We start from the raw sequence: 42719 nt of genomic DNA, 5'->3' as shown, positions 1-42719 counted from the left end.
GAACTCAGAAGTGAAACGCCGTAGCGCCGATGGTAGTGTGGGGTCTCCCCATGTGAGAGTAGGGAACTGCCAGGCATTAATTAAGAAGAACCCCGTACCGTAAGGTGCGGGGTTTTTTGCTTTGTGCGCCGGAAATACCAGGTGGCGGCTTCGCCTGACCGTGCCTACAATTGTTAAAACGATTTTAACAATGGTGCCGCTTTGACACGTCCCTTTAATTACCAACAAGATTTTGCCAACATTAATTTCCGTGACCATGCAGAACTGTATCAGGTGGGGCGGGGAGAGCAGGGTGTGCTCATGGTGGAACCTTACAAAAGCGAGATCCTTCCGCACTGGCGATACAAAGATGCTGAAGTTGCAGCGCGATCGGCAAAAGAAATTTACGCCCTGTTTGAAGAATATCGTCAGCAAAACGACTTTGTGGGTATGGATATGGCGCGAAAATTCATTCAGATGGGCTATACGCGCGCCAGGCGATATGCCAATCATAAAGGCGGTAAAAAGTACGATGAGAAGCGCCAGGTCAAACCGCTGGATTGCGATCCCGTAAAAGCCGAAGCCGCCGCGGTCTTCAAAAAGTGGTGGGATAAAATTCGTGCAGATGAAGATTATTTGCAGCGAAAAAAGGCGCATCAGCAAAAGTGGGGATAATTACTACGTCCGCTAATAATTCGATACCTGATCGAGTTCACAAAACGTAATGAAACATATTGGAAACATTTTATTTACCTAACGATTCGTTTTAAATCCGGTTTTACTGTTTGTGGGCAATGGCCCGCAATGTGAGACAGAGGATTTTAAAATGACAGAAACCGTAGCCAGTGCAGATACGGATAACACCAATTTGGCAGGTAAGGATACCCGTCGTCGGGTTTGGGCAATCGTTGGGGCCTCCTCGGGGAACCTCGTAGAGTGGTTTGACTTTTACGTCTATTCATTCTGTTCACTCTACTTTGCGCATATCTTTTTCCCGTCCGGGAATACCACCACTCAGCTTCTGCAAACCGCAGGCGTTTTTGCCGCCGGGTTCCTGATGCGCCCTATCGGTGGATGGCTGTTCGGCAGGATCGCAGACAGAAAAGGGCGCAAGACCTCCATGCTCATCTCCGTATGCATGATGTGCGTCGGCTCGCTGGTGATTGCCTGCCTGCCCGGATATGACACTATCGGAACATGGGCACCCGCGTTGCTGCTGCTGGCACGTCTGTTCCAGGGGCTGTCGGTCGGTGGGGAATACGGCACCAGTGCGACATACATGAGCGAAGTGGCGGTTGAAGGCCGAAAAGGTTTCTATGCATCATTCCAGTATGTGACCCTCATTGGCGGACAGCTGCTGGCGTTACTGGTTGTGGTGATCCTGCAACAAATCCTTAGCGATGAAGATTTGCACGCCTGGGGCTGGCGCATCCCGTTTGCTATGGGCGCTGCCCTGGCGGTTGTCGCCCTGTGGCTACGCCGTCAGCTTGATGAAACCTCTCAACAGGAGGTCAGGGCGCTGAAAGAGGCGGGCTCGATGAAGGGGCTCTGGCGAAACCGCAAAGCATTTTTGATGGTGTTAGGTTTTACCGCCGCGGGCTCGCTAAGTTTCTATACCTTTACCACCTACATGCAAAAATATCTGGTTAACACCACGGGCATGCATGCAAACGTTGCGAGCGTCGTCATGACGGTGGCGTTACTCGTCTTTATGCTTATCCAGCCGATTGTCGGCGCGCTGTCGGACAAAATAGGTCGCCGCACCTCCATGCTGATCTTTGGCGGCATGCTCACCCTGGGTACCGTTCCGCTTTTGACTGCGCTACAGCAGACAACGTCGCCGTATGCCGCTTTCGCGCTGATCATGGTGGCACTCATTATTATCAGTTTTTACACGGCAATCAGCGGCATTTTGAAAGCGGAAATGTTTCCCGCACAGGTGAGGGCGCTGGGTGTTGGCCTCTCTTATGCGGTCGCGAATGCCCTGTTTGGCGGTTCGGCAGAGTATGTCGCGCTATCGCTTAAGTCGTGGGGCAGTGAAACGACCTTCTTCTGGTATGTCACCGTAATGGGAGCGCTGGCGTTTATTGTCTCGCTGATGCTGCATCGCAAAGGAAAAGGTATCCGCCTTTAATAATGAGCCATCTGCCAGACGGCGTAGCCGGTTGTTGCGCCGGCTACGTCCCAGGCGAAATCTTTCCAGCTCCAGCCGCTCCCTGAGGGGCGGCTATCCCATAGTTCTTTTGATGCCCCAAGGCCCACTGAGAACATCAACCCTATCGCCGCGCTACGGTCCCGGCTGTATCCCTGATGCTGCGCGTACTCATTACCGGCTGCAGACAGCATAGCGGAAGCGAGGAAGTGTTGTGCTTTGTCCTGACCGGACCAGCTATCATTGGCCATATGACTGCAGCCAGTCAGAAAGAAAGCGCTCAGTAACAGAGGAATACGCATCAACGGGCTCCATAAAAAAGCCCTGCGGGTAACAGGGCCTGGACATTACAGAATTCGGCTGATAAGTCGGTCAATACGGATACGACGCAAGCGGCGAATCAGCTTGCGAACTTTCACCGGATAATCGGCAATGCTCTGCAGCTCGCGGTAATGATTAACCACCGTGGTGTGCGTGCGAATCAACTCCAGTTCACGCTCACGCTGTGCGGCTAACTCATGCTGCGGGTCATGGATCAGGATCGCGTTTTCCAGATCCAGTCTCCACGCGCGCGGGTTCAGGTTGTTACCGGTCAGCAGCATCCACTCATCGTCGACCCACATACCTTTCAGATGGTAACTGTTGTCTTCATCTTTCCACAGACGCACAACCAGCTGGTCAGTGTTTACGTAATACTGTAAACGGCTCAGGAAGCGGCGCAGGTTAATTTCATAAAGATAAGGCAGCGCACCGATGATTTTGAACGGCTGATCTTCAGGAATGAAGAAGTCGTTCGCCGTTTTATCCCCAACGATAATTTCCACTTTTTTACCATCGCGCAGCAGCTGAATGATATTACGCACCAGTACGGCAGGAAGGTTAAAGTACGGCGTGCAGATGGTGAGCTTTTGCTCCGCGCACGGCATCAGATGGAAGATCGTTTTATTCAGCAGGCTTGATTTGCCAAGCCCAACCAGCGGGGTAACGGATAACTCTTCGTTGTTTGCGTCGCCCTGAAAATGGTAAACAGCATCGCGCAGCTCCTGGCGGAAGGCGCGAACATCGTTTTTGATTTCCGGGCTCTTAGGGCGCTCGGGATCGTCAAGGCGATTAACGCCACGGCCATTTACCAGGTTTTTATCAACCCAGTTAAACATGATATCGGCCATCTGAGGATTACGGATCAGATGGTAGCGGTCATAGCGATATTTATCGAGCTGATGAAGGTAGACATCATTGAGGCTTGCGCCGCTGTAAAGCACGCTGTCATCGATGATGAATCCTTTAAAATGAAGGACGCCGAGCGCTTCGCGGGTATTCACCGGGACGCCATAAACAGGTACATCGACACCAGGATTTTCCTGCGCCGTGCGGCAATACCAGTCTGCATTGGTGTTTGAAGCGGCCGCGCCAATACGGCCACGCTGGGCGCGATGCCAGTCAACCAGCACGCGAACATCCAGCTCCGGACGCTGACGCTTGGCTTCATAGAGCGCGTTCAGGATCGCGCGCCCGCCTTCATCTTGTTCAAGATACAGGGCCACAATGCAAATGCGTCGCGTGGCACTGGCAATCTTTTCCAGAAGCGTCTCCCGAAAATGAGCGGGAGCGTAAAAGAACTCTACATCATCAACTGACTGAGAAATCTTCGGTAGTTGAGCAAGGTGTTGTTGATGTTTATTACGCTTAAATTTTGACAACATCACAGTGCGTTTCTTCTCTGTTCATTGAAGGGTTGTCTGTACCATGCAAACAACATAAGCGGACAATGATACCACCAGTCCCGTCCAAAGTGGGTAACATTTCCAGTAGCTTACTCGGGTTTGTCTGCCGGTGTCAGGCCGAGGGATAAGGCGACAATACCTTCGTCCAGCTGAATATCAACGTCAAATCCGAGTTTTCGCGCCAGGGTCACCATACCGCGATTGTTCGGCATAGTAATGCCATTCAGGCGTAACAATCCGTGATCTCGCGTATAACTGATGAGTTTTTCCAGCAGTCGTCTGCCCAGACCCAGGCCTTTAAGATCGGAGCGCACCAGCACAGCAAATTCCGCGTCAATGTTATCCGGATCGGAAATTGCGCGCGTCACGCCGAGGATCTCATCGCCCAGATCGGAACGTCGAACGGCGACAAACGCCATCTCTCGATCGTAGTCGATCTGGGTCATATTGGCTAAATCATCGTGGGTAAATTCGTTGATTTCGCTAAAGTAGCGATAATAGAGATCTTCTTTCGTAACCTGAGAAATAAAGGCACGCAGCTGCGGTTCATCTTCCGGCAGAATAGGGCGGAACAGGGCGCGTTCCCCATTCTTCATCTCGACCCACTCCTCCAGCTGCAGAGGATACGGACGGATCGCCAGGCGGCTCTCTCTGTCCCCTTCAAATGGCGCGATATCCAGCGTTACGTCCAGCGCCGTAAACTCAGTGCCGGAGGCGAGCAGCGGATGGATATCCAGCCGCTGGATCTCCGCACAATCTACAACCAGGTTAGACACCTGCACCAGGAACTGACTCAACCCTGCAATATCGAGCGGACGCAGGGCGCTGCGGCCCCGGATCTTTTTGCTTTTAATCGCCTGAATGATCAGATAGCGCGCCAGATTCATGTTCAGCGGCGGTAGCGCCACCGCGGCCTGCTCCTCTGGACGCCACTCAACGCCGCCTTCCCCCAACATAATGAGCGGGCCGAAGACAGGATCGTATTCAACCACCACCCGCAATTCCTGGGCGCCCGCGCGGTGAGCCATGCTTTGCACCAGCAGTCCGTGGATCCGAGCCTGCGGCCAGGCCATTTTGACACGATCGAAAATGGCATCGGCTGCCTGCTGCACCTCCGTTGCCGTACGCAGGTACAACATGACCCCCTGAACGTCCGACTTATGCGGGATATCGGGGGAACGAAGCTTAAGGGCGACCGGGTAGCCAATCTGTTCGGCTATATGTACGGCCTCAGCGCTGTCGCTGGCGATCCAGGTTGGCAGAGTTTGCATCCCGTAGCTGCCCAGTATGGGCTGCACTTCATGCGTATCAAGCGAGGTCGCGCCTTCTTCAATGGCCTGCTGTAACAGCCGATGAACGTCGACGGTGTTCGCCGTCAGGTTTCCGGGCAAAGCCGGTGTCTCACGCAGCTGTTTCTGGTTGCGGCGATATTCCACCATATGCATAAATGCCGTGATGGTGCCTTCCGGCGTGCGGTAGGTTGGCAGTCCGGCTTCACTGAACAAGCGTCGCGCCTCCTGAGAGGAAAACTCACCGCACCAGTTGGTCAGCAGGGTGACATATTTGCCGCGCGGATGATTTCGTACCGCCTCAATCAGCGCCCGCGCGCTTTCACTGCCCGGCGCGGCCGCGCTGGGGGAGTGGATAATCATTAGCGCATCGAAATCCTGGCTGTCCAGCAATATGGAGATTGCCTTGATATAGCGATCGCTGCTGGCGTCATCGCGCAAATCAAGCGGATTGCCGGGCGTCACGCTTGCCGGAAGCACCTCTCTGAGGCGTTGCAGCGTCTCTTCATCCAGCGTGGCCAGCTTGCCGTTACGCAGCCAAAGCTCATCCAGCGCCAGCGCGGCAGGGGCCGCGCCATTGCTGACAATCATTAACTTCTCGCCGCGCAGCGGACGCATGTGGCTCAACGTCTCGACGGCGGAAAAAAGCTCGTGTGTATCCTGCACCCGCAGCAACCCCGCGCGCTGAATGGCTGCATCCCAGGCCGGATCCATACCGGAATGAGACTGCAGCAGACGCTGCGCCGCAGGGCTGCGACCGCTTTTGATAACGAGGATCGGTTTATTGCGCGATGCGCTACGCGAAGCGGAAACAAAACGACGGGCGTCGCTCAGGTGCTCAAGATAAAGAAGGATTGCGCTGGTTTTGCTGTCTCGCGCCAGGAAATCCAGCAGTTCGTCAACGTCAATATCCAGGCTGTCGCCCAGAGCAATGAAGTAGGAGAATCCCATTTCACGCTGCTGCGCCCAGTCAAGGATGGTGTTTGAGACCGCAGCCGACTGCGAGATAAACGCCAGCTTGCCTTTACGGATCGGCACCGGGGAGAAGCTGGCGTTCAGCCCCTGCCAGGGCGCGAGCAGACCCAGGCTGTTCGGCCCGAGAATGCGCATCTGATAGCGGCTGGCGCAGGCCAGCAGTTCGGGCTGCTGTTCAGGCGGAGACGAGAGAATAATGCAGGTTTTACACCCTTTCTTGCCGAGTGACTCCAGCAGTTCCGGATTGCGTTTGGCGTTTGTACACAGAACGGCGAGATCCGGTACGAAAGGTAGGCTCTCCACGTCCGGCCAGGCAAGCACGCCCTGAACGGCCTTATAAGACGGCGTGACGGGCATAACGGGACCGTTAAATCCTCCGGCCAGCAGGTTGCGCATCATCAGATAGCCTGCACGATCCGGTTTCATTGATGCGCCGATGACGGCAATGGATTTAGGACGGAGTAGCGCTTCTAACCCTCTCTGGCTCATGCAGGCCTCCTGTGAATGCAAGCGACCTGATGATTTTAAACGCTTTCTGTCTCCGTTGCTGTGATGCTGCCCTTATGAACGGTTTTTCCCGCCAGATAGCGCTCCCGGAAGTATGAGAAATGGTTGCCCAGGGCGCCAGCTGCAGCGGTATCTCCTGCTAAATCCAGTAGCGCAATAGCTACTTCGGCAGTGCAGTATTGCCCATCAGCATGCGCTTCGCGCAGGCGGTAGGCCGAGACGCGGGAAAGATCGACAGAAATAACCGGCAGAGCGTCAAGGTAAGGGCTTTTGCGAAACATTTTCCGCGCTTCGGTCCAGGTACCGTCCAGCATAATAAACAGCGGTGGTTTCCCTGATGGCGGCGCGGTAAGGACCTGACGCTGTTCTCCCGCATAAGATGCCGGGAAAACCACCATCGGCTGGTAGTCTGGGCTTGCCACCAGGTCGAGCAGAGCCTGAGGTGGCTCAGTGCGCGACCACTGAAACGCGGCGGTATCCGGCAGAATATCGGCAATAAGACGCCCCGTATTACTGGGCTTCATCGGCTCGGTATCGAACATGACCAGACAAAAGCGGCTCTCCGCAGTACTTGGGGCCAGCGTCTCGCACAGACAAACCTTCAGCGGCAGCAGGCAGCGCTGACAGCGACGTATGCGATTGCCACGTGCAAGAAAGGGGCGAGTCGCGCGCGCAAGGCGTTCGGCGCGTAATTTAAGGACAGCGTTATCAGTCATGGGCGAAATGGAGGAAAAACCCTATTTTCGCAGAGGCGGGAACGGGGCACAAGGTGTGCCCCGGGAATGTTACAGCGATTCGTTTAACCAGCTATCAAAAGGTGCTTTTGGAACCGCACCGTTGAGCATATCGATCACTTCACCATTTTTGAAAATCATGATGGTCGGGATACTGCGAATACGAAAACGTGCGCTTAACTCGCGTTCGGCCTCGGTATTAACCTTAACGAACCGCATTTTTCCGCTGCGCTCTTCGGCCACATCTTCGAAGATTGGCGCGAAGCTGCGGCACGGACCGCACCATGGTGCCCAGAAATCGACCACCACCGGGAGATCGTCCTTGAGGAGTTTGTCCAGCGTAGCACCCGTCGCGTTAATGACATCGCCATCAAACAATTCATGGCCACAACGTCCGCATTTCGCACCGTCATCCATCCGATCGTCCGGAATGCGGTTTAAAGCCTGACAGTTGGCACATACGGTATTCATAACTAACCTCTGATAGAGCCGTGGGACAGCGGCAGAACGCCGATAATGTTTCTGATATGTTACATATTATCAGTGAGCCTGTATGAAACGACAATGCGTTTTATTCAATGGGAACAATAGTCACAGGCTTTTGTACGAAATTATGGCTATGCGCTGGCACATCGGGTAATCTGCGCGCTTCGCGCAGCGCTGGTGGAGAAAAGCATGAACGACGAAATGAAAAACAAAAGCGGCAAGGTCAAAGTGATGTATGTCCGCAGTGATGATGACTCTGATAAACGCACCCAAAATCCGCGTACCGGAAAAGGTGGCGGGCGTCCAGCGTCCTCTCGTGCAGACGGTGGCCGTCGCCCCGCCCGCGATGACAGAAATAACCGCGGTGATGACCGCAAACGTGATGACCGCAAGCGTGACGATCGCAAGCGCGATGACCGTCCGCGTGATGACTTCTCACGTGATAACGCCTCTCCGTGGCGCACCGTTTCTCGCGCCCCTGGCGATGAGACGCCGGAAAAAGCCGATCACGGTGGTATCAGCGGTAAAAGCTTTATCGATCCGGAAGTGCTGCGTCGTCAGCGTGCGGAAGAGACCCGCGTGTATGGCGAGAACGCCTGCCAGGCGCTGTTCCAGAGCCGTCCTGAGTGTATCGTCCGCGCCTGGTTCATCCAGAGCGTAACCCCGCGCTTTAAAGAAGCGCTGCGCTGGATGGCGGCGAACCGTAAAGCCTACCACGTGGTTGATGATGCCGAGCTGACCAAAGCGTCCGGTACCGAACACCACGGCGGCGTCTGCTTCCTGATCAAAAAACGTAACGGTACGACCGTTCAGCAGTGGGTCAGCCAGGCGGATGCCGATGACTGCGTGCTGGCGCTGGAAGACGTGGGCAACCCGCACAACCTGGGCGCAATGATGCGCAGCTGCGCGCATTTTGGCGTGAAGGGCGTGCTGTTGCAGGATGCCGCGCTGCTGGAATCCGGCGCCGCGATCCGTACTGCGGAAGGCGGAGCCGAGCACGTACAGCCGATCACCGGCGACAGCGTTCTGGATGCCCTCGAGCAGTTCCGTAAAGCGGGCTATTCCATCGTGACCACATCCAGCCATGCCGGTACGCCGCTGTTTAAAGCGACACTGCCGCGCAAGATGGTGCTGGTGTTGGGTCAGGAACGCGATGGTCTGTCTGATGCGGCGCTCTCCAGCTCGGATCTGAGTGTCTCCATCGACGGGACGGGCAATGTGGAAAGTCTGAACGTATCCGTTGCGACCGGCGTGCTGCTGGCCGAGTGGTGGCGTCAGAATAAGGCATAAGCCTCTTATGTGCCGGGCCTGACCCGGCACATTCAAACCCTACTCGCTCTCTGCCGGTAACACAGGCATCCAGTCAATTGGCGTTTCGCCACGTTTTTCCAGCCATTCATTTGCCAGAACAAAATGATTACTGCCAAAGAAACCGCGATGGGCAGAAAGCGGTGACGGGTGCGGTGCCTTCAACACGTGATGACGCTGACGATCGATAATTGCCCCTTTCTTCTGCGCATGAGAACCCCAGAGTAAAAATACGACCCCTTCACGATGCTCGTTGATAAGGCTGATGACTTTATCGGTAAAGGTCTCCCACCCAAGGCTGGCGTGCGAGTGCGCCTGGCCCGCCCGAACGGTGAGTACCGTGTTCAATAACAGCACGCCCTGGCGCGCCCAGCTTTCCAGATAACCGTGGTTGGGGCGGGTAAACCCGGGCACGGTTCCCTCAAGCTCTTTATACATGTTGAGCAGAGAAGGGGGGATCGCCACGCCTGGGCGTACGGAAAATGCCAGCCCGTGCGCCTGCCCAGGGCCGTGATAGGGATCCTGGCCCAGAATGACGACTTTCACATCGCTCAACTCGGTATAGCGAAACGCGTTGAATACATCTTTTTGCGGCGGATAAATCGTTTGCCCGGACTGACGCTCAGCGGCAACGGTACTGAGCGTATTGATAAAATAAGGCTGCTGCTTTTCTTCTGCCAGCACGTCATGCCAGGTAAAAGGTGTCGTCATGTCGCTCTCCTGCGAATCTCAATCTTTCACTAGCTTACCTGTTTAACGCTTGTGAGCAAAATTACGCGCTGAAATGCGTGCTAAGTCGTTAAATTTATTTTGAAATGATGCAGGTTAAGTTGAGTTGATGGGGGTATGAAATTGATCTAAAGCAATAAATTCAAACCACACACTTTATGTGGTTGGTGTTTTTGTTGATTTAAATCAATAAATCGCCGTGGTGTGAATGATATATATACACACAAGAAACAATGGTTTTACCAATTGGCCGCGTAAGGCCAGCATCAGTTAATGTAGCCTAAGGGAGGCAACACATGATTACAGGTATCCAGATTACCAAAGCGGCAAATGACGATCTGCTCAACTCTTTCTGGCTGCTGGACAGCGAGAAAAATGAAGCGCGCTGTGTGGTCGCGAAAGCGGGTTTTGCTGAAGATGAAATCGTACCGGTGAATAAACTGGGCGAAATCGAATACCGTGAAATCCCAATGGAAGTGCAGCCGGAAGTGCGCGTTGAAGGGGGTCAGCACCTGAACGTTAACGTGCTGCGCCGCGAAACGCTGATGGATGCCGTTGAGCATCCGGAAAAATACCCACAGTTGACTATCCGCGTGTCTGGGTATGCGGTTCGCTTTAACTCACTGACTCCAGAACAGCAGCGCGACGTTATCGCCCGTACCTTTACTGAAAGCCTGTAAGGCTTCAGCCACGGGGGTGGAACAAAAAAGCCGGGGATTACCCCGGCTTTTTCTTACTCTTCAGTCTTCGTTTCCTGCGCGACAGCGCTTGGCTTACGACGCTTACCAATGTTTTTGGTATCGCGGTGGCGCTGCTTCACGCGCGGCTTCTCTTTTTCTTTCTCTTTTCTCTCAGCACGTTTCGCGAGCGCTTTCTTGGACGGTTTACCCGTCATTTTTTCACTCGGCGCACGTGTGGTTGGGCGCAAGCCATCAATAACGCGCGCTTTCAGCGGCTCGTCAACATAGCGGCCAATTTTCTGCAGCAGCAGGTAGTCATGCGCTTCAACCAGTGAAATTGCAATCCCTTTGCGGCCCGCGCGACCGGTACGGCCAATGCGGTGCAGGTAGGTATCTCCGCTGCGCGGCATATCGAAGTTAATGACATGGCTCACGTCAGGGATGTCGATCCCGCGGGCGGCAACGTCTGTTGCGACCAGCACGTTAACGCGGCCATCGGTCAGGCGCTTAATGCCTTCGGTACGCTTGATCTGCGCCATCTCACCTTCAAGATAGCAGTTGTTGATCCCGGCGTTGCGCAGCATTTCAGCCAGCTCGTGCACGCGCTCGCGCTTACGCACAAACACGATAGTGCGGGTGGCGTCTTCCTGCGTTAGTAGGTGCTTGAGCAGCTCAACCTTATGCTCAAGGTTGTCCGCACGGTAATACCACTGGTGGATCTTTTTACGCTCTCGCGTGGATGGCGTCGCAGAGACTTCCACCGGATCTTCCAGCAGACGCTCTGCGAAGTCTTTAATCGCATCCCCTTCAAGGGTGGCAGAGAACAGCATCGTCTGGTTACGCCAGCGCGTTTCACCTGCAATATGCTCGATATCCTGCGCAAAGCCCATGTCCAGCATGCGGTCCGCTTCGTCGAGGATCAGCGTTTCTACCGCGCGGCAGTCAAAGTTCTCTTCTTTAATATACTGCAGCAGGCGGCCCGTCGTCGCGACGACGATGTCCTGGTTTTCGCTGAACACTTCGGCGTGGTTCATATACGCAACGCCGCCGGTGATGGTGGCGATATCCAGATGCGTATTCGCCGCGAGTTCACGCGCATGATCGGCAACCTGCATGGCCAGCTCGCGCGTAGGCGTCAGGATCAAAATACGCGGCGGGCCAGATTTTTTACGTGGAAAGTCGAGCAGGTGCTGCAACACAGGCAGCAAATAGGCTGCTGTCTTCCCCGTGCCGGTTGGCGCAGAACCGAGCACATCGCGGCCCTCAAGCGCAGGCGGAATGGCCGCTGCCTGAATGGCGGTCGGGCGTGTAAAGCCTTTGCTCTCAAGAGCATTGAGCAGGCTTTCATCGAGTTCAAGTTCGGAAAAAGTCGTTACAGTCATGTTCTACCTCTGTGTGGGGCGCTGATTATAGACGTTACGGCTGTAATCTTCATCTGTTTGTATGGATATCGCTTTGCGGCCACTTCGCTTTCCCCTATGCTACTCCAGTTTCACTTAGAAGGTTGCCCTGACATGTCTCAACTCAAAGCGCAGCTGCGCCGCGATGGTTTTACGTTTAAACAATTTTTTGTCGCTCACGATCGCTGTGCCATGAAAGTCGGTACAGACGGCATTTTACTGGGAGCATGGGCACCTGTCGCAGGTGTTAAGCGTATTCTTGATATCGGTACCGGCAGCGGGCTGGTGGCCTTGATGCTGGCGCAGCGTACTGAAGAGCATGTCACTATTGATGCCGTTGAGCTGGATGCGCAGGCCGCAGGGCAGGCGGGTGAAAACGTGGCCGAGTCACCCTGGGCTGACCGGATAACCGTTAAGTGCGCGGACGTGCTGGCCTGGGCGCCAGAGCAGACGGCGCGTTACGATCTTATCGTCAGCAACCCCCCTTACTACGAGCCCGGCGTGGAGTGCGGTACACCGGAGCGTGAACAGGCGCGCTATACCGGTTCACTCGATCACAAAGCGCTGCTCGTCAACGCGGCTGAACTTATCTCAGAAGAGGGCTTTTTCTGCGTGGTGCTGCCAGAAAGTACGGGCAACACGTTTATCGCTACCGCGCAGGAGATAGGCTGGACGTTACGTTTGCGAACTGACATCTCTGATACGGAAGGCCGATTGCCGCACCGCGTGCTGCTGGCGCTTTCGCCAAAAGAGGGGGAGTGTTTTAATGACCGTATGGTGATCCGTGGGCCAGACCAGCGTTATTCCGAAGATTACACGGCTCTGACCCAGGCGTTTTATTTGTTTATGTAAACCTGCGGGGCGAGTATCGACGGGCCGGACTCAGCAAGCCGATCCGGGTAGTCGAGTATGTAGTGCAAACCGCGGCTCTCTTTACGCATCATCGCGCAGCGAACAATCAGCTCGGCAACCTGCACCAGGTTGCGCAGCTCCAGCAGATTATTGGAGACGCGGAAATGGGCATAATATTCATCAATTTCCTGCTGCAGCATAGTAATGCGGCGCAACGCGCGTTCCAGACGTTTCGTGGTGCGCACAATCCCAACGTAGTCCCACATAAACAGCCGTAGCTCGTGCCAGTTGTGCTGGATCACTACCAGCTCGTCCGGGTTCTCCACGCGGCTTTCATCCCAGGCCGGTAAACGCTCTGTTTCACGGGCGTAAGGCATGCGCTTCGTGATGTCCTCCGCCGCTGACCAGCCGTACACCAGACATTCAAGCAGCGAGTTAGACGCCATACGGTTCGCGCCGTGTAGCCCGGTATAGCTGACCTCACCAATAGCGTACAGACCGTCTACATCAGTGCGTCCGTGATCGTCAACCATCACGCCGCCGCAGGTATAGTGGGCGGCTGGCACAATGGGCACCGGATCGCGTGTTAAATCAATTCCAAGATTGAGCAGCTTTTCGTAAATCATCGGGAAGTGCTGGCGAATGAATTCTGCCGGCTTATGGCTGATATCGAGATACATGCAGTCCACGCCAAGGCGCTTCATTTCGTGGTCGATGGCGCGGGCAACAATATCACGCGGCGCCAGTTCACCGCGGGCGTCAAAGTCCGGCATAAAGCGGGTACCGTCAGGGCGTTTCAGATAAGCCCCTTCGCCGCGCAGGGCTTCCGTCAGCAGGAAATTTCGCGCCTGAGGGTGGAACAGGGCGGTGGGGTGAAACTGATTAAATTCGAGATTCGCCACGCGGCAGCCGGCGCGCCAGGCCATAGCGATACCGTCCCCGGAAGCGATATCCGGATTCGTGGTGTACTGATACACCTTAGAGGCGCCACCTGTAGCCAACACCACAGCCTTCGCCTGACAGGTTTCCACCTTCTCTTTATTACGGTTCCAGACCCACGCTCCCACCACGCGACGCGTGCCGGGCAGGCCTATCTTGTCGGAAATGATCAGATCAACCGCGTTGCTCCGCTCAAGGACCCGGATGTTAGGATGGTTCAGCGCTTTGCTGACCAGCGTGGTTTCCACTTCTTTTCCGGTAGCATCCGCGGCGTGCAGGATGCGGCGGTGGCTATGGCCGCCTTCACGCGTTAAGTGGTAGCTCTCTTCACCGTTGGGCTGAACCTGAGTATCGAATAAAACACCCTGATCGATAAGCCACTGAACGCAATGGCGGGCATTGCTGGCGACAAACTCTGCCGCGTGCGCATCCACGATCCCGGCCCCGGCAATCAGCGTATCTTCCACATGTGACGCAATGCTGTCGGTCTCGTCAAATACCGCGGCAATGCCGCCCTGAGCATAAAATGTGGAGCCTTCACTTATCGGGCCTTTGCTCAGAACGATAACGTTCTGATGTTCAGCCAGACGCAGCGCCAGAGAGAGACCGGCAGCGCCGCTGCCGATGATCAGTACATCACAATGAAGTTCAGGTGTTGTGTTCATGATTGTTGTTTAATTTACTAAACAGTGTTGGGGCAGAATAGCACCTGAATGCGAGGTATCGCACGTTTTTTTTAATGGAAGTTGCAATGACTAAACACAGAGGCAGGGGTAAACGAAGGGTAAATAAATGAAATTATTTTGCGAAGCAGATCGTTAGCGTCAGATTTTGTGGTGAAATAAAGCCTGTGTTGCGTTACTCTTCTGGCGGGAAAAAGATGTTTCTTGTCAGAAAGTGGTGCGTATCGTGAACAGACTTATAATGAGAGAAAATGAACGGTCTGCGGCGCGATGAACAAAAACAAAGGCGTTACGGAACTTATTGAAGATCAGACACTCTAAGCTGGTGCTTGCTCAAAGTGCGGTAGTTATAGAGTGGCGTTTCGATAACGCGTGGAATTTAGGTTTGGGGAGACATTACCTCGGATGAGCGAGCAGTTAACGGACCAGGTCCTGGTTGAACGGGTCCAGAAGGGAGATCAGAAAGCCTTTAACCTACTGGTGGTGCGCTACCAGCATAAGGTGGCGAGTCTGGTTTCCCGCTATGTACCGTCAGGTGATGTACCTGATGTGGTGCAAGAGTCTTTTATTAAGGCCTATCGCGCGCTGGAATCTTTCCGGGGAGATAGTGCTTTTTATACCTGGCTGTACCGTATTGCTGTCAATACGGCAAAGAATTACCTGGTTGCTCAGGGTCGTCGTCCGCCGTCCAGTGATGTAGACGCTATCGACGCCGAAAACTTCGAAAGTGGCGGTGCGCTGAAAGAAATTTCGAACCCTGAGAACTTAATGTTGTCAGAAGAACTGAGACAAATTGTTTTTCGCACGATCGAGTCACTCCCGGAAGATTTACGCATGGCAATTACGTTACGGGAGCTTGATGGTCTGAGCTATGAAGAGATAGCCGCTATCATGGATTGTCCGGTCGGCACGGTTCGTTCACGAATTTTCCGTGCGCGAGAAGCTATTGATAATAAAGTTCAACCGCTTATCAGGCGTTGACGATAGCGGGATACTGGAAAAGGTATTAGGCATGCAGAAAGAAAAACTTTCCGCTTTAATGGATGGTGAGACGCTGGATAGTGAGCTGCTCAACGAGCTGTCTCATTCTCCCGAAATGCAAGAGACCTGGGAGAGTTACCATCTCATCCGTGACACGCTGCGCGGTGATACCGGAGAGGTTCTCCATTTCGATATCTCAGCCCGCGTGATGGCGGCCATCGAGAATGAGCCTGTTCATCAGACCACTCCGCTGATTCCTGAAGCGCAACCCGCACCGCACCAGTGGCAGAAAATGCCGTTCTGGCAAAAAGTGCGTCCGTGGGCCAGCCAGCTCACCCAAATGGGGGTGGCTGCATGCGTATCGCTTGCAGTTATCGTTGGCGTCCAGCACTATAATACTCAGTCTGAAACTAATCTGCAGCCAGAAGCGCCAGTGTTTAACACACTGCCGATGATGGGCAAAGCCAGCCCGGTAAGTCTGGGCGTACCGGCTGATGCCTCCGCCAGCGGCGGTCAGCAACAGCAGGTTCAGGAGCAGCGCCGTCGCATTAATGCGATGTTGCAGGATTATGAGTTGCAGCGTCGTCTGCACTCTGAACAGCTTCAGTTTGAGCAGGCCCAAACTCAGCAAGCTGCTGTGCAGGTGCCCGGAAACCAAACTTTAGGAACGCAATCGCAGTAATGAAGCAACTTTGGTTCGCCATGTCTCTGATGGCGGGTAGCCTGTTCTTCTCTGCTAACGCCTCGGCTGATGTTTCATCCGGGGCGTTGTTGCAGCAAATGAATCTGGCCAGCCAGTCACTCAATTACGAGTTGGCATTTATCAGCATCAACAAGCAAGGCGTCGAGTCGTTACGCTATCGCCATGCCCGTCTTGATAACCAGCCGCTCGCCCAGCTTTTACAGATGGATGGCCCGCGTCGGGAAGTTGTCCAGCGTGGCAACGAAATCAGCTATTTCGAGCCCGGTCTGGAGCCTTTCACCCTGAATGGCGACTATATCGTTGATTCTCTACCGTCGCTTATCTATACCGACTTCAAACGACTTGCCCCTTACTATGATTTTATTTCGGTAGGGCGTACCCGTATTGCAGACAGGCTGTGTGAAGTGATCCGCGTGGTTGCGCGCGATGGTACGCGCTACAGCTATATCGTCTGGATTGATGCGGAAACCAAGCTGCCGATGCGCGTGGACCTGCTCGACCGCGACGGCGAGACGCTTGAACAGTTCCGCGTCATCTCCTTCAGCGTGAACAATCAGGTTGGCAACAGCATGCAGAATCTGGCGAAGGCCAGCCTGCCGCCGCTGCTTTCTGTTCCTGCAGGGGACTCCGCTAATTTCAACTGGGTTCCTTCCTGGATACCGCAAGGCTTTAGCGAAGTGTCCAGTAGCCGTCGTCAGTTGCCCACCATTGATACGCCGGTTGAATCACGCCTCTATTCCGATGGCTTGTTCAGCTTCTCGGTGAATATCAACCGCGCAACGGCAAACAGCGCTGAACAAATGCTTCGTACCGGGCGTCGTACGGTCAGCACCATGGTTCGCGATAACGCAGAAATCACGATTGTGGGGGAATTACCTCCGCAGACGGCGAAGCGCATTTCAGACAGCATTAAATTCAGGGCCGCACAATGATTAAAGAGTGGGCGACCGTCGTCTCGTGGCAGAATGGTATTGCGCTGGTCAGCTGTGATGTTAAAGCCTCATGCAATAGCTGCGCATCCCGAGCCGGTTGTGGCAGTCGCGTGCTGAATAAGTTAGGGCCACAGACATCGCATACAATCTCCGTGCCGAGCGAACAGCCGCTGGTGGCGGGTCAGAAGGTGGAACTGGGCATTACGGAAGGCAGTCTGCTGAGTTCCGCGATGCTGGTCTATCTCTCCCCGCTGGTGGGGCTGTTTGTCATGGGCGGCCTTTTTCAGATGCTGTTTGGTACCGACGTGGCCGCCATGTGCGGCGCAGCTTTGGGTGGCGTAGGGGGATTCTGGCTTGCCAAAGGCATCTCACCGAAGCTCGCCGCGCGCGATGAGTGGCAGCCCGTTATTCTGAGCGTTGCGCTGGCGCCTGACCAACTTCGCGTCGAGACGCTCTCTTCTGAGGCCCGGTGATCCACCGGGCTTTATCATTATTTACATCTCAAAAAAGAAAACGCCATTTCTTCGCGCTATGCTTGGCTCTAAGTGCATTTCCAGGTTGCGGGTATGTAGTGTAGAATGCTGCGTTTTCGCACTGAAAAACGTCAGGCTAAGAACAGCGGCCTCCAGGAATTCGTAAGGCATAATTATTTAACTATATGAAGAACATACGTAACTTTTCGATCATTGCTCACATTGACCACGGTAAGTCGACGCTGTCTGACCGTATTATCCAGATTTGCGGTGGCCTGTCTGATCGTGAAATGGCAGCCCAGGTACTGGACTCCATGGACCTGGAACGCGAACGCGGTATCACCATCAAAGCGCAGAGCGTGACGCTCGACTATAAAGCTTCTGATGGCGAAACCTATCAACTGAACTTTATCGACACCCCAGGCCACGTTGACTTCTCCTATGAAGTATCACGCTCGCTGGCGGCCTGTGAAGGTGCGCTGCTGGTGGTCGATGCCGGGCAGGGCGTTGAAGCCCAGACCCTGGCGAACTGCTACACCGCGATGGAAATGGATCTCGAGGTTGTGCCGGTTCTGAACAAAATCGACCTGCCAGCCGCCGATCCTGAGCGCGTGGCGGAAGAGATTGAAGACATTGTCGGCATTGACGCGACCGACGCCGTACGCTGCTCCGCGAAAACCGGTGTTGGTGTGACCGACGTGCTGGAACGCCTGGTACGTGATATTCCGGCCCCGGAAGGCGACCCGGATGGTCCATTGCAGGCGCTGATCATCGACTCCTGGTTCGATAACTACCTGGGCGTGGTCTCACTGGTGCGTATCAAAAACGGCACCATGCGTAAAGGCGACAAAATCAAGGTTATGAGTACCGGACAGGTCTACAACGCAGACCGTCTGGGTATCTTCACGCCAAAACAGGTTGACCGTACCGAGCTGAAATGCGGCGAGGTGGGCTGGCTGGTCTGCGCGATTAAAGACATCCTCGGCGCGCCAGTGGGCGATACCCTGACCGGCGCGCGTAACCCGGCAGACAAAGCGCTGCCTGGCTTCAAAAAGGTGAAACCGCAGGTTTACGCGGGTCTGTTCCCGGTCAGCTCTGACGACTATGAAAACTTCCGCGATGCGCTCGGTAAGCTGAGCCTGAACGATGCTTCCCTGTTCTACGAGCCAGAAAGCTCAACGGCGCTGGGCTTCGGCTTCCGCTGCGGCTTCCTCGGCCTGCTGCACATGGAGATCATTCAGGAACGTCTGGAGCGTGAATACGATCTGGATCTGATCACCACCGCACCAACGGTAGTCTACGAAGTAGAAACCACCTCGAAAGAAGTGATCTACGTCGACAGCCCGTCCAAGCTGCCGCCGCTGAACAACATTCATGAGCTGCGCGAGCCTATTGCAGAATGTCACATGCTGCTGCCGCAGGAGTTCTTGGGGAACGTTATTACGCTCTGTATTGAGAAGCGTGGCGTGCAGACCAACATGGTTTACCACGGTAACCAGGTGGCGCTGACCTATGAAATTCCTATGGCGGAAGTGGTTCTCGACTTCTTCGACCGTCTGAAGTCTACCTCCCGTGGCTATGCGTCACTGGATTACAACTTCAAACGTTTCCAGGCCTCCAACATGGTGCGCGTGGACGTGCTAATCAACGGCGAGCGTGTGGATGCGCTGGCGCTGATCACCCACAACGACAATGCGCCGTACCGTGGCCGCGAGCTGGTTGAGAAGATGAAAGATCTGATCCCGCGTCAGCAGTTTGACATTGCGATTCAGGCGGCCATCGGTAACCACATCATTGCCCGCTCAACCGTGAAGCAGCTGCGTAAAAACGTTCTGGCGAAGTGCTATGGCGGTGACGTCAGCCGTAAGAAAAAGCTGCTGCAGAAGCAGAAAGAAGGTAAGAAGCGTATGAAGCAGGTCGGTAACGTTGAGCTGCCGCAGGAAGCATTCCTTGCCATTCTTCATGTCGGTAAAGACGGCAAATAACCTTTAAGGAGTTGGCATGGCGAACATGTTTGCCCTGATCCTGGTCATCGCTACGCTGGTGACAGGCCTGCTGTGGTGCCTGGATAAGTTTATCTTCGCCCCAAAACGCCGTGAACGTCAGGCTGCCGCGCAGGCAGCGACTGGCGATGCGCTTGACGCGAAAACCCTGAAGAAAGTTGGCCCGAAACCGGGCTGGCTGGAAACGGGCGCGTCGGTGTTCCCGGTGCTGGCGATTGTGCTGGTGGTACGTTCGTTTATTTATGAGCCGTTCCAGATCCCATCGGGATCAATGATGCCAACGCTGCTGATCGGTGATTTTATTCTGGTTGAGAAGTTTGCCTACGGCATTAAAGATCCGATTTACCAGAAAACGCTGATCGAAACGGGGCATCCGAAACGTGGCGACATCGTGGTGTTTAAATATCCGGACGATCCGCGTCTGGATTACATTAAGCGCGCGGTGGGTCTGCCGGGTGATAAAGTGACCTACGATCCGGTTGCGAAGGAAGTCACCGTTCAGCCGGGCTGCAGCTCCGGTACCGCGTGTGAAAACGCGCTGCCAATCACCTACTCAAACGTTGAGCCAAGTGATTTCGTGCAGACTTTCGCCCGTCGTAACGGCGGTGAAGCGACCAGCGGGTTCTTCCAGGTGCCAAAAGGTGAAACCAAAGAGAACGGCATTCGTCTGGTTGAGCGCAAAGAGACGCTGGGCGATGTCACTCACCGCATTCTGACCGTGCCAATCGCGCAGGACCAGGTGGGGATGTATTACAAACAGCCGGGTCAGCAGCTTGCCAGCTGGATCGTACCGCCGGGACACTACTTCATGATGGGCGATAACCGCGATAACTCCGCGGACAGCCGTTACTGGGGCTTTGTGCCGGAAGCGAATCTGGTGGGTAAAGCAACCGCGATCTGGATGAGTTTTGAGAAGCAGGAAGGCGAGTGGCCGACCGGAGTGCGCCTGAATCGTATTGGCGGAATCCATTAATTCTCATGAAAAGAACACGTAGCCGCGTTATTTCGCGGCTACGTGAATTATTTCCTCGATAAATCTCTTTGAACTAACGACATCCCCTGTCGTTGTGTATAGAATATTCCCCCGAAGTTTAAGGTTGGCCCTGCAAGGGTGCCACGGCACACGAAACCGCGTTGGTTTTCTCAGGTCGGTTTCGTGTGCTGCATTTTTGACGCATTCATTTATTGGTATCGCATGAACCCCATCGTAATTAATCGGCTTCAACGGAAGCTGGGCTACACTTTTCATCATCAGGAGTTGTTGCAACAGGCATTAACCCATCGCAGTGCCAGCAGCAAACATAATGAGCGTCTCGAGTTTCTGGGTGACTCTATTTTAAGTTTCGTGATTGCGAATGCGCTTTATCATCGTTTCCCGCGCGTGGACGAAGGTGATATGAGCCGCATGCGCGCCACGCTGGTGCGCGGCAACACCCTCGCTGAAATCGCGCGCGAATTTGAACTGGGTGAATGTCTGCGTCTTGGGCCGGGTGAACTGAAAAGCGGCGGCTTCCGTCGTGAATCTATTCTTGCCGATACGGTCGAAGCATTAATTGGTGGCGTGTTCCTGGACAGCGATATCCAGACCGTAGAAAAGCTGATCCTCAACTGGTATCAGACCCGTCTGGACGAAATTAGCCCGGGCGATAAACAAAAAGATCCGAAAACGCGCCTGCAGGAATATTTGCAGGGCCGTCATCTGCCGCTGCCATCCTATCTGGTGGTGCAGGTTCGTGGCGAAGCGCACGATCAGGAATTTACCATCCATTGCCAGGTCAGTGGCCTGAGTGAACCGGTGGTGGGCACAGGTTCGAGCCGCCGTAAGGCTGAACAGGCTGCCGCCGAACAGGCGTTAAAAATGCTGGAGCTGGAATGAGCGAAGAAAAAACCTATTGCGGATTTATTGCCATCGTCGGACGTCCGAACGTCGGCAAATCCACCCTGCTGAATAATCTGCTTGGGCAGAAGATTTCCATCACCTCGCGTAAGGCGCAGACCACGCGTCACCGCATTGTCGGCATCCATACTGAAGGCGCGTATCAGGCGATCTACGTCGATACCCCTGGCCTGCACATGGAAGAGAAGCGTGCCATTAACCGTCTGATGAACAAGGCGGCGAGCAGCTCCATCGGCGACGTAGAGCTGGTGATTTTCGTTGTGGAAGGCACCCGCTGGACGCCGGACGACGAAATGGTACTGAACAAGCTGCGTGACGGCAAAACGCCGGTGATCCTCGCTGTCAACAAAGTTGACAACGTGCAGGAAAAAGCTGACCTGCTGCCGCACCTGCAGTGGCTGGGCAGCCAGATGAACTTCCTCGATATCGTTCCGCTGTCTGCTGAGACTGGCCTGAACGTCGATACCATCGCGGGCATCGTACGTAAGCACTTGCCAGAAGCGATTCACCACTTCCCGGAAGACTACATCACCGATCGCTCTCAGCGCTTTATGGCGTCTGAAATCATCCGTGAAAAGCTGATGCGTTTCCTGGGCGCCGAGCTGCCGTACTCTGTGACGGTGGAGATCGAGCGTTTCCAGAGCAACGAGCGCGGTGGCTACGACATTAACGGCCTGATCCTCGTCGAGCGTGAAGGGCAGAAGAAGATGGTGATCGGCAACAAAGGCGCCAAGATCAAAACCATCGGTATCGAAGCCCGTAAGGACATGCAGGAGATGTTCGAAGCGCCGGTTCATCTGGAACTGTGGGTGAAGGTGAAATCTGGCTGGGCCGATGATGAGCGTGCTCTGCGCAGCCTCGGTTACGGCGAAGATCAGTAACTCAAGACGACGAGTATAATGGAAGGTTGGCAGCGCGCCTTCGTTCTCCATAGTCGTCCCTGGAGCGAAACCAGCCTGATGCTGGACGTCTTCACGGAAGAGTCGGGCCGCGTGCGCCTTGTTGCGAAAGGCGCACGTTCCAAACGTTCTAATCTGAAGGGTGCCCTACAGCCTTTTACGCCGCTGCTGGTTCGCTTTGGCGGGCGAGGGGAAGTCAAAACCTTGCGCAGCGCTGAAGCCGTCTCTCTGGCGCTTCCCCTTTCTGGCATCACGCTCTACAGCGGTCTGTATGTCAACGAGCTCATCTCCCGCGTCCTTGAACATGAGACTCGCTTCTCGGAACTTTTCTTCGATTATCTGCACTGTATCCAGGCACTGGCGGGTGCGACCGGCACGCCCGAACCCGCCCTGCGTCGTTTCGAACTGGCGCTGCTGGGCCACCTCGGGTACGGCGTGGATTTTCTGCACTGCGCAGGCAGCGGTGATGAGGTGGAAGACACCATGACCTACCGCTACCGCGAAGAAAAAGGCTTTATTGCCAGCGTCGTCGTTGATAACAGTACTTTTACCGGACGCCAGCTCAGAGCGCTTTATGAACGCGAGTTTCCGGACGTCGATACCCTGCGCGCAGCAAAACGCTTTACCCGGATTGCCCTCAAGCCGTATCTTGGCGGCAAGCCCTTAAAGAGCCGCGAATTATTCAGGCAGTTTATGCCCAAACGTTAGACCACAGCATCAGAAAGAAAACCGAGGATTGTCATGGCTGAATTACTGTTAGGCGTCAACATCGACCACATCGCCACCCTGCGTAACGCGCGCGGCACGGCGTATCCCGATCCGGTTCAGGCGGCGTTTATCGCTGAACAGGCTGGTGCCGACGGCATTACCGTTCACCTGCGTGAAGACCGCCGCCACATTACCGACCGCGACGTGCGCATTCTTCGTCAGACGCTGGACACCCGTATGAATCTGGAGATGGCGGTCACCGAAGAGATGCTGACCATTGCCTGCGAGACCAAACCGCACTTCTGCTGCCTGGTGCCGGAAAAACGCCAGGAAGTGACCACCGAAGGTGGACTGGACGTGGCGGGGCAGCAGGACAAAATGCGCGATGCCTGCAAGCGCCTGGCGGATGCCGGTATCCTGGTTTCTCTGTTTATCGACGCCGATTTCGCGCAGATTAAAGCGGCAGCCGACGTGGGCGCGCCGTATATCGAAATTCACACCGGCTGCTATGCCGATGCTAAAAACGATGCCGAGCAGGCCAAAGAGCTGGAGCGTATCGCCAAAGCGGCCACCTACGCCGCGAGCCTGGGACTGAAGGTTAATGCCGGTCACGGCCTGACCTACCACAACGTGAAGGCCATTGCTGCTCTGCCGGAAATGCATGAGCTGAACATCGGCCACGCCATTATTGGCCGCGCGGTGATGAGCGGCCTGAAAGAGGCGGTTTCAGAGATGAAACGCCTGATGCTGGAAGCGCGTCAGTAATGGCCATTCTGGGCTTAGGCACCGATATCGTCGAAATAGCTCGCATTGAAGCGGTGATCGCCCGGAGCGGCGATCGCCTGGCAAGGCGCGTGCTGAGCGATAACGAATGGGCCATCTGGGAAGCGCACCAGCAGCCGGTGCGTTTTCTGGCAAAGCGCTTTGCGGTAAAAGAGGCGGCAGCCAAAGCGTTCGGGACCGGCATTCGTAACGGCCTGGCATTTAACCAGTTCGAAGTTTTTAATGATGAGCTGGGCAAACCGAGCCTGCGTCTGTGGGGTGAAGCGCAAAAGCTGGCGGAGAGGCTGGGGGTGAATCATATGCACGTGACGATCGCAGATGAACGCCACTATGCCAGCGCGACGGTGATTATCGAAAGCTAAATTTTGTCCGCGTGGTGCATCAGGACAAATTTATCCCACAGCTGCTCTTCGCTCTCGACGTGTGTCGGATCCTTCAGAATAGTGTTGGGGATCGGGCACACCTTCTGGCAGGTCGGTGTCTCATAGTGGCCGACGCATTCCGTGCAGCGGTCGCTGTTAATCTCGTAAATGCTGTCGCCCATCGAAATCGCCTGGTTCGGGCATTCGGGTTCGCACATATCGCAATTGATGCATTTTTTGGTAATTAACAGCGCCATCAGGAAATTCTCAGAAACAACACAAACTGGGCGGGCATTATACGCGTCAAACCAGTTTCTTTACCAGTTCTTCGCTGTGACGAATGCGCTCAGGCGCGCGCTCCAGATCCTGCTGTACCAGCGCCATAAACAGCAGGTCCGTCAGCATCATTTGTGCGCTGGTGGACGAAATTGCCGCGCTGCGCGTGGCCTGCTCTTCGGCAATGGTATACAAACAGCGCGTTGCCCGCTGCTGCAGCGCATTTGGCGTAAAGCCGGTGATCGCCAGAATTTTGCCGCCGACGCGCAGGGCTTCGTCGGTCGCCATGTTGATCTCGCGGCGCTCGCCGGAGTAGGAGATGGCCAGCAGCAGATCGTCAGGATCCATCGCCTGCACGGTCGCCAGCAGGGCGTGCATATCCTGCTCGACGATGGCGTTAAAACCGATTTTAGTCAGCTTCCAGCCAAAATTACGCGCCACCAGACCGGACGCGCCAATACCGGTCAAAATAATTCGCCGCGCCGCCCGCAGCATCGCCACGCTTTCCAGTAATTTCTCTTCGGTATTCACGTCCAGCGTGGCGTGCATGGCCGCCACGTTCTCCTTGATCAGCTTTTCCCCAACCAGACGCATCGGGTCATCGCCGCGGATCTGGTTATGCACCGGCATGGACTGCGGATTCGGGTTACTCACCAGCGCTTCGCTGATTGCCAGCTTAAGAGCGGGAAAACCCTTAAACCCGATCTTCTGGGCAAATTTCACCACGCTTGACTGACTCACTCCAGCTTCGCTTGCCAGCTGCTGTGAGCTGAGGTGGCGGGCGCGATCGGGCTGAGAAAGCAGAAAATCCGCCAGCTTTTTGTCGCTTTGAGCAAAGCCGGCGTAGCGCTGGCGAATGCGAATTAAACAGTTCATGAGTACTCCCGGCGGAAATGTGATTGTCTGCGCAAAAACGAATTCTGCTCGCCTGAATGAATTTTATATTCCATTATAGTGTGATTATTATGAATTAAAAATTCTTGAGGTACAAAAAATGAATCTTGGCTCACTTGTTTCTGAAACGCGTAACCCGCAAACCATGGATCTGGATGCGCTCTCCACCCTGGAGCTGGTTAACCGCTTTAATCAACAGGATACGCTGGTCGCGCAGGCAGTGAAAGAGACATTGCCAGAGGTGGCGAAAGCGGTCGATGCGGCGGCGGAAGCTCTTAAGGCCGGTGGTCGCATTATCTATATGGGGGCCGGTACCAGCGGGCGTCTCGGGGTGCTTGATGCCTCGGAATGTCCGCCCACCTTTGGCGTTCCGCACGGCCTGGTGGTTGGCCTGATTGCTGGTGGTCCCGGCGCGCTGCTGAAGGCCGTTGAAGGGGCGGAGGACAATAAACAGCTGGGTGAGGATGACCTGAAGGATCTGAACCTGACGGCGAACGATCTGGTGGTCGGCCTGGCGGCATCCGGGCGCACGCCGTACGTCATTGGCGGCCTGGAATACGCCAACCGGACCGGCTGCACGACGGTCGCCATCTCCTGCAACCCCGGCTCGCCGATTGCGCAGGTGGCCGCTATCGCCATCTCTCCGGTCGTTGGGCCGGAAGCGCTCACCGGCTCCACGCGCCTGAAATCCGGGACCGCGCAAAAGCTGGTGCTCAATATGATCTCCACCGGTGCGATGGTGAAGTTCGGCAAGGTCTACCAGAACCTGATGGTCGATATGCAGGCCACCAACGTCAAGCTGGTGGACAGAGCCTGCCGCATGGTTATGGAGGCGACAGGCGCGGGCCGTGAAGAGGCAGAAGCGGTGCTCAGGCAGACCGATCACGACGTTAAACCGGCCATTTTAATGATCTTAAGCGGGCTGGACGCGGCGGCTGCGCGAGCCAAACTCGACGCGCATAACGGCTTCTTACGGGCGGCATTAGAAAACTAGCAGAGGCGTGTATGGACAAAACAGCAGCGCTCGCCAGCGATATCCTGCAGGGGATAGGCGGGGAACAAAATATTCAGCGTCTGGAAAACTGCATGACGCGCGTGCGCGTCGAGGTGCATAACGACGATCAGCTTGACGTGCCGGGCCTGAAGAAGCTGTCCGGCGTCAGTGGCTACGTGAAACAGGGGCAGCAACACCAGCTGATCGTCGGGCCGGGCAAGGCGGCGCAGGTTGTCGACGCCATGCGCGCGCTGATGGTCGGCGGTGCAAGCGTGACGGTTGACGACGCTGAACGCACCAAAGCGCAGGCGAAGGCCAAATACAAAGCTCCCATGAGCGATGCGCTGCGACAGCTGGCAAACGTCTTTATCCCGCTGATCCCGGCGTTTATAGCTTCCGGCTTGATCACCGGGATCATCAACATCCTCAAGCGCCCGGATATCGTCGGGGATTTTGCCACGCAGTATCCGAACCTGCTGGGCATTCTCGGGATCTTCGGCAGCGGGGTGTTTGCCATTATGAACATCCTGGTCGGGGTCAATACCGCGAAGGTGTTTGGCGGCTCGCTGGCCATGGGCGGCGTAATGGCAGGGATCTTGTCCAGCCCGCAGCTGGCTCAAATCACGCTGTTTGGCGAGGCGCTCCAGCCTGGTCGCGGCGGGGTGATTGCCGTGCTGCTGGTGGTTATTCTTATGTGCTGGATCGAGAAAAAGCTACGCGCGGTTCTGCCTGGCTCGATTGAGCTGATCCTCAACCCGCTGCTGACCACGTTAATTACCGGTAGCGTCGCGATTGTGGTCCTTCAGCCACTAGGCGGGTGGATCTCTGACGCCATTGCCCACGGCGCGTCTCTGGCTATCGACCGCGGCGGTCTGCTGGTGGGGGCGGTGCTGTCAGGTACCTTCCTGCCGCTGGTGCTGACCGGCCTGCATCAGGGGCTGGTGCCGATCCATGTCGAGCTGGTGCAGGCGCACGGTTATAACGCACTGCTGCCTATTCTCTCGATGGCGGGCGTCGGGCAGGTGGGGGCAGCGATTGCCGTCCTGATGAAAACCCGCAACGCGCGCCTGAAAAAAGTGATTAAAGGGGCGCTGCCGGTCGGGCTGCTCGGCATTGGCGAGCCGCTGATATTCGGCGTCACGCTGCCGCTGGGTAAACCGTTCCTTGCGGCCTGTCTGGGGGGCGCGGTAGGCGGGGCACTCATCAGCTACTGGAAAGTCGCCACCGTTATCACCTTTGGTCTCTCCGGTTTACCGCTGGCATTAACCATCGTGACCGGAAAAGTCATGCTCTATCTGTTAGGCTATTTAGTAGCAGTGATCGCCGGGTTCCTGTTTACCTGGCTGTTAGGATTCAACGACCCAGAGGAGTAAGGTTTGGCCAATCACGAGCGTCGCGTTGTCTTTTTCGATCTGGATGGAACGCTGCATCAGCAGGATATGTTTGGTACGTTTATGCGCTACCTGCTGCGGCGTCAGCCTCTGAACGCGCTGCTCGTCTTACCGCTCTTACCCCTCATTGGCATCGCGCTGCTGGTAAAAGGCCGGGCGGCGCGCTGGCCGATGAGCCTGCTGCTGTGGGGATGTACGTTTGGCCACAGCGAAGCGCGGCTCAAACAGCTCGAAAAGGAGTTCGCTCTCTGGTTCCGCGGCCACGTTGCCGCGTTTCCCGTGGTGCAGGCGCGCCTGACCAGCTATCTTGACGCCAACGATGCCGATATCTGGCTGATTACCGGCTCCCCGCAGACGCTGGTGGAGCAGGTCTACTTTGATACCCCCTGGCTGCCGCGCGTAAATCTTATCGCCACGCAAATTTCCCGCGGCTACGGCGGCTGGGTCCTGACGATGCGCTGTCTGGGGCATGAAAAAGTGGTCCAGCTGGAAAAACGCATCGGCACGCCGCTGCGTCTTTACAGCGGCTACAGCGACAGCAAGCAGGACAACCCGCTGCTCTATTTTTGCCAGCATCGCTGGCGCGTTACTCCCCTCGGTGAACTTCAGCAACTCGAATAGTCTTATCTGTAAGGGCTGTGTATAATGCCGCCCGCTTTTCGACTGGAGTATCAGCCCTTGTCCACCTCAGAACACAATCATGAATACTGGATGCGCCACGCGCTGGCGCTGGCTCAACGAGCCTGGGACGAGGGCGAAGTGCCCGTGGGCGCGGTGCTGGTTCATAACAACCGGGTGATTGGGGAAGGGTGGAACCGTCCTATTGGACGCCACGATCCTACCGCGCACGCCGAAATTATGGCGCTTCGTCAGGGCGGGCTGGTGCTGCAAAACTATCGTCTGCTCGATACCACCCTGTACGTCACCCTTGAACCCTGCGTGATGTGCTCCGGGGCGATGGTGCACAGCCGAATCGGTACCCTGGTGTTTGGAGCGCGGGATGAAAAAACCGGTGCGGCCGGTTCACTGATGGACGTGCTGGGTCATCCAGGAATGAATCATCAGGTGCAGACTATCGGTGGGGTACTTGCACCAGAGTGTTCGGGGCTATTAAGCGATTTCTTTCGAATGCGCCGTCAGCAGAAAAAGCAACAAAAGGCAGAATTGAAGTTGTCGGATGATTAAGCTCGTCCGGCGCCACAACCGGATAACTTTCCGCCAGCTGTTTTGCCTCTGTTGCCTCTTTCTCTTTCTCCAGCAGATAGCCGACCAGGCTAATCTGATACTTACGTATATTTTCCACGTAGGCGTAGGCTTCATGTCCGCGCGCGTAGCCATACGTCAGCTTGTTGTACCATGGCTTCTGGCTCAGCAGCGGCAGGCGCTGTTTTACGTCTGACCAGCTGTCCGGGTTTCCCTTCGTTTTCGCCGTCAGAGCCCGCGCGTCAAGCATGTGCGCGTAGCCCATGTTGTAGGCCGCCAGCGCAAACCAGATCCGTTCCTCTTCCGGCACGGTTTCCGGGACTTTAGCCATCATATCCTGCAGGTAGCGCGCCCCGCCGCTGATGCTCTGTTCCGCATCGGTACGGTCGTTAACGCCCAGGCTCAGCGCGGTATTTTTGGTTAACATCATCAGTCCGCGTACGCCCGTTGGCGACGTGGCCTGGGTGTCCCAGTGGGACTCCTGGTACGAGATAGCCGCCAGCAGTTTCCAGTCAATCTCCTGGGCATATTTTTCGAAAAGCGGCTGCAGGTCAGGCAGGACGCTGTCAACCGCGCGCAGGAAGCTGCGGGTGTCAACGTAGTCAAAGTCATCCCCGTGGCCGAGGTACTTCTCCTCAAGTCGCGCCAGCGTGCCGTCTTCATTGATGGTGTTATAAAAATCCAGCATGGCCGCCGAGAGGGTCTGGTCATCATCCAGATGGGTAAACCAGGTCACCGGCTGTTCGTCCGTCACGTCCAGCGCCACGGCGATTTCAGGGTGCACCCGCTGGAACAGGCTGATCGCCACCGAATCGGCGATAGTGTAAGGCAGTTTCTGATCTTTGACCTGCTCCAGCAGCTCCGTCGTGCCGAGTTTAGGGTCAACCGTCCAGCTCAGATCCGGGTATTTTTTCTCCTTTAACTCACGCAGGTCGTCAATCACTACGTGGCCGGGAGCAATCGTCAGCTGTTGCGCGTTGATCGAGGCAAGCGTACGCGGGCGCAGGCTCCCGACGCGATAAACCAGCTGCTGGGAAACGGAGTAGTAGGTCGGGCCCGGCTGGTAGTTCTTGCTGCGCTCGCTGTTATAGACCAGCCCGGCAGCGAGGATATCGGCGTTGTTGTTGTCCAGGTCGTCAAACAGCTGGTTGATGTTCTGGCGGACGGTAATTTTAAGCTTCACGCCCAGATAATCGGCAAACTGCTGCGCCAGCTCATAATCCAGACCAATAATTTTGCCGTTGATGTCGCTGTAAATCAGCGGAGAGTTGAGGGTACTGACGCGCAGTTCCCCCCGCTCCTGAATGGCGGCGATACGATTTTCGGCTTTGCCGAACCAGGGGATGGAAGGCCAGAGGGCCACTGCCAGCAGCAACGTTACAATGCCGATGAGCAGATAATTAATCTTTAATTTTTTCAATTAGTTAATTCTCTGCGACGCCGGTTGCCTCAGTCTGCTGTAGCCATGTTAATCATAAGGTTTGTCATTGAATGAGCGGCATTTTGCGTAAACTTGCGCCACTTGGCAACCAATTAGAGAGACAGGTCACATCTATTGTTAAACGCTGAAGTCGATTTTATTTCGACGCAAACGGTTTCGTCGGCGCTCAGGATTATCTATAATGACGCCCGTTTTCCCCCCTTGCGCACACTGTAAGCGCCCCGGCGCTTCGAAGACGAGAGACTTATGATGGAAATTCTGCGTGGTTCGCCTGCACTGTCTGCCTTCCGTATTACCAAACTGCTGGCACGTTTTCAGGCGGCCGACCTTCCGGTAAGCAATATTTACGCTGAGTATGTCCATTTTGCTGACCTGAATGCCCCCCTGAATGCAGAGGAGCGCGTACAGCTGGAACGCCTGCTCAAGTATGGCCCAAATCTGAGCAGCCATACGCCAACCGGCAAACTGATCCTTGCGACGCCGCGTCCGGGCACCATCTCCCCCTGGTCTTCCAAAGCCACCGACATTGCCCACAACTGCGGCCTGAGCCAGATTAACCGTCTGGAGCGCGGCGTAGCGTACTACGTCGAAGCCTCTACCTTGAGCGACGCGCAGTGGCAGGCGGTTGCGGCTGAATTGCACGACCGCATGATGGAGAGCGTCTTTGCCTCTCTTGATGACGCACAGAAGCTTTTCTCCCATCATCAGCCTGCGCCGGTACAGAGCGTGGACCTGCTGGGGCAGGGCCGTCAGGCGCTGATTGACGCCAACCTGCGTCTCGGCCTGGCGCTGGCAGAAGACGAAATTGACTACCTGCAGGACGCGTTCGTTAAGCTCAACCGCAACCCGAACGACATCGAACTCTACATGTTCGCGCAGGCCAACTCTGAGCACTGCCGCCACAAGATTTTCAACGCCGACTGGATTATCGACGGCGAACAGCAGCCGAAGTCGCTGTTCAAAATGATCAAAAACACCATGGAACAAACCCCTGACCACGTGCTGTCTGCCTATAAAGACAACGCCGCGGTGATGGAAGGTTCCGAGGTGGGCCGCTTCTTCGCCGATCGTGAAGCAGGGCGCTATGACTTCCATCAGGAGCCTGCGCATATTCTGATGAAAGTGGAAACCCACAACCACCCGACGGCCATTTCTCCGTGGCCGGGTGCGGCGACCGGCTCCGGCGGCGAAATCCGTGACGAAGGGGCGACCGGTCGTGGGGCGAAACCAAAAGCGGGTCTGGTCGGCTTTTCCGTTTCTAACCTGCGCATCCCTGGCTTTGAACAGCCGTGGGAAGAAGATTTCGGCAAGCCAGAGCGCATCGTGACCGCGCTGGATATCATGACCGAAGGTCCGCTGGGCGGCGCGGCGTTTAACAACGAATTTGGACGTCCGGCGCTGAACGGTTACTTCCGTACCTACGAAGAGAAGGTGGACAGCCACAACGGCGAAGAGCTGCGTGGCTACCACAAACCGATCATGCTGGCAGGCGGGATCGGCAACATCCGTGCCGATCACGTGCAGAAAGGCGAGATCGTCGTCGGCGCGAAGCTGATCGTGCTGGGCGGCCCGGCGATGAACATCGGTCTGGGCGGCGGCGCGGCCTCCTCTATGGCCTCCGGCCAGTCTGATGCGGATCTCGATTTTGCCTCCGTGCAGCGTGACAACCCTGAGATGGAGCGTCGCTGCCAGGAAGTGATCGACCGCTGCTGGCAGTTGGGCGATGCTAACCCGATTCTGTTCATCCACGACGTGGGCGCGGGCGGTCTGTCCAACGCTATGCCGGAGCTGGTGAGCGACGGCGGTCGCGGTGGCCGTTTCAACCTGCGCGATATCCTGAGCGATGAGCCGGGCATGAGCCCGCTCGAAATCTGGTGTAACGAATCCCAGGAGCGCTATGTGCTGGCGGTTGCGGCCGACCAGTTGCCGCTGTTTGACGAGCTGTGCCGCCGCGAGCGCGCGCCGTATGCCGTCATCGGTGAAGCGACCGAAGAGCAGCACCTGACTCTGAGCGACACCCATTTCGACAACCAGCCGATCGATCTGCCGCTGGACGTGCTGCTCGGTAAAACGCCGAAGATGACCCGCGACGTAACAACCCGTAAAGCAGCGGGCAAAGCGCTGGATCGCCAGGGCATTACCGTGGCGGAAGCGGTCAACCGCGTGCTGCACCTGCCTGCTGTGGCAGAGAAAACCTTCCTGGTGACCATCGGCGACCGCACCGTGACCGGTATGGTGTCGCGCGATCAGATGGTTGGCCCGTGGCAGATCCCGGTGGCGAACTGCGCCGTGACCACCGCGAGCCTCGACAGCTACTACGGCGAAGCGATGGCGCTGGGCGAACGCACCCCGGTGGCGCTGCTGGACTTCGCCGCCTCTGCACGACTGGCGGTCGGTGAAGCGCTGACCAACATCGCGGCGACGCAGATTGGCGACATCAAACGTATCAAACTTTCCGCGAACTGGATGGCGGCAGCCGGTCACCCGGGGGAAGACGCTGGCCTGTATGAAGCCGTGAAAGCGGTGGGTGAGGAGCTGTGTCCAGCCCTCGGCCTGACCATTCCGGTGGGTAAAGACTCCATGTCGATGAAAACCCGCTGGCAGGAGGGTAACGAGCAGCGCGAGATGACGTCTCCGCTGTCGCTGGTGATCACTGCGTTTGCCCGCGTGGAAGACGTGCGCCATACCGTTACGCCGCAGCTGGCGACCGAAGATAACGCCCTGTTGTTGATTGACCTGGGTAAGGGCCACAACGCGCTGGGCGCCACCGCACTGGCGCAGGTTTACCGTCAACTTGGCGACAAGCCAGCCGACGTGCGCGACGTGGCGCAGCTAAAAGGTTTCTACGACGCAATTCAGGCGCTGGTGGCACAGCGCAAGCTGCTGGCCTACCACGACCGTTCCGACGGCGGCCTGCTGGTGACCCTGGCAGAGATGGCCTTCACCGGCCACTGCGGCGTGGAAGCGAACATTGCAACGCTTGGCGAAGACCGCCTGGCGGCGCTGTTTAACGAAGAGCTGGGTGCGGTGATTCAGGTTCGCGCCGCAGACCGCGAGGCGGTGGAAGCGATTCTGGCGAAGCACGGTCTGGCAGACTGCGTCCACTATCTGGGGAAAGCCGTTCAGGGCGACCGCTTCGTCATTGAGGCCGACGGTTACGCCGTGTTCAGCGAAAGCCGCACCACGCTGCGCATGTGGTGGGCAGAAACTACATGGCAGATGCAGCGCCTGCGCGATAACCCGGAATGTGCCGATCAGGAACACAACGCCAAGGCTAACGACAACGATCCAGGCCTGAACGTGAAGCTCTCCTTCGACATCAACGAAGACATCGCTGCGCCGTACATTGCGACCGGCGCACGTCCGAAAGTGGCCGTGCTGCGCGAGCAGGGCGTTAACTCCCACGTTGAGATGGCGGCAGCCTTCCACCGCGCGGGCTTTGACGCTATCGACGTCCACATGAGCGACCTGCTGGCCGGGCGTACCGGTCTGGAAGATTTCCATGCGCTGGTGGCGTGCGGCGGTTTCTCCTACGGCGACGTGCTGGGCGCAGGCGAAGGCTGGGCGAAGTCCATTCTGTTTAACAGCCGCGTGCGCGACGAGTTCGAGACCTTCTTCCATCGTCCGCAAACCCTGGCGCTGGGCGTGTGCAACGGCTGCCAGATGATGTCTAACCTGCGCGAGCTGATCCCGGGCAGCGAAGCCTGGCCACGCTTTGTGCGCAACCAGTCCGACCGCTTCGAAGCGCGCTTCAGTCTGGTTGAAGTGACTCAGAGCCCGTCTCTGCTGCTGCAGGGGATGGTTGGCTCTCAGATGCCAATCGCCGTTTCCCACGGCGAAGGTCAGGTAGAAGTGCGCGATGCGGCCCATCTGGCGCAGCTCGAGAGCAAAGGCCTGGTGGCGCTGCGCTTTGTCGATAACTTTGGCAAGGTCACGGAAACCTATCCGGCGAACCCGAACGGCTCCGTCAACGGTATTACGGCGGTGACCAGCGAAAGCGGTCGCGCGACCATCATGATGCCGCACCCTGAACGCGTGTTCCGTACCGTGAGCAACTCCTGGCACCCGGAAAACTGGGGCGAGGATAGCCCGTGGATGCGTATCTTCCGCAACGCGCGTAAACAGCTGGGTTAAGATGTAAAGCAGGTACTTTGTAGGCCCGGTGAGCGTAGCGCCACCGGGTTTTTTTATGCGTGTCGCAAAATTGCGACAAAGAAGGTATAGGGGTGTCTCCAAATGGAGACACTTAACTCATTGATTTATATATGGCAGGACAGGTTCCCGTTAAGGTGTTGCTTAATAGCGACACTTAGCCTGGAAATCATTCAGCGCACAATAAATAGATTAAACGAATAAAAGATATATATTTCAATATGTTAATATTTTGTTTTGCATTCTGGCATGGGTGTTGCATAATATTAACCAGTGGCTCATTCACCTTCTTATGTCAGCCCCTTCGGGACGTGCTACATAAACTTCGAATGACGCACAAAAAGGTGCCTGCCGTCCAACTACTGATCATAGCGATGCTTTATCAGGCCAGGGCGAAACGTCGAGTTAGGCACCGCCTTATTCCATAACAAAGCCGGGTTTTTACCCGGCTTTGTTGTATCTGAAGGGCAGACTCAGTTACGCTCTCCGTAAACCCCATGAAGAGAGTAATGCGTTGAAACGCTGGCCCGTTTTTCCCCGCTCCCTGCGACAGCTCGTGATGATGGCCTTTCTGCTGATCCTGCTGCCGCTGCTGATCCTCGCCTGGCAGGCATGGCAGAGCCTCAACGCGCTGAGTGCCCAGGCGGCACTGACGAACCGCACCACGCTTATCGATGCCAGACGCAGTGAAGCGATGACCAACGCCGCGCTGGAGATGGAGCGTAGCTATCGTCAGTACTGCGTGCTCGACGATCGGACGCTGGAGAAGGTCTACCAGAGCCAGCGCAAGCGCTACAGCGAAATGCTGGATGCCCACGCGGGCGTGCTGCCGGACGACAGGCTGTATCAGGCGTTACGTCAGGATCTGAACGATCTCGCGCAGCTGCAGTGCCAGAACAGCGGCCCGGATGCGGCTGCCGCCGCGCGCCTTGAGGCATTCGCCGCCGCCAATACCGAAATGGTGCAGTCAACGCGCACGGTCATTTTCTCTCGCGGCCAGCAGCTGCAGCAGGAGATTGCCGAGCGCGGCCAGTTCTTCGGCTGGCAGGCGCTGGTGCTGTTCCTCGTGAGCCTCGGGCTGGTGCTGCTCTTTACCCGCATGATCATCGGCCCGGTGAAGGGTATTCAGCGTATGATCAACCGCCTGGGGGAGGGGAAATCGCTCGGGGATACGGTTGCCTTTAAAGGCCCGCGCGAGCTGCGATCCGTCGGTCAGCGCATTATCTGGCTATCCGAGCGCCTGGCGTGGCTGGAATCCCAGCGTCATCAGTTCCTGCGCCATATTTCCCATGAGCTGAAAACCCCGCTGGCCAGCATGCGTGAAGGAACGGAGCTGCTGGCGGACGAGGTGGCAGGGCCGCTTACGCCGGAGCAGAAAGAGATTGTCGAAATTCTGGACGCCAGCAGCCGCAATTTGCAAAAGCTGATCGAGCAGCTTCTGGATTACAACCGCAAGCTGGCTGACGGGACGGTGGTACTGGAAGAGGTGGAGATTGAGCCACTGGTGGATATGGTGATCTCCGCCCATAGCTTGCCGGCAAGAGCTAAAATGATGCATACCGGGGTGGAGCTGAATGCGCTGACCTGCCTGGCTGAACCCATGCTATTAATGAGCGTTCTGGATAATCTTTACTCCAATGCGGTGCACTATGGTACTGAATCCGGTAACATTTATATCCGAAGTTATACGAAGGGCTCCCGGGTGTTTATTGACGTCGCAAACACCGGCACCCCGATCCCCGATGACGAAAAAACCATGATCTTCGAACCCTTTTTCCAGGGGAGTCATCAGCGGAAAGGCGCGGTAAAAGGAAGCGGTCTGGGATTAAGCATTGCCCGGGACTGCATACGACGCATGCAGGGTGAGCTAAACATTGCCACGGACGAACGTTCAGATGTTTGCTTCCGTATTGAACTGCCCCTGAGCCGGAAAAATTAATAAAATGAATCTATATCTGGTGAGTATGTCACACGTCTTTTTCCGCGCCATACGCGCGGTGTTTTCCAGCAAAGCGGGTCGCCTGAGTCTGCCCTGTTTAGTTCTGGCGGGGTGCGTTTCCCATGCGCCGCAAAGTGCGATAAGCGGTAAACAGGAAGACAAATGGCCCGATAACCAGCTGGCGGATTTCCTCTCTACCCGCTGTGAGGATATCTGGAATCTGTCAGGGCATGATGTCGAAAATAATCCGCTGTTCTGGCTGCGCGGAATAGATTGCGCCCAGCGGCTTGCGCCGGTAGACGCCCGCATGAAGGCGGCGATGCTGGATGAAGACACCTGGCAGGACGCTTTCAAGCGTGGGATTTTACTGGCCGATGCGAAAATTACCCCCGTTGAACGTCGGGCCAACGTGACCCGTCTGGACACGTTTGTGATCAATCTTCCCGCACAGGTGCGCCCGGTATACCAGCTCTGGCGGGATGGGCAGACGTTACAGCTGCAGTTGTCTGAAGAGCGCTCCCGCTACAGCAAGTTACAGCAGTCAACCGACAGCGAGCTGGATACGCTGCGCCAACAGCAACAGCATTTACGTACTCAGCTGGATACCACGACGCGAAAGCTGGAAAACCTGACCGATATCGAAAGACAGCTCTCGTCGCGTAAATATCAGCCTGGTAGTTCATCTGCTGCACCGGACAGCGATATGCCGAAACAAGAGGATGTGAAGCATGACGAGCCGTAAACCAGCCCATCTTTTACTGGTGGATGACGATCCCGGCCTGTTAAAGCTGCTGGGGATGCGTCTGGTCAGTGAAGGCTACACCGTGGTGACCGCGGAAAGCGGGCAGGAGGGGCTTAAAGTCCTCAGCCGCGAAAAGATTGACCTGGTGATCAGCGACCTGCGGATGGACGAAATGGATGGCATGCAGCTGTTCGCCGAAATCCAGAAGCAGCAGCCTGGCATGCCGGTCATTATCCTGACGGCGCACGGGTCAATCCCGGATGCCGTCGCCGCAACCCAGCAGGGCGTATTCAGCTTCCTCACCAAGCCGGTAGATAAAGACGCGCTCTACAAAGCTATCGACAGCGCGCTGGAGCACGCCGCGCCCTCCGGAGACGACGCATGGCGTGAATCTATCGTCACCCGCAGCCCGATAATGCTGCGTCTGCTTGAGCAGGCGCGAATGGTCGCACAGTCAGACGTCAGCGTGTTGATTAACGGCCAGAGCGGAACCGGGAAAGAGATCCTGGCGCAGGCGATCCACAACGCCAGCCCGCGCAGTAAAAATGCCTTTATCGCCATTAACTGCGGTGCCCTGCCAGAGCAGCTTCTTGAGTCTGAACTTTTTGGCCATGCCCGCGGCGCATTTACCGGCGCGGTAAGCAGCCGGGAAGGGCTGTTCCAGGCCGCGGAAGGCGGCACGCTGTTCCTCGACGAAATTGGCGACATGCCTGCGCCGCTGCAGGTCAAACTGTTGCGCGTACTTCAGGAGCGCAAAGTGCGCCCGTTGGGCAGCAACCGCGATATTGATATTAACGTGCGAATCATTTCCGCTACCCACCGCGACTTGCCCAAAGTGATGGCCCGCAACGAGTTCCGTGAAGATCTCTACTACCGTCTGAACGTGGTGAACCTGAAGATCCCGGCGCTGGCGGAGCGTGCGGAAGATATTCCGCTGCTGGCGAATCACCTCCTGCGCCAGGCGGCAGATCGGCATAAACCGTTCGTGCGCGCCTTTTCGACTGATGCGATGAAACGGCTGATGGCCGCCAGCTGGCCGGGTAACGTGCGCCAGTTGGTGAACGTGATTGAGCAGTGCGTGGCGCTAACGTCCTCGCCCGTTATCAGCGACGCGCTGGTGGAACAGGCGCTGGAAGGGGAGAACACGGCCTTGCCGACGTTTGCGGAAGCGCGTAACCAGTTCGAGCTGAACTATCTGCGCAAGCTGCTGCAGATAACCAAAGGCAACGTGACCCACGCGGCGCGGATGGCCGGACGCAACCGCACCGAGTTCTATAAGCTGCTCTCACGCCACGAGCTGGAAGCAAACGATTTTAAAGAGTAATGCCGTATGGTACTGTGAGCAATCGATTACGAGGCAGCTTACAGGCAAGAGTTTAAGGACCCACCATGAAAAAGATTGATGCGATTATTAAACCTTTCAAACTGGATGATGTACGTGAAGCGCTGGCGGAAGTAGGCATCACCGGGATGACCGTGACGGAAGTGAAAGGTTTTGGTCGTCAGAAGGGCCACACCGAGCTTTATCGTGGCGCAGAGTACATGGTCGACTTTCTGCCGAAAGTGAAAATTGAAATCGTGGTCAGCGACGATATCGTCGATACCTGCGTGGATACCATTATCCGCACGGCGCAGACGGGCAAAATTGGCGACGGCAAAATCTTCGTCTTTGACGTGGCGCGCGTGATCCGTATCCGTACCGGCGAAGAAGACGACGCCGCGATTTAACCATTCGCCACCCGGCGAAAAAAAAGCCCCTCGAACGAGGGGCTTTTTGCGTTACAGCACCTTATGCGGCCCGAAACATTCGTAATGAATGTTGTCTTTATTCACGCCCAGCTCAACCAGCTGCTTCGCAGCATACTGCATAAACGCCACGGGTCCACAGACGTAGAACTGCATTTCCGGCGCGCTAAACGCCCCTTCCATCTGGCTTAAATTCATCAGTCCTTCGCTGTCAAAGCGTGCGGCAGTGCGGTCTGCCTCCGTCGGCAGGCGATACCAGGTATGCGCGGTGAAACGCGGCAGGGTCGCTCCCAGCGCTTTCACTTCATCCGCAAAGGCGTGCACGTCGCCGTTCTCCGCTGCGTGGAACCAGTTAACCTGCGCGCTGTGGTTTGCTTTCGCCAGCGTATCCAGCATCGCCAGCATTGGCGTTTGGCCCACGCCCGCGGAGATCAGCGTGACCGGGATATTGGTTTCAATGGCCATAAAGAAGTCGCCCGCCGGCGCGGCCAGATGGACCACGTGGCCCACGCTCGCTTCGTTATGCAGCCAGTTGGATACCTGGCCGCCGTCCTCGCGCTTCACCGCAATGCGGTAGCCTTTGCCGTTTGGTTTGCGGGTCAGAGAGTACTGGCGGATCTCCTGATGCGGGAAGCCTTCAGGCTTCAGCCATACGCCCAGATACTGGCCCGGCTGGTAATCGGCCACCGGCTGGCCGTCAACCGGCTCAAATTCAAAACTGGTGATAAGCGCGCTGCGCGGCGTTTTCTCGACGATACGGAAGGCGCGCGTTCCTTCCCAGCCGCCGTTCTTGCTGGCGTTTTCGCTGTAGATCTGCGCTTCACGGTTGATAAACACGTTTGCCAGCACGCCGTAGGCTTTACCCCAGGCGTCCAGCACCTCCTGGCCCGGGCTGAACATTTCGTCCAGCGTTGCCAGCAGGTGAGTGCCGACGATGTTGTACTGCTCGGGTTGGATCTGGAAGCTGGTGTGCTTCTGCGCGATTTTTTCCACCGCAGGCAGCAACGCCGCCAGGTTTTCGATATTACTGGCGTAGGCCGCGATGGCGTTGAAAAGCGCTTCACGCTGATCGCCGTTACGCTGGTTGCTCATATTGAAAATCTCTTTGAGCTCCGGATTGTGCGTGAACATGCGATCGTAGAAATGGGCGGTAAGTTTAGGGCCGGTTTCCACCAGCAGGGGAATGGTGGATTTAACGGTAGCGATGGTTTGAGCGTCAAGCATGGCAGCTTCCTTCTGGTATTACTTAATGATGTATTTTAAATGCATCTTATAAAAAATACCCATGCTTTGTAAATGGTTCTTTGCAAGATGAAAAATACGCATCACAAACCTGAAAAGAAATCCGCTGGAAATAGTGAGATCTTTATTCCTCAAACCCTTGCGTGGCGTGAAGGAAAACGTTTGCGTAAAATCGTTTGTCAAGACCTGTTATCACAGAACTATTCAGTTATACTGTTGCCCGTCGTCCAACAGGACTGCCTTTTCAGGCCAAAATTTACTTGTTAGCTGAGTCAGGAGATGCGGATGTTAAAGCGTGAAATGAACATTGCCGATTATGATGCCGAACTGTGGCAGGCTATGGAGCAGGAAAAAGTACGTCAGGAAGAGCACATCGAACTGATCGCCTCCGAAAACTACACCAGCCCGCGCGTAATGCAGGCGCAGGGCTCTCAGCTGACCAACAAATACGCTGAAGGTTACCCGGGCAAGCGCTACTACGGCGGTTGCGAGTACGTTGATATCGTTGAGCAGCTGGCTATCGACCGTGCGAAAGCACTCTTCGGCGCTGACTACGCGAACGTTCAGCCGCACTCCGGCTCTCAGGCTAACTTCGCTGTTTACACCGCGCTGCTGCAGCCGGGCGATACCGTTCTGGGTATGAACCTGGCGCAGGGCGGCCACCTGACTCACGGCTCCCCGGTTAACTTCTCCGGCAAACTGTACAACATCATTCCTTACGGTATTGATGAGTCCGGTAAAATTGACTACGAAGATATGGCTAAGCAGGCCAAAGAGCACAAGCCGAAGATGATCATCGGTGGCTTCTCTGCTTACTCCGGTATCGTTGACTGGGCAAAAATGCGTGAAATCGCAGACAGCATCGGCGCGTACCTGTTCGTTGACATGGCGCACGTTGCGGGCCTTATTGCCGCAGGCGTTTACCCGAACCCGGTTCCTCACGCTCACGTTGTGACCACCACTACTCACAAAACCCTGGCGGGTCCACGCGGTGGCCTGATCCTGGCGAAAGGCGGTGACGAAGAGCTGTACAAAAAACTGAACTCTGCTGTGTTCCCAAGCGCGCAGGGTGGCCCGCTGATGCACGTTATCGCCGCAAAAGCGGTCGCGCTGAAAGAAGCGATGGAGCCAGAGTTCAAGGTGTATCAGCAGCAGGTTGCTAAGAACGCCAAAGCGATGGTGGAAGTGTTCCTGAACCGTGGCTACAAAGTGGTATCCGGCGGGACTGAAAACCACCTGTTCCTGCTGGACCTGGTTGATAAGAACCTGACCGGTAAAGAAGCTGACGCTGCCCTGGGCCGCGCCAACATCACCGTGAACAAAAACAGCGTGCCAAACGATCCGAAGAGCCCGTTCGTGACCTCCGGTATCCGTATCGGTTCTCCGGCCGTGACGCGTCGCGGCTTTAAAGAAGCGGAAGTGAAAGAGCTGGCTGGCTGGATGTGTGACGTTCTGGACAACATCAATGACGAAGCGGTTATCGAGCGCGTCAAAGGTAAAGTTCTGGATATCTGCGCACGCTTCCCGGTATACGCATAATTCCTCTGCTTTGCAGAAATAAAAAAGGCCGCGCTTGCGGCCTTTTTTTATGGCTTAACGCCGGTCCAGGGAAATGGCCCCCGGTCCCACAATCGCCAGCAAAATAAACGCGCCAGCAATACTGACGTTCTTGTAGAAATTAATCATATTCGGCACAACCGCATCTCCGGTCATATCCCAGTAGTGGTGACCGATAATCGCCGTGCCCAGCGTATAGAAGACAAAGAGCACTGCGAGGGGGCGGGTGAAAAAGCCGAGCACGATCAGGATAGCGGCGGGAACCTCCATTACGACGGCGATAATGGCCGCCAGCATCGGCATGGGGGCGCCGAGCGACGTCATATACTGAACGGTGCCGCTAAACCCCGTCAGCTTGGGATAGCCAAAAATAATAAACAGGACAACGATGGCAATACGGGCAATCAATAGCAGGAAGGAGCGTGAGGAGCCGAAATCGAAATAACGTAAGCTGTTCATGGCAAACGACCTCTTCAGGCGATGTCTTTTAAACGTAATACAATTTTGCCGCTCACGCCATACGCCGACCGGCTGTCCAGGACGTTAATTTATCGTTAATTTATAGCGCGCTAACGACTTGCTAAAGTGCAGGATAAACGCCAGACTATCGCCTCCATTTCGGGAGGGATTCATGGTCTTGCATTCCACGCGCTGGCTGGCGCTCAGCTACTTCACCTACTTCTTTAGCTACGGTATTTTTCTGCCTTTCTGGAGCGTCTGGCTCAAGGGAATTGGTTTGACGCCAGAAACCATTGGCATCCTGCTGGGCGCGGGGCTGGTGGCGCGTTTCCTCGGAAGCCTGCTGATTGCCCCCCGCGTCAGCGATCCCTCCTTACTGATTAAAGCGGTGCGCATTCTGGCCCTGCTGACGTTGGTCTTCGCGGCCTGCTTCTGGGTCAGCCATCAGTTTGCCTGGCTGATGGTGGTGATGGTTGGCTTTAATCTGTTCTTCTCCCCGCTGGTA

The 42719-nt window shown here is 55.9% G+C and carries 40 protein-coding genes (1 of these 40 cut by a window edge); 27 read left to right on the top strand and 13 right to left on the bottom strand.

What is annotated here, in order from left to right:
* The first annotated feature begins 201 nt into the window (after positions 1 to 201).
* Both HBA26_RS03135 and HBA26_RS03130 read left to right on the top strand, forming a co-directional pair.
* Positions 202 to 654, top strand: coding sequence for a DUF4385 domain-containing protein (locus HBA26_RS03135; protein WP_045260159.1), 453 nt, complete (start codon positions 202 to 204; stop codon positions 652 to 654).
* Positions 655 to 805: 151 nt separating this feature from the next.
* Positions 806 to 2113, top strand: a complete 1308-nt coding sequence (locus tag HBA26_RS03130; RefSeq protein WP_041908648.1) for an MFS transporter — start codon at positions 806 to 808, stop codon at positions 2111 to 2113.
* On the opposite strand, the gene HBA26_RS03125 is transcribed toward HBA26_RS03130, so the two are convergent.
* The 5 genes from HBA26_RS03125 to trxC all read right to left on the bottom strand — a co-directional run bounded on the left by HBA26_RS03125 (position 2110) and on the right by trxC (position 7831).
* Entirely contained in the window at positions 2110 to 2433 is a 324-nt protein-coding gene (locus HBA26_RS03125) for a YfiM family lipoprotein (RefSeq protein WP_041908650.1), read from the bottom strand. The genes HBA26_RS03130 and HBA26_RS03125 overlap by 4 nt on opposite strands.
* Before the next feature lie 45 nt (positions 2434 to 2478).
* Positions 2479 to 3834: a CDP-diacylglycerol--serine O-phosphatidyltransferase gene (gene pssA / locus HBA26_RS03120; RefSeq protein ID WP_126345924.1), complete on the bottom strand. Its 1356-nt coding sequence runs from the start codon at positions 3832 to 3834 to the stop codon at positions 2479 to 2481.
* 110 nt (positions 3835 to 3944) lie between these two features.
* Positions 3945 to 6608, bottom strand: a complete 2664-nt coding sequence (gene pat, locus HBA26_RS03115) for a protein lysine acetyltransferase (RefSeq protein ID WP_166720759.1) — start codon at positions 6606 to 6608, stop codon at positions 3945 to 3947.
* A gap of 35 nt (positions 6609 to 6643) precedes the next feature.
* Positions 6644 to 7342 (bottom strand): tRNA-uridine aminocarboxypropyltransferase, encoded by a 699-nt coding sequence (gene tapT, locus HBA26_RS03110; protein ID WP_100169859.1) that lies wholly within the window; start codon positions 7340 to 7342, stop codon positions 6644 to 6646.
* 69 nt (positions 7343 to 7411) lie between these two features.
* The gene (gene trxC, locus HBA26_RS03105) at positions 7412 to 7831 is read right to left on the bottom strand and encodes a thioredoxin TrxC (RefSeq protein WP_028014108.1); all 420 of its coding nucleotides are present in this window, start codon (positions 7829 to 7831) and stop codon (positions 7412 to 7414) included.
* A 204-nt stretch (positions 7832 to 8035) separates the two neighbouring features.
* Between trxC and HBA26_RS03100 the strand changes: the two genes are divergently transcribed.
* On the top strand, positions 8036 to 9136 hold the full coding sequence (locus HBA26_RS03100; RefSeq protein WP_041908658.1) for a tRNA/rRNA methyltransferase: 1101 nt from the start codon (positions 8036 to 8038) through the stop codon (positions 9134 to 9136).
* Between the two features lie 39 nt (positions 9137 to 9175).
* Here HBA26_RS03100 and ung read toward each other — a convergent pair whose 3' ends face one another.
* A complete protein-coding gene (ung, locus tag HBA26_RS03095) occupies positions 9176 to 9865 on the bottom strand; it encodes a uracil-DNA glycosylase (protein ID WP_126345883.1) in 690 nt (229 codons plus the stop codon).
* Positions 9866 to 10179: 314 nt separating this feature from the next.
* Here ung and grcA point away from each other — a divergent pair, with 314 nt between their 5' ends.
* A complete protein-coding gene (grcA, locus tag HBA26_RS03090; RefSeq protein WP_006176733.1) occupies positions 10180 to 10563 on the top strand; it encodes an autonomous glycyl radical cofactor GrcA in 384 nt (127 codons plus the stop codon).
* A gap of 53 nt (positions 10564 to 10616) precedes the next feature.
* On the opposite strand, the gene srmB is transcribed toward grcA, so the two are convergent.
* Positions 10617 to 11945 carry an ATP-dependent RNA helicase SrmB gene (gene srmB / locus HBA26_RS03085; RefSeq protein ID WP_069733418.1) on the bottom strand — a complete coding sequence of 443 codons (1329 nt, stop codon included), beginning with the start codon at positions 11943 to 11945 and terminating at the stop codon, positions 10617 to 10619.
* 132 nt (positions 11946 to 12077) lie between these two features.
* Between srmB and HBA26_RS03080 the strand changes: the two genes are divergently transcribed.
* Positions 12078 to 12815, top strand: a complete 738-nt coding sequence (locus HBA26_RS03080; protein WP_049136676.1) for a tRNA1(Val) (adenine(37)-N6)-methyltransferase — start codon at positions 12078 to 12080, stop codon at positions 12813 to 12815.
* Here the strand turns inward: HBA26_RS03080 and nadB are convergent.
* Positions 12800 to 14419 (bottom strand): L-aspartate oxidase, encoded by a 1620-nt coding sequence (gene nadB, locus HBA26_RS03075; protein WP_028014103.1) that lies wholly within the window; start codon positions 14417 to 14419, stop codon positions 12800 to 12802. The two genes, HBA26_RS03080 and nadB, sit on opposite strands and share 16 nt — an antisense overlap.
* Before the next feature lie 423 nt (positions 14420 to 14842).
* On the opposite strand from nadB, the gene rpoE reads away from it, so the two are divergent.
* The 11 genes from rpoE to acpS all read left to right on the top strand — a co-directional run bounded on the left by rpoE (position 14843) and on the right by acpS (position 24178).
* Entirely contained in the window at positions 14843 to 15418 is a 576-nt protein-coding gene (gene rpoE / locus HBA26_RS03065; RefSeq protein ID WP_028014102.1) for an RNA polymerase sigma factor RpoE, read from the top strand.
* Positions 15419 to 15449: 31 nt separating this feature from the next.
* Positions 15450 to 16100 carry an anti-sigma-E factor RseA gene (rseA, locus tag HBA26_RS03060; protein WP_126345884.1) on the top strand — a complete coding sequence of 217 codons (651 nt, stop codon included), beginning with the start codon at positions 15450 to 15452 and terminating at the stop codon, positions 16098 to 16100.
* Positions 16100 to 17053, top strand: a complete 954-nt coding sequence (rseB, locus tag HBA26_RS03055) for a sigma-E factor regulatory protein RseB (protein ID WP_048999422.1) — start codon at positions 16100 to 16102, stop codon at positions 17051 to 17053. Before rseA ends, rseB begins: the two co-directional genes overlap by 1 nt.
* Complete coding sequence (gene rseC / locus HBA26_RS03050; protein ID WP_045260167.1) at positions 17050 to 17526, top strand: SoxR-reducing system protein RseC; 477 nt, start codon at positions 17050 to 17052, stop codon at positions 17524 to 17526. Before rseB ends, rseC begins: the two co-directional genes overlap by 4 nt.
* Before the next feature lie 185 nt (positions 17527 to 17711).
* Positions 17712 to 19511, top strand: a complete 1800-nt coding sequence (gene lepA / locus HBA26_RS03045; RefSeq protein ID WP_028014099.1) for a translation elongation factor 4 — start codon at positions 17712 to 17714, stop codon at positions 19509 to 19511.
* Positions 19512 to 19527: 16 nt separating this feature from the next.
* Positions 19528 to 20502, top strand: a complete 975-nt coding sequence (gene lepB, locus HBA26_RS03040; RefSeq protein WP_047364182.1) for a signal peptidase I — start codon at positions 19528 to 19530, stop codon at positions 20500 to 20502.
* A gap of 222 nt (positions 20503 to 20724) precedes the next feature.
* Entirely contained in the window at positions 20725 to 21405 is a 681-nt protein-coding gene (rnc, locus tag HBA26_RS03035) for a ribonuclease III (protein ID WP_003860711.1), read from the top strand.
* On the top strand, positions 21402 to 22307 hold the full coding sequence (gene era / locus HBA26_RS03030) for a GTPase Era (protein WP_028014097.1): 906 nt from the start codon (positions 21402 to 21404) through the stop codon (positions 22305 to 22307). The genes rnc and era overlap by 4 nt, the downstream gene beginning before the upstream one ends.
* 18 nt (positions 22308 to 22325) lie before the next feature.
* Positions 22326 to 23033 (top strand): DNA repair protein RecO, encoded by a 708-nt coding sequence (recO, locus tag HBA26_RS03025; RefSeq protein ID WP_088204536.1) that lies wholly within the window; start codon positions 22326 to 22328, stop codon positions 23031 to 23033.
* A gap of 33 nt (positions 23034 to 23066) precedes the next feature.
* Positions 23067 to 23798: a pyridoxine 5'-phosphate synthase gene (gene pdxJ, locus HBA26_RS03020; RefSeq protein ID WP_041908673.1), complete on the top strand. Its 732-nt coding sequence runs from the start codon at positions 23067 to 23069 to the stop codon at positions 23796 to 23798.
* A complete protein-coding gene (gene acpS / locus HBA26_RS03015) occupies positions 23798 to 24178 on the top strand; it encodes a holo-ACP synthase (protein WP_126345885.1) in 381 nt (126 codons plus the stop codon). Before pdxJ ends, acpS begins: the two co-directional genes overlap by 1 nt.
* Here acpS and HBA26_RS03010 read toward each other — a convergent pair.
* Positions 24175 to 24435 carry a YfhL family 4Fe-4S dicluster ferredoxin gene (locus HBA26_RS03010; protein ID WP_028014093.1) on the bottom strand — a complete coding sequence of 87 codons (261 nt, stop codon included), beginning with the start codon at positions 24433 to 24435 and terminating at the stop codon, positions 24175 to 24177. The two genes, acpS and HBA26_RS03010, sit on opposite strands and share 4 nt — an antisense overlap.
* A 46-nt stretch (positions 24436 to 24481) precedes the next feature.
* On the bottom strand, positions 24482 to 25330 hold the full coding sequence (locus HBA26_RS03005; protein ID WP_028014092.1) for a MurR/RpiR family transcriptional regulator: 849 nt from the start codon (positions 25328 to 25330) through the stop codon (positions 24482 to 24484).
* A 118-nt stretch (positions 25331 to 25448) separates the two neighbouring features.
* On the opposite strand from HBA26_RS03005, the gene murQ reads away from it, so the two are divergent.
* From murQ to tadA, 4 genes are read left to right on the top strand one after another with little or no spacing between them, the layout of a single operon-like run.
* Positions 25449 to 26342, top strand: a complete 894-nt coding sequence (gene murQ, locus HBA26_RS03000) for an N-acetylmuramic acid 6-phosphate etherase (protein WP_047364180.1) — start codon at positions 25449 to 25451, stop codon at positions 26340 to 26342.
* Positions 26343 to 26353: 11 nt separating this feature from the next.
* The gene (locus HBA26_RS02995) at positions 26354 to 27715 is read left to right on the top strand and encodes a PTS transporter subunit EIIC (protein ID WP_166720757.1); all 1362 of its coding nucleotides are present in this window, start codon (positions 26354 to 26356) and stop codon (positions 27713 to 27715) included.
* A 3-nt stretch (positions 27716 to 27718) separates the two neighbouring features.
* Positions 27719 to 28354, top strand: a complete 636-nt coding sequence (gene yfhb / locus HBA26_RS02990; protein WP_028014089.1) for a phosphatidylglycerophosphatase C — start codon at positions 27719 to 27721, stop codon at positions 28352 to 28354.
* Between the two features lie 24 nt (positions 28355 to 28378).
* Complete coding sequence (gene tadA / locus HBA26_RS02985) at positions 28379 to 28918, top strand: tRNA adenosine(34) deaminase TadA (protein WP_048338854.1); 540 nt, start codon at positions 28379 to 28381, stop codon at positions 28916 to 28918.
* Here the strand turns inward: tadA and mltF are convergent.
* Complete coding sequence (gene mltF, locus HBA26_RS02980; protein WP_028014088.1) at positions 28806 to 30356, bottom strand: membrane-bound lytic murein transglycosylase MltF; 1551 nt, start codon at positions 30354 to 30356, stop codon at positions 28806 to 28808. The two genes, tadA and mltF, sit on opposite strands and share 113 nt — an antisense overlap.
* Positions 30357 to 30623: 267 nt before the next feature.
* On the opposite strand from mltF, the gene purL reads away from it, so the two are divergent.
* The 5 genes from purL to glnB all read left to right on the top strand — a co-directional run bounded on the left by purL (position 30624) and on the right by glnB (position 38938).
* Complete coding sequence (gene purL / locus HBA26_RS02975) at positions 30624 to 34511, top strand: phosphoribosylformylglycinamidine synthase (RefSeq protein ID WP_100169865.1); 3888 nt, start codon at positions 30624 to 30626, stop codon at positions 34509 to 34511.
* Between the two features lie 532 nt (positions 34512 to 35043).
* Entirely contained in the window at positions 35044 to 36468 is a 1425-nt protein-coding gene (gene qseE, locus HBA26_RS02970; protein WP_126345887.1) for a two component system sensor histidine kinase QseE/GlrK, read from the top strand.
* Positions 36469 to 36472: 4 nt separating this feature from the next.
* Positions 36473 to 37210, top strand: coding sequence for a two-component system QseEF-associated lipoprotein QseG (gene qseG / locus HBA26_RS02965; RefSeq protein ID WP_028014085.1), 738 nt, complete (start codon positions 36473 to 36475; stop codon positions 37208 to 37210).
* Entirely contained in the window at positions 37197 to 38534 is a 1338-nt protein-coding gene (glrR, locus tag HBA26_RS02960; RefSeq protein ID WP_028014084.1) for a two-component system response regulator GlrR, read from the top strand. Before qseG ends, glrR begins: the two co-directional genes overlap by 14 nt.
* A gap of 65 nt (positions 38535 to 38599) precedes the next feature.
* Positions 38600 to 38938: a nitrogen regulatory protein P-II gene (gene glnB, locus HBA26_RS02955; RefSeq protein ID WP_003860685.1), complete on the top strand. Its 339-nt coding sequence runs from the start codon at positions 38600 to 38602 to the stop codon at positions 38936 to 38938.
* A 51-nt stretch (positions 38939 to 38989) separates the two neighbouring features.
* Here glnB and hmpA read toward each other — a convergent pair whose 3' ends face one another.
* Positions 38990 to 40180 (bottom strand): NO-inducible flavohemoprotein, encoded by a 1191-nt coding sequence (gene hmpA, locus HBA26_RS02950; protein WP_126345888.1) that lies wholly within the window; start codon positions 40178 to 40180, stop codon positions 38990 to 38992.
* Between the two features lie 303 nt (positions 40181 to 40483).
* Here hmpA and glyA point away from each other — a divergent pair, with 303 nt between their 5' ends.
* Positions 40484 to 41737 carry a serine hydroxymethyltransferase gene (gene glyA / locus HBA26_RS02945; RefSeq protein WP_025757663.1) on the top strand — a complete coding sequence of 418 codons (1254 nt, stop codon included), beginning with the start codon at positions 40484 to 40486 and terminating at the stop codon, positions 41735 to 41737.
* A gap of 54 nt (positions 41738 to 41791) precedes the next feature.
* Here the strand turns inward: glyA and HBA26_RS02940 are convergent, their stop codons facing one another.
* Positions 41792 to 42214: a DoxX family protein gene (locus HBA26_RS02940; RefSeq protein WP_028014082.1), complete on the bottom strand. Its 423-nt coding sequence runs from the start codon at positions 42212 to 42214 to the stop codon at positions 41792 to 41794.
* Positions 42215 to 42386: 172 nt separating this feature from the next.
* Between HBA26_RS02940 and HBA26_RS02935 the strand changes: the two genes are divergently transcribed.
* Positions 42387 to 42719, top strand: the start of a protein-coding gene (locus HBA26_RS02935) for a 3-phenylpropionate MFS transporter (RefSeq protein WP_048960048.1). 807 nt of this gene lie beyond the right edge of the window; the window shows 333 of its 1140 coding nt (coding positions 1–333); the start codon lies at positions 42387 to 42389; its stop codon lies off the right edge, out of view.

It is taken from the genome of Enterobacter sp. 725m/11, from assembly GCF_011683705.1.
Taxonomy (GTDB): domain Bacteria; phylum Pseudomonadota; class Gammaproteobacteria; order Enterobacterales; family Enterobacteriaceae; genus Enterobacter; species Enterobacter bugandensis.
The sequence above is the reverse complement of the archived record's forward strand: the minus strand, read 5'-3'. Positions and strand labels throughout refer to the sequence as shown.

Bases quoted from the DNA above. Each gene is read 5' to 3' on its own strand.
- HBA26_RS03130 (WP_041908648.1), top strand. From the start codon at position 806: ATGACAGAAACCGTAGCCAGTGCAGATACGGATAACACCAATTTGGCA.
- HBA26_RS03125 (WP_041908650.1), bottom strand. From the start codon at position 2,433: ATGCGTATTCCTCTGTTACTGAGCGCTTTCTTTCTGACTGGCTGCAGT.
- pssA (WP_126345924.1), bottom strand. From the start codon at position 3,834: ATGTTGTCAAAATTTAAGCGTAATAAACATCAACAACACCTTGCTCAA.
- pat (WP_166720759.1), bottom strand. From the start codon at position 6,608: ATGAGCCAGAGAGGGTTAGAAGCGCTACTCCGTCCTAAATCCATTGCC.
- tapT (WP_100169859.1), bottom strand. From the start codon at position 7,342: ATGACTGATAACGCTGTCCTTAAATTACGCGCCGAACGCCTTGCGCGC.
- trxC (WP_028014108.1), bottom strand. From the start codon at position 7,831: ATGAATACCGTATGTGCCAACTGTCAGGCTTTAAACCGCATTCCGGAC.
- HBA26_RS03100 (WP_041908658.1), top strand. From the start codon at position 8,036: ATGAACGACGAAATGAAAAACAAAAGCGGCAAGGTCAAAGTGATGTAT.
- ung (WP_126345883.1), bottom strand. From the start codon at position 9,865: ATGACGACACCTTTTACCTGGCATGACGTGCTGGCAGAAGAAAAGCAG.
- grcA (WP_006176733.1), top strand. From the start codon at position 10,180: ATGATTACAGGTATCCAGATTACCAAAGCGGCAAATGACGATCTGCTC.
- srmB (WP_069733418.1), bottom strand. From the start codon at position 11,945: ATGACTGTAACGACTTTTTCCGAACTTGAACTCGATGAAAGCCTGCTC.
- HBA26_RS03080 (WP_049136676.1), top strand. From the start codon at position 12,078: ATGTCTCAACTCAAAGCGCAGCTGCGCCGCGATGGTTTTACGTTTAAA.
- nadB (WP_028014103.1), bottom strand. From the start codon at position 14,419: ATGAACACAACACCTGAACTTCATTGTGATGTACTGATCATCGGCAGC.
- rpoE (WP_028014102.1), top strand. From the start codon at position 14,843: ATGAGCGAGCAGTTAACGGACCAGGTCCTGGTTGAACGGGTCCAGAAG.
- rseA (WP_126345884.1), top strand. From the start codon at position 15,450: ATGCAGAAAGAAAAACTTTCCGCTTTAATGGATGGTGAGACGCTGGAT.
- rseB (WP_048999422.1), top strand. From the start codon at position 16,100: ATGAAGCAACTTTGGTTCGCCATGTCTCTGATGGCGGGTAGCCTGTTC.
- rseC (WP_045260167.1), top strand. From the start codon at position 17,050: ATGATTAAAGAGTGGGCGACCGTCGTCTCGTGGCAGAATGGTATTGCG.
- lepA (WP_028014099.1), top strand. From the start codon at position 17,712: ATGAAGAACATACGTAACTTTTCGATCATTGCTCACATTGACCACGGT.
- lepB (WP_047364182.1), top strand. From the start codon at position 19,528: ATGGCGAACATGTTTGCCCTGATCCTGGTCATCGCTACGCTGGTGACA.
- rnc (WP_003860711.1), top strand. From the start codon at position 20,725: ATGAACCCCATCGTAATTAATCGGCTTCAACGGAAGCTGGGCTACACT.
- era (WP_028014097.1), top strand. From the start codon at position 21,402: ATGAGCGAAGAAAAAACCTATTGCGGATTTATTGCCATCGTCGGACGT.
- recO (WP_088204536.1), top strand. From the start codon at position 22,326: ATGGAAGGTTGGCAGCGCGCCTTCGTTCTCCATAGTCGTCCCTGGAGC.
- pdxJ (WP_041908673.1), top strand. From the start codon at position 23,067: ATGGCTGAATTACTGTTAGGCGTCAACATCGACCACATCGCCACCCTG.
- acpS (WP_126345885.1), top strand. From the start codon at position 23,798: ATGGCCATTCTGGGCTTAGGCACCGATATCGTCGAAATAGCTCGCATT.
- HBA26_RS03010 (WP_028014093.1), bottom strand. From the start codon at position 24,435: ATGGCGCTGTTAATTACCAAAAAATGCATCAATTGCGATATGTGCGAA.
- HBA26_RS03005 (WP_028014092.1), bottom strand. From the start codon at position 25,330: ATGAACTGTTTAATTCGCATTCGCCAGCGCTACGCCGGCTTTGCTCAA.
- murQ (WP_047364180.1), top strand. From the start codon at position 25,449: ATGAATCTTGGCTCACTTGTTTCTGAAACGCGTAACCCGCAAACCATG.
- HBA26_RS02995 (WP_166720757.1), top strand. From the start codon at position 26,354: ATGGACAAAACAGCAGCGCTCGCCAGCGATATCCTGCAGGGGATAGGC.
- tadA (WP_048338854.1), top strand. From the start codon at position 28,379: ATGCCGCCCGCTTTTCGACTGGAGTATCAGCCCTTGTCCACCTCAGAA.
- purL (WP_100169865.1), top strand. From the start codon at position 30,624: ATGATGGAAATTCTGCGTGGTTCGCCTGCACTGTCTGCCTTCCGTATT.
- qseG (WP_028014085.1), top strand. From the start codon at position 36,473: ATGAATCTATATCTGGTGAGTATGTCACACGTCTTTTTCCGCGCCATA.
- glrR (WP_028014084.1), top strand. From the start codon at position 37,197: ATGACGAGCCGTAAACCAGCCCATCTTTTACTGGTGGATGACGATCCC.
- glnB (WP_003860685.1), top strand. From the start codon at position 38,600: ATGAAAAAGATTGATGCGATTATTAAACCTTTCAAACTGGATGATGTA.
- hmpA (WP_126345888.1), bottom strand. From the start codon at position 40,180: ATGCTTGACGCTCAAACCATCGCTACCGTTAAATCCACCATTCCCCTG.
- glyA (WP_025757663.1), top strand. From the start codon at position 40,484: ATGTTAAAGCGTGAAATGAACATTGCCGATTATGATGCCGAACTGTGG.
- HBA26_RS02940 (WP_028014082.1), bottom strand. From the start codon at position 42,214: ATGAACAGCTTACGTTATTTCGATTTCGGCTCCTCACGCTCCTTCCTG.